Origin of the sequence: Pseudoalteromonas sp., from assembly GCF_036960685.1 — a bacterium.
Classification (GTDB): domain Bacteria; phylum Pseudomonadota; class Gammaproteobacteria; order Enterobacterales; family Alteromonadaceae; genus Pseudoalteromonas.
This window is the reverse complement of record NZ_JBALXK010000011.1, coordinates 57672-114807: the sequence shown is the minus strand read 5'-3', so window position 1 is coordinate 114807 and position 57136 is coordinate 57672. Positions and strand designations below refer to the sequence as shown.

General features: G+C 42.1%; 62 protein-coding genes (1 of these 62 running past the window's edge). 42 read left to right on the top strand and 20 right to left on the bottom strand.

What is annotated here, in order from left to right; genetic code table 11:
• Positions 1 to 85: 85 nt before the first annotated feature.
• Entirely contained in the window at positions 86 to 1102 is a 1017-nt protein-coding gene (locus V7783_RS11275; RefSeq protein ID WP_335678809.1) for a metalloprotease, read from the top strand.
• A 48-nt stretch (positions 1103 to 1150) separates the two neighbouring features.
• Here V7783_RS11275 and V7783_RS11270 read toward each other — a convergent pair whose 3' ends face one another.
• Positions 1151 to 2461 (bottom strand): short-chain fatty acid transporter, encoded by a 1311-nt coding sequence (locus V7783_RS11270; RefSeq protein WP_335678788.1) that lies wholly within the window; start codon positions 2459 to 2461, stop codon positions 1151 to 1153.
• Positions 2462 to 2544: 83 nt separating this feature from the next.
• Positions 2545 to 3498, bottom strand: coding sequence for a chemotaxis protein CheV (locus V7783_RS11265; protein ID WP_335678787.1), 954 nt, complete (start codon positions 3496 to 3498; stop codon positions 2545 to 2547).
• A gap of 170 nt (positions 3499 to 3668) precedes the next feature.
• Here V7783_RS11265 and V7783_RS11260 point away from each other — a divergent pair, with 170 nt between their 5' ends.
• The gene (locus V7783_RS11260) at positions 3669 to 4736 is read left to right on the top strand and encodes a potassium channel protein (protein WP_335678786.1); all 1068 of its coding nucleotides are present in this window, start codon (positions 3669 to 3671) and stop codon (positions 4734 to 4736) included.
• A complete protein-coding gene (locus V7783_RS11255) occupies positions 4736 to 4945 on the top strand; it encodes a hypothetical protein (RefSeq protein WP_335678785.1) in 210 nt (69 codons plus the stop codon). Before V7783_RS11260 ends, V7783_RS11255 begins: the two co-directional genes overlap by 1 nt.
• 75 nt (positions 4946 to 5020) lie before the next feature.
• Here V7783_RS11255 and V7783_RS11250 read toward each other — a convergent pair whose 3' ends face one another.
• Both V7783_RS11250 and V7783_RS11245 read right to left on the bottom strand, forming a co-directional pair.
• Positions 5021 to 6052, bottom strand: a complete 1032-nt coding sequence (locus V7783_RS11250; RefSeq protein ID WP_335678784.1) for a cytosolic protein — start codon at positions 6050 to 6052, stop codon at positions 5021 to 5023.
• Between the two features lie 167 nt (positions 6053 to 6219).
• The gene (locus V7783_RS11245) at positions 6220 to 6678 is read right to left on the bottom strand and encodes an EVE domain-containing protein (protein ID WP_335678783.1); all 459 of its coding nucleotides are present in this window, start codon (positions 6676 to 6678) and stop codon (positions 6220 to 6222) included.
• A 74-nt stretch (positions 6679 to 6752) separates the two neighbouring features.
• On the opposite strand from V7783_RS11245, the gene tesB reads away from it, so the two are divergent.
• Complete coding sequence (tesB, locus tag V7783_RS11240; protein WP_335678782.1) at positions 6753 to 7610, top strand: acyl-CoA thioesterase II; 858 nt, start codon at positions 6753 to 6755, stop codon at positions 7608 to 7610.
• Here the strand turns inward: tesB and plsB are convergent.
• Entirely contained in the window at positions 7607 to 10075 is a 2469-nt protein-coding gene (gene plsB / locus V7783_RS11235; protein ID WP_335678781.1) for a glycerol-3-phosphate 1-O-acyltransferase PlsB, read from the bottom strand. The genes tesB and plsB overlap by 4 nt on opposite strands.
• Positions 10076 to 10152: 77 nt before the next feature.
• Positions 10153 to 10278 carry a hypothetical protein gene (locus tag V7783_RS11230; protein WP_335678780.1) on the bottom strand — a complete coding sequence of 42 codons (126 nt, stop codon included), beginning with the start codon at positions 10276 to 10278 and terminating at the stop codon, positions 10153 to 10155.
• A gap of 211 nt (positions 10279 to 10489) precedes the next feature.
• On the opposite strand from V7783_RS11230, the gene rpsJ reads away from it, so the two are divergent.
• The 11 genes from rpsJ to rpsQ are packed head-to-tail and all read left to right on the top strand — an operon-like array spanning position 10490 to position 15456.
• Positions 10490 to 10801: a 30S ribosomal protein S10 gene (gene rpsJ / locus V7783_RS11225; protein ID WP_002957900.1), complete on the top strand. Its 312-nt coding sequence runs from the start codon at positions 10490 to 10492 to the stop codon at positions 10799 to 10801.
• A 27-nt stretch (positions 10802 to 10828) separates the two neighbouring features.
• Complete coding sequence (rplC, locus tag V7783_RS11220; protein ID WP_054206125.1) at positions 10829 to 11464, top strand: 50S ribosomal protein L3; 636 nt, start codon at positions 10829 to 10831, stop codon at positions 11462 to 11464.
• A 17-nt stretch (positions 11465 to 11481) separates the two neighbouring features.
• Positions 11482 to 12087, top strand: coding sequence for a 50S ribosomal protein L4 (rplD, locus tag V7783_RS11215; protein WP_054206126.1), 606 nt, complete (start codon positions 11482 to 11484; stop codon positions 12085 to 12087).
• Complete coding sequence (gene rplW / locus V7783_RS11210) at positions 12084 to 12386, top strand: 50S ribosomal protein L23 (RefSeq protein WP_054206127.1); 303 nt, start codon at positions 12084 to 12086, stop codon at positions 12384 to 12386. The genes rplD and rplW overlap by 4 nt, the downstream gene beginning before the upstream one ends.
• Positions 12387 to 12403: 17 nt before the next feature.
• Positions 12404 to 13228, top strand: a complete 825-nt coding sequence (rplB, locus tag V7783_RS11205) for a 50S ribosomal protein L2 (RefSeq protein WP_007376192.1) — start codon at positions 12404 to 12406, stop codon at positions 13226 to 13228.
• 15 nt (positions 13229 to 13243) lie between these two features.
• A complete protein-coding gene (gene rpsS / locus V7783_RS11200) occupies positions 13244 to 13522 on the top strand; it encodes a 30S ribosomal protein S19 (RefSeq protein WP_010561269.1) in 279 nt (92 codons plus the stop codon).
• Between the two features lie 14 nt (positions 13523 to 13536).
• Complete coding sequence (rplV, locus tag V7783_RS11195; protein ID WP_004588690.1) at positions 13537 to 13869, top strand: 50S ribosomal protein L22; 333 nt, start codon at positions 13537 to 13539, stop codon at positions 13867 to 13869.
• Positions 13870 to 13880: 11 nt separating this feature from the next.
• The gene (gene rpsC / locus V7783_RS11190) at positions 13881 to 14582 is read left to right on the top strand and encodes a 30S ribosomal protein S3 (protein ID WP_054206128.1); all 702 of its coding nucleotides are present in this window, start codon (positions 13881 to 13883) and stop codon (positions 14580 to 14582) included.
• Between the two features lie 12 nt (positions 14583 to 14594).
• Positions 14595 to 15008 carry a 50S ribosomal protein L16 gene (gene rplP, locus V7783_RS11185; protein WP_064667756.1) on the top strand — a complete coding sequence of 138 codons (414 nt, stop codon included), beginning with the start codon at positions 14595 to 14597 and terminating at the stop codon, positions 15006 to 15008.
• Positions 15008 to 15199, top strand: a complete 192-nt coding sequence (gene rpmC, locus V7783_RS11180) for a 50S ribosomal protein L29 (RefSeq protein ID WP_054552371.1) — start codon at positions 15008 to 15010, stop codon at positions 15197 to 15199. The genes rplP and rpmC overlap by 1 nt, the downstream gene beginning before the upstream one ends.
• Entirely contained in the window at positions 15199 to 15456 is a 258-nt protein-coding gene (rpsQ, locus tag V7783_RS11175) for a 30S ribosomal protein S17 (RefSeq protein WP_210795942.1), read from the top strand. Before rpmC ends, rpsQ begins: the two co-directional genes overlap by 1 nt.
• A 520-nt stretch (positions 15457 to 15976) precedes the next feature.
• On the opposite strand, the gene V7783_RS11170 is transcribed toward rpsQ, so the two are convergent.
• Together V7783_RS11170 and V7783_RS11165 are read right to left on the bottom strand one after the other, a co-directional pair.
• Positions 15977 to 16168, bottom strand: coding sequence for a hypothetical protein (locus V7783_RS11170; protein ID WP_442961365.1), 192 nt, complete (start codon positions 16166 to 16168; stop codon positions 15977 to 15979).
• Positions 16162 to 16866, bottom strand: a complete 705-nt coding sequence (locus tag V7783_RS11165; RefSeq protein ID WP_335678779.1) for a 2OG-Fe(II) oxygenase — start codon at positions 16864 to 16866, stop codon at positions 16162 to 16164. The genes V7783_RS11170 and V7783_RS11165 overlap by 7 nt, the downstream gene beginning before the upstream one ends.
• Before the next feature lie 23 nt (positions 16867 to 16889).
• Here V7783_RS11165 and V7783_RS11160 point away from each other — a divergent pair, with 23 nt between their 5' ends.
• On the top strand, positions 16890 to 17288 hold the full coding sequence (locus V7783_RS11160) for an acyl-CoA thioesterase (RefSeq protein ID WP_335678778.1): 399 nt from the start codon (positions 16890 to 16892) through the stop codon (positions 17286 to 17288).
• 18 nt (positions 17289 to 17306) lie between these two features.
• On the opposite strand, the gene glpD is transcribed toward V7783_RS11160, so the two are convergent.
• The 6 genes from glpD to V7783_RS11130 all read right to left on the bottom strand — a co-directional run bounded on the left by glpD (position 17307) and on the right by V7783_RS11130 (position 22608).
• Positions 17307 to 18821 carry a glycerol-3-phosphate dehydrogenase gene (glpD, locus tag V7783_RS11155; protein WP_335678777.1) on the bottom strand — a complete coding sequence of 505 codons (1515 nt, stop codon included), beginning with the start codon at positions 18819 to 18821 and terminating at the stop codon, positions 17307 to 17309.
• A 58-nt stretch (positions 18822 to 18879) separates the two neighbouring features.
• A complete protein-coding gene (gene glpK / locus V7783_RS11150; RefSeq protein WP_335678776.1) occupies positions 18880 to 20388 on the bottom strand; it encodes a glycerol kinase GlpK in 1509 nt (502 codons plus the stop codon).
• 417 nt (positions 20389 to 20805) lie between these two features.
• The gene (locus V7783_RS11145) at positions 20806 to 21054 is read right to left on the bottom strand and encodes a YdcH family protein (protein ID WP_335678775.1); all 249 of its coding nucleotides are present in this window, start codon (positions 21052 to 21054) and stop codon (positions 20806 to 20808) included.
• A 147-nt stretch (positions 21055 to 21201) separates the two neighbouring features.
• Positions 21202 to 21381: a hypothetical protein gene (locus V7783_RS11140; protein WP_335678774.1), complete on the bottom strand. Its 180-nt coding sequence runs from the start codon at positions 21379 to 21381 to the stop codon at positions 21202 to 21204.
• Positions 21382 to 21383: 2 nt separating this feature from the next.
• Positions 21384 to 22277, bottom strand: a complete 894-nt coding sequence (locus V7783_RS11135; RefSeq protein ID WP_335678773.1) for a TraB/GumN family protein — start codon at positions 22275 to 22277, stop codon at positions 21384 to 21386.
• 34 nt (positions 22278 to 22311) lie between these two features.
• On the bottom strand, positions 22312 to 22608 hold the full coding sequence (locus V7783_RS11130; protein WP_335678772.1) for a hypothetical protein: 297 nt from the start codon (positions 22606 to 22608) through the stop codon (positions 22312 to 22314).
• Between the two features lie 414 nt (positions 22609 to 23022).
• On the opposite strand from V7783_RS11130, the gene V7783_RS11125 reads away from it, so the two are divergent.
• From V7783_RS11125 to speD, 8 genes are all read left to right on the top strand, one after another.
• On the top strand, positions 23023 to 23604 hold the full coding sequence (locus V7783_RS11125; RefSeq protein ID WP_335678771.1) for an anthranilate synthase component II: 582 nt from the start codon (positions 23023 to 23025) through the stop codon (positions 23602 to 23604).
• A 55-nt stretch (positions 23605 to 23659) separates the two neighbouring features.
• Positions 23660 to 24820 carry an HDOD domain-containing protein gene (locus V7783_RS11120; protein WP_335678770.1) on the top strand — a complete coding sequence of 387 codons (1161 nt, stop codon included), beginning with the start codon at positions 23660 to 23662 and terminating at the stop codon, positions 24818 to 24820.
• Between the two features lie 382 nt (positions 24821 to 25202).
• Positions 25203 to 26408, top strand: coding sequence for an aspartate aminotransferase family protein (locus V7783_RS11115; protein WP_335678769.1), 1206 nt, complete (start codon positions 25203 to 25205; stop codon positions 26406 to 26408).
• A gap of 88 nt (positions 26409 to 26496) precedes the next feature.
• Entirely contained in the window at positions 26497 to 27513 is a 1017-nt protein-coding gene (astA, locus tag V7783_RS11110; RefSeq protein WP_335678768.1) for an arginine N-succinyltransferase, read from the top strand.
• A 15-nt stretch (positions 27514 to 27528) separates the two neighbouring features.
• Positions 27529 to 28998 carry a succinylglutamate-semialdehyde dehydrogenase gene (gene astD, locus V7783_RS11105; RefSeq protein WP_335678767.1) on the top strand — a complete coding sequence of 490 codons (1470 nt, stop codon included), beginning with the start codon at positions 27529 to 27531 and terminating at the stop codon, positions 28996 to 28998.
• Positions 28999 to 29139: 141 nt separating this feature from the next.
• The gene (locus tag V7783_RS11100; protein WP_064668211.1) at positions 29140 to 29487 is read left to right on the top strand and encodes a DUF3802 family protein; all 348 of its coding nucleotides are present in this window, start codon (positions 29140 to 29142) and stop codon (positions 29485 to 29487) included.
• 81 nt (positions 29488 to 29568) lie between these two features.
• On the top strand, positions 29569 to 29982 hold the full coding sequence (locus V7783_RS11095) for an OsmC family protein (RefSeq protein ID WP_335678766.1): 414 nt from the start codon (positions 29569 to 29571) through the stop codon (positions 29980 to 29982).
• Positions 29983 to 30070: 88 nt separating this feature from the next.
• On the top strand, positions 30071 to 30883 hold the full coding sequence (speD, locus tag V7783_RS11090) for an adenosylmethionine decarboxylase (RefSeq protein WP_064668209.1): 813 nt from the start codon (positions 30071 to 30073) through the stop codon (positions 30881 to 30883).
• A gap of 218 nt (positions 30884 to 31101) precedes the next feature.
• On the opposite strand, the gene V7783_RS11085 is transcribed toward speD, so the two are convergent.
• The gene (locus V7783_RS11085) at positions 31102 to 31500 is read right to left on the bottom strand and encodes a VOC family protein (protein WP_335678765.1); all 399 of its coding nucleotides are present in this window, start codon (positions 31498 to 31500) and stop codon (positions 31102 to 31104) included.
• Positions 31501 to 31687: 187 nt separating this feature from the next.
• Between V7783_RS11085 and V7783_RS11080 the strand changes: the two genes are divergently transcribed.
• Both V7783_RS11080 and V7783_RS11075 read left to right on the top strand, forming a co-directional pair.
• On the top strand, positions 31688 to 33175 hold the full coding sequence (locus V7783_RS11080) for an NAD(P)H-hydrate dehydratase (protein ID WP_335678764.1): 1488 nt from the start codon (positions 31688 to 31690) through the stop codon (positions 33173 to 33175).
• A gap of 186 nt (positions 33176 to 33361) precedes the next feature.
• On the top strand, positions 33362 to 35254 hold the full coding sequence (locus V7783_RS11075; RefSeq protein ID WP_335678763.1) for a methyl-accepting chemotaxis protein: 1893 nt from the start codon (positions 33362 to 33364) through the stop codon (positions 35252 to 35254).
• 56 nt (positions 35255 to 35310) lie between these two features.
• Here the strand turns inward: V7783_RS11075 and rnk are convergent, their stop codons facing one another.
• From rnk to V7783_RS11055, 4 genes are all read right to left on the bottom strand, one after another.
• Positions 35311 to 35724 (bottom strand): nucleoside diphosphate kinase regulator, encoded by a 414-nt coding sequence (gene rnk / locus V7783_RS11070; protein ID WP_335678762.1) that lies wholly within the window; start codon positions 35722 to 35724, stop codon positions 35311 to 35313.
• A gap of 188 nt (positions 35725 to 35912) precedes the next feature.
• Complete coding sequence (gene groL / locus V7783_RS11065) at positions 35913 to 37559, bottom strand: chaperonin GroEL (RefSeq protein WP_335678761.1); 1647 nt, start codon at positions 37557 to 37559, stop codon at positions 35913 to 35915.
• Positions 37560 to 37605: 46 nt separating this feature from the next.
• Positions 37606 to 37893 (bottom strand): co-chaperone GroES, encoded by a 288-nt coding sequence (locus V7783_RS11060; RefSeq protein ID WP_054204533.1) that lies wholly within the window; start codon positions 37891 to 37893, stop codon positions 37606 to 37608.
• 153 nt (positions 37894 to 38046) lie between these two features.
• Positions 38047 to 38523, bottom strand: a complete 477-nt coding sequence (locus V7783_RS11055; protein ID WP_335678760.1) for an FxsA family protein — start codon at positions 38521 to 38523, stop codon at positions 38047 to 38049.
• A 162-nt stretch (positions 38524 to 38685) separates the two neighbouring features.
• Here V7783_RS11055 and cutA point away from each other — a divergent pair, with 162 nt between their 5' ends.
• The 15 genes from cutA (at position 38686) to V7783_RS10980 (ending at position 54265) form a co-directional block, all read left to right on the top strand.
• The gene (gene cutA / locus V7783_RS11050; protein WP_064668227.1) at positions 38686 to 39006 is read left to right on the top strand and encodes a divalent-cation tolerance protein CutA; all 321 of its coding nucleotides are present in this window, start codon (positions 38686 to 38688) and stop codon (positions 39004 to 39006) included.
• Positions 39006 to 40835, top strand: a complete 1830-nt coding sequence (locus V7783_RS11045; protein ID WP_335678759.1) for a protein-disulfide reductase DsbD — start codon at positions 39006 to 39008, stop codon at positions 40833 to 40835. The genes cutA and V7783_RS11045 overlap by 1 nt, the downstream gene beginning before the upstream one ends.
• A 227-nt stretch (positions 40836 to 41062) precedes the next feature.
• Positions 41063 to 41515, top strand: coding sequence for a type II 3-dehydroquinate dehydratase (aroQ, locus tag V7783_RS11040; protein ID WP_335678758.1), 453 nt, complete (start codon positions 41063 to 41065; stop codon positions 41513 to 41515).
• Between the two features lie 32 nt (positions 41516 to 41547).
• On the top strand, positions 41548 to 42012 hold the full coding sequence (accB, locus tag V7783_RS11035; RefSeq protein ID WP_335678757.1) for an acetyl-CoA carboxylase biotin carboxyl carrier protein: 465 nt from the start codon (positions 41548 to 41550) through the stop codon (positions 42010 to 42012).
• 27 nt (positions 42013 to 42039) lie between these two features.
• Positions 42040 to 43380 (top strand): acetyl-CoA carboxylase biotin carboxylase subunit, encoded by a 1341-nt coding sequence (gene accC / locus V7783_RS11030; RefSeq protein WP_335678756.1) that lies wholly within the window; start codon positions 42040 to 42042, stop codon positions 43378 to 43380.
• A gap of 139 nt (positions 43381 to 43519) precedes the next feature.
• Positions 43520 to 43987: a tRNA (adenosine(37)-N6)-threonylcarbamoyltransferase complex ATPase subunit type 1 TsaE gene (gene tsaE / locus V7783_RS11025; protein WP_210795883.1), complete on the top strand. Its 468-nt coding sequence runs from the start codon at positions 43520 to 43522 to the stop codon at positions 43985 to 43987.
• A gap of 34 nt (positions 43988 to 44021) precedes the next feature.
• A complete protein-coding gene (locus V7783_RS11020; protein WP_335678755.1) occupies positions 44022 to 45365 on the top strand; it encodes an N-acetylmuramoyl-L-alanine amidase in 1344 nt (447 codons plus the stop codon).
• Between the two features lie 16 nt (positions 45366 to 45381).
• On the top strand, positions 45382 to 47238 hold the full coding sequence (mutL, locus tag V7783_RS11015; RefSeq protein ID WP_335678754.1) for a DNA mismatch repair endonuclease MutL: 1857 nt from the start codon (positions 45382 to 45384) through the stop codon (positions 47236 to 47238).
• Between the two features lie 37 nt (positions 47239 to 47275).
• Complete coding sequence (gene miaA, locus V7783_RS11010) at positions 47276 to 48166, top strand: tRNA (adenosine(37)-N6)-dimethylallyltransferase MiaA (RefSeq protein ID WP_335678808.1); 891 nt, start codon at positions 47276 to 47278, stop codon at positions 48164 to 48166.
• A 79-nt stretch (positions 48167 to 48245) separates the two neighbouring features.
• Entirely contained in the window at positions 48246 to 48509 is a 264-nt protein-coding gene (gene hfq / locus V7783_RS11005; protein ID WP_064668197.1) for an RNA chaperone Hfq, read from the top strand.
• A gap of 16 nt (positions 48510 to 48525) precedes the next feature.
• Positions 48526 to 49809 (top strand): ribosome rescue GTPase HflX, encoded by a 1284-nt coding sequence (gene hflX, locus V7783_RS11000; protein WP_335678753.1) that lies wholly within the window; start codon positions 48526 to 48528, stop codon positions 49807 to 49809.
• 106 nt (positions 49810 to 49915) lie between these two features.
• Positions 49916 to 51082 carry an FtsH protease activity modulator HflK gene (gene hflK / locus V7783_RS10995; RefSeq protein ID WP_335678752.1) on the top strand — a complete coding sequence of 389 codons (1167 nt, stop codon included), beginning with the start codon at positions 49916 to 49918 and terminating at the stop codon, positions 51080 to 51082.
• A 5-nt stretch (positions 51083 to 51087) separates the two neighbouring features.
• The gene (gene hflC / locus V7783_RS10990; protein WP_335678751.1) at positions 51088 to 51966 is read left to right on the top strand and encodes a protease modulator HflC; all 879 of its coding nucleotides are present in this window, start codon (positions 51088 to 51090) and stop codon (positions 51964 to 51966) included.
• Between the two features lie 216 nt (positions 51967 to 52182).
• Positions 52183 to 53496, top strand: a complete 1314-nt coding sequence (locus V7783_RS10985) for an adenylosuccinate synthase (protein ID WP_335678750.1) — start codon at positions 52183 to 52185, stop codon at positions 53494 to 53496.
• Between the two features lie 145 nt (positions 53497 to 53641).
• The gene (locus V7783_RS10980; RefSeq protein ID WP_335678749.1) at positions 53642 to 54265 is read left to right on the top strand and encodes a tetratricopeptide repeat protein; all 624 of its coding nucleotides are present in this window, start codon (positions 53642 to 53644) and stop codon (positions 54263 to 54265) included.
• 84 nt (positions 54266 to 54349) lie between these two features.
• On the opposite strand, the gene V7783_RS10975 is transcribed toward V7783_RS10980, so the two are convergent.
• Positions 54350 to 56212, bottom strand: a complete 1863-nt coding sequence (locus tag V7783_RS10975) for a cation:proton antiporter (RefSeq protein ID WP_335678748.1) — start codon at positions 56210 to 56212, stop codon at positions 54350 to 54352.
• Positions 56213 to 57124: 912 nt separating this feature from the next.
• Here V7783_RS10975 and proB point away from each other — a divergent pair.
• Positions 57125 to 57136 carry the 5' portion of a glutamate 5-kinase gene (proB, locus tag V7783_RS10970; RefSeq protein WP_335678747.1) on the top strand. It continues 1095 nt past the right edge of the window, so the window shows 12 of its 1107 coding nt (coding positions 1-12); its start codon is at positions 57125 to 57127; its stop codon lies off the right edge, out of view.

The following is a 57136-nucleotide window of genomic DNA, read 5'->3' as shown; positions in this document are numbered from 1 at the left end:
TCAGCTTTAGCGATGAAAATATATTCCATAACCTCGCTAAAAAAATCGGTATACTAACAATATAATTTTTAAGCTTTAAAGTGACATCATGCAAATACAGCTAACTCTCGCTGAACAACAATTTAGTTTAGTGCTTGCAGGGCGACAAATTGTAAAAATTTTTCAGCAACAACAAGCGATTGGATTTGATAATCCGCGCGAAAACTATTTTGAATTTAAACTTGACGATCAAGTGATTGGCTTAGACACCAGTGCTGTGGTTGAACAAAGCTTATCACTACATATTAATGATCAATTTGTGCAACAACTCACCTTGCCGCCAATTGAAAAAACCAAACCTAAGCAAGGGCTACTTGGGATATTTGCGCTCGGTTTTAAGATATTTAAAAGTGCCAAAGTCGTTAAAGTGGCGTTAGCTGGCGCTTCCGTGGCCGGTTATGCGTGGCTGTTCACCTTTGAATTTGCCTTGATGCTGATAGCCTGTTTAGTGATCCACGAATATGGCCATGTTAGAGCGATGCAATATTTTGGTATTAAAACCAAAGGCATTTACTTAATTCCGTTTGTTGGTGGCCTTGCCGTCAGTGACGATAAAATTACCACCCGTTGGCAAGATGTGGTTATCTCGCTTATGGGGCCCGCATTTGGTTTGATCACCTCTGTTTTAGGTGTGGTGCTTTATTACGCCACCGAGATGGAAATCTTCGCAGGCGTTGCGGTGCTCAGCGCATTACTTAACTTATTTAACCTATTACCCATCTTACCGCTCGACGGTGGTCATGTCCTAAAGAGCATAAGCTTTTCAATGCGCTCTTGGATTGGCTTAAGTGTGTGCTTGCTTGGTGTGTTATTTGGTTTATGGATAAGCTACACCTTTGGCTTAATGCTATTGGTGTTTTTCTTATTCATCGGTGCGCTGGAAATCGTGTTTGAGTGGCGCGGCCGCCATTACTCGCATTTATTGCCACTGGACAAATACGGACAAGGTTTTTCAGCGGTAATGTATGCACTCGTCGTTGCAGGACACGTCGCGGTGATGATGCATTTTGCTGATTCAGAAAATCCGATTTTAAGCCTGCCGATGAAGATTTTATCGAGTTAATTTCTATAAGGCGCAATGAAAGATTGCGCCATTGAGTTTTGTCATGAATCAATAAAAACTCAATACCAAGGATATAAACACCCCTGTAATAATTAACTGCACTAAACAAAAACCCATAATGTCTTTGGCTTTTAAACCTGCGATAGCCAGTACTGGTAAAGCCCAGAATGGTTGAATCAGGTTAGTCCAAGCATCTCCCCAGGCTACCGCCATTGCTACGCGGGGCATGTCGGCACCTAAAGCCTGTGCTGCGGGTATTACGATAGGCGCTTGTACCGCCCATTGGCCGCCGCCTGATGGCACAAATATATTCACTAAGCCGGCACTTAAAAAACTCCAAAACGGCAATGATTCTGCGCTGGCTATGGCTATAAAGCCTTGCGAAATTTGTTGTGCTAAGCCGGTATCAACCATAATCGCCATGATCCCTGCATAAAATGGGAACTGGATAATAATTCCCGCGCCGCTGGGCACTGCTTGTTGTAGGCTATTAAGTAAATTATATGGCGTTTGATGTAGTAAAATGGCAGAAAATAAAAACAGCGCAATCACACTATTTAAATTAAGTGAGCCGCCATTAAAGATAAAATAGTTAACTAAATAAACTAGCCCAAGCATACCAATTCCTAGCCCTAATAACTTACTATGCTCAATTTTATCGGCAGGACGAGTCACTTTATCGGGTTTGGGGGTCGCTTCTATTAATAGGCTTTTATCAACATATATACTGTCTTCAGTGCTGGGTAACATATAGCGATTGACTAGTGGCATAATAATAAACAAGCCCACTACAATGGCGATATTAAAGCCTGAAAATAGCGTGTCACTGGTGTTTATTACGCCAATGCTCTGCTGTGAAAAATGCCCCTGCGTTGCGATAGTTAACGGAATTGAACCTGCTAAGCCACCATGCCAAACAATAAAGCCAGAATAGGCACTGGCAACCAGTAGACGATAATCAACCAGTGTCTGGCGAGCAATGGCTTTGGCAAACAAAGCACCAATCACTAAACCAAAACCCCAGTTGATCCAACTGGCGAGCAATGACACTAAGGTGACTAAGATAATCGCTTTTGGTGCAGTATTAGCAAGTTTTGCCAATTGCGTGAGCAATCGGCTCATAATAGGTGTGCTTGCTAACATGTAGCCGGTCAGTAATACCAGTAGCATTTGCATGGCAAAACTGAGTAAGTTCCAGAAACCACTGCCCCATGCTGTTAAAACTTGCTGTGGGCTTGAAGGCGTTACGAGTGTTGCAATTATAAAAGTTAGTAAGGTGAGTAAAATTACAAAGATAAACGGATCGGGCAGATAACGTTCTACTAGTTTTGTGAATGGCTTGGCAATTTTATTAAGCATAAAAGTGTATTTTTATTATGTGTGTAATGCCAATTAATCACGAAAACGTTTCATTGGCAAATAGACTAAAGCAGTAACGGCTGCTATGAAGGGTTGCTAGTCAATACTGCCTTGAGGCGGCTTTGCACTTCTTCAACCAGTAAATCAGGTTGGAATTTAGATAAAAACGCATTACAGCCCACCTTTTCTACCATAGCTTGGTTAAAGCTACCGCTGAGGGAAGTGTTAAGCACTACATGTAGGTTCTTTAAGCGATTATCGTTACGGATCTCATAAGTTAGTCGATAACCATCCATCGCGGGCATTTCAGCATCAGTGATCACCATCAGCAACTCTTTTTCTACATCCATGCCTTTATCGGCCCAGCCTTTAAGCATATTCAGTGCTTCAAGGCCATTGCTGGCAGGAATAATCTCAATGCCTAATTGGCTCAGTGTATCGCTCACTTGTTTACGCGCTGTGGGGGAATCATCAGCATGGAGAATTTTGCGCCCCACAAATTCGTTCACAATGCTTTTATCAAGTATTTCATCAGAAATTTGTACTTCGTATTCAACAATTTCTGCCAGTACTTTTTCCACATCGATGATTTCGACTAATTGCTCTTGGCCATCACGTTGAATTTTAGTGAGTGCTGTCAGGTAATGATTTTTACCAACAGAAGTCGGTGGCGGCATAATATCAGACCACGTCATATTGACGATTTGATCAACCTTACCAATTAAAAAGCCTTGCACGGTGCGGTTATATTCAGTGATAACTAGGTTACTGTCTTCAATGTTTTTGGCCGCTGGCATGCAAATGGCTTGGCGTAAATCAATTACTGGAATAGATTCACCGCGAATGTTAGCAACACCAGAAATTTTAGGATGAGCGTGAGGAATAATATTTAAATGAGGCAGTTTAACCACCTCTTTCACCTTAAACACGTTAAGGGCAAACAGGTGTCGGCTGTGCAAATAAAACAGTAATAATTCTAAGCGATTTTCACCAACAAGTTGAGTTCGCTGATCAACAGAAGCTAATACACCTGACATAACACACTCGACTATATAATTAATAAATTCAAGTATAGCTTACACTGTTCTGCTTTAAAAAAGCAGCCTAGATAATAATCTTAGTATTTATGTGCTGCACAGCCATTGCCATCATTTCAGCATTACAGTAACTTATCGCATAATTGATAGCTGAATAACCAAGTGGTGGCATGCCTTTTATATTTAAACGATTATTTTTATTAGTCAGAAATCATATTGATCAGGTCAGCTGGCAAGCTGTTGCAATTGCAACACTGTTGCATATGCTGTTGATCTGGGTACTGTTAGTTTTGGCTGGTGAAACCGCTTTAAGCCCCGTTAGTACCTTCGTTTACTACTATATAGTAACTACCTCAACGGTAGGCTATGGTGATTTTAGTGCCAGCACAGACTTGGGGCGATGGATTGTAGCAATACTGCAAATTCCATTTGGTTTAGCTTTATTTGGTGTTCTGTTAGGTAAAACAGGGCAAACAGTTACTTATTTAATTAGGCGCGCTATGACAGGTGATAAAAGTTTTTCGCATTTCAACAATCACATTATTATTTTTGGTTGGCATCAAACCCGCACTAAAAAAATGATTGATTATATCTTGGCTGACCAAAAACGCATGGATCGTCGAATTCTACTGGCGGTGACAGAGCAAATGGAACACCCCTTTTTAGCTAACGCACATGTTGATTTTGTGCGTTTATCGAGTTTTACCGACTGTGAAGAGCTTGAGCGTGTGGCGATTAAGCAAGCCGATAAAATTATTATTGATGGCCAAGATGACGACCAAACATTTACTACAGCGCTGCGTATCAGTAAATTAGTAAAAGATGACTGCCACATAAGTGCGCATTTTAATGATGAAAGTAAAGTTGAAATGTTGCTAGAGCACTGCCATAACGTGGAATGTTCAAGTGCTAAATCAGCTGAAATTTTAGTGCGCTCAATGCAAGATCCTGGCTCTAGTCGCGTACAAGAAGAGCTTTTATCAACCTTGCATGGTGATACTCAGTTTAGCTTAGTGATCCCCGCTGAGTTGGCTGAAATGGAGTTTGGTAAATTATTCCATCACTTTAAACACGATCATGATGCTATTTTACTCGGTGTTGCGCACAACTTAAGTGCCCAAAATATGGATTTAAATCCGCCACTTAATTACCCAGTTAATAGCGGCGATATATTACATTACATCGCTGTTGATCGTGTATTAAGCAGCGAAGTAGATTGGCAGGGATTGGCTAAGTAATGGGTGAAGTCGCGTTTTTAATTCTATTATTGAGCGCCTATATTCTACCTGTGGTAATCGTGCTCAATAGTAAGCGCACCCAAGGGCATGAAAAAAATGGTTGGTTAATTGGCATTATCCTCTTCTCATGGCTCGCATTAGTCATGTACTTTGCCATCATCCCTAAGCATGGCCATAAAAAGAAAAAGGCCAAGAAAAAGCAAGGCTAAGCGATCAGCTTACATATAAATTTTCCAGCCGTGCTTGGTTTAATCAGCACGGTTTTTTATTTTGGGCTACTTATTTTACTTTAGCTGTTTTAATTTGTGTTCTACTAAAGGATCATCAGGAGCTAGTTGTTTGGCTACTTCGAGCAGTTGAATGGCATCATTAGGGTGCTCATCTTGGTGCTTTAGGGCAACATCAATCAGTGGTTGAATATCAATTTTTGCTTGGTGTTCTTGCACATGCGCTTGTTTTTCATCAATAAGGATATTGTGTGCTTTGCTTAATAAGGCTTGGCGGTGCGTGGATTTGATATTCGCCTTGTTGAGCCTTCTATAATAGTCTTCTTTAAAGCGCAGAGTTTTTGTTTGTAAGCGAAATTGCGCAATATCAATTTGTTGGTGGCGAATAAAATCCACAGCTACATCTTTATAGAAACCAAATTTATTTAAGTAGGTTGCATGAACGCTGTGGCCCATACCAAATACCCGTAAGTGGGTTAATTGGGGGTAACGTTTAGCGTGAGCGCGGTCAATTCGATTAGTAGGGTCATAAATAATGTAGCCTTTAGCATGCCCTAAATCTAAGTCGTGGTAATCTCCCGTCCAATCAAACTTTTGAGCAATCTCGGTACTTGAGCGGTCATCCCATGGTGCTTTTTCTATATTTTTTGTACTAACAGGATGAAATAGCAACACTTTATCGAGCTTTAACAGATTAGCAAAGGCACCGACAGCAAAACCTCCTCGGCTTAAGCCATAGCCTAAACGCTCTTTAAAGCCACCTACAAGGGGGGCTAACTGTTCAATAAAAAACAGTAGATTACGATGCCTAAACCAGTTACTAATACCTAAGTGCTGAAAGGCAATAATATTCACATCTTGCTTTTTTGCGAGCCTGTAGGCCCACGGTGAGAAATCATCGGTAAGGTCATGTTCTTGGTAGTTTGTACCGGCAGGTGAAAAGGTAAACAGCAGGGGCTTATTCGCGTCGACGATATGATATTTTACATACACATCACCGAGTAAATCGCCTCCAGACATAGGTAATCTAGCTTGTTGCTCATCTTGAGGTAGAGTTAACCACTCATCTAACCAATATAATAACTTCATTTATCCCCCAACCCAAAAAAGCCACCCATTTTAGCAAATTCTATTAAATAAAAGAAACCTGACCTTATTTTGGGAATTTAATGGCGTAAACCGATGTTAGAAATGTAATGAGCCGCTTTCACCTTAGCTATGCTGTTTAATCGTTTACCGCAGTCGCCTAAAATAGCTTACTCGGTCATTTTTATAATTTCATGCCAATCATTCTCAGTGACCGGCATGATTGATAATCGTCCGCCTTTTTTAAGGGCTATTTCAGTAATCGCGCTATTGTCTTTAATCGCTTTAAGGCTAACGAGTTTATTGAGATGCTGTTTATAGGTTACATCAACCACTACCCATCGCGGCTTATCACTGGTTGATTTAGGGTCGTAATAATCGCTACTTAAATCAAATTGGCAAGGATCTGGATAAGCCTCTGCACTAACTGTTGCGATCCCCGCGACGCCAACCTGTTTACAGCTTGAATGATAAATCATCACTAAGTCGCCAAGTTTTACATCATCGCGCATAAAGTTGCGGGCTTGATAGTTACGTACACCTTCCCACACTGTTGTTTGATTTGGCGCGTTTTTTAAATCGTCGATTGAAAACGCATCAGGTTCTGTTTTAAATAGCCAATAAGCCATTGTTATCTCCCTTAGATTTACATAATTGTAGTCTATAGTATTATGTGGGTCTTGTCGGGATTGAGGATATATGAATGAGCCAAGTTTTAGATGATTTACTGTCGTTATTAACTTTAGAAGAAATAGAGCAAGGCTTGTATCGCGGGCAAAGCCAAGACCTAGGATTTGGTGCTGTGTTTGGCGGCCAAGTGATGGGGCAGGCACTTTCTGCGGCTAAAGAAACCTTGCCGCAAGGGCGGATTGTGCATTCATTGCACTCTTATTTTTTACGCCCAGGGGATGCAGCTAAACCGATTGTTTATGATGTTGAAACTATCCGTGATGGTAAAAGTTTTAGCACTCGTCGAGTGAAAGCGATTCAGTACGGCAAACCTATTTTTTATATGACGGCGTCTTTCCAAGGTCTTGAGGAAGGATTATCACACCAAGCGAAAATGCCCGATGTGCCTGCGCCGGAAGAACTTAAGTCATCGCTTGAATTTTACCAAGCCAATGCTGAGCATATTCCCGAGGTGATCCGCAATAAATTTATTCGTGAAGTGCCGATTGATATGCGCCCGGTCACTTTTCATAACCCGTTTAAGCCAGAAGTGATTGAACCGGTTAAACACATTTGGTTTAAAGCCAATGGTGATATGCCTGATGATCAGCGTATTCATAATTATTTATTAGCGTATGCGTCTGACTTTGAGTTTTTACCAACCGCATTACAGCCGCACGGTGTGTCGTTTATGCAACCCAATATGCAGGTAGCTACCATTGATCATGCGATGTGGTTTCATCGCCCGTTTCGTCTAGATGATTGGATTTTATATACCATTGACAGCCCAAGTGCTAGTTCTGGGCGAGGACTCGTGCGCGGCCAGTTCTTTGACCGTCAAGGCAACTTAGTGGCCTCAACGATCCAAGAAGGGGTTATGCGCCAGCGTTAATCTTGGCGCTGTGGCTGACAAGATGTATGCTCAGCTTGGCTGAGCACAATATCACTAATTGACTGCCAGACCCGTGCTGGCAGTAATGCTTTAAGATGCATATACACTTCGCACAGCTCTGTGCTGCCCTGCAAGCCATTATCTGTTTCGCTAATTAAACCTTGCTCGCGTAAGTTGCTAATAAAACCGACCAATACTTTTTTGTCGAAAAATTCCGGCGTTTTAATGCCGTGCAATGTCCCTAAACGCTCAGCCAGTACTTGGCTTTCACGTTCGAGCTCTTCGCGCTCAATGCCTAAACTTGTTTGAATAAAACCAGTCACAATCGCATAGCGCTGCAGTGTTAGGCTTAATGCCCGACCAAGTATTTCAAGCTTTGCTAGGCAGTCATTACTATTGGTGATTTTGATGTTATCACCATCAATCTCAATTAAGTCTTGATCTACAAAGCTGGCTAGGATGCGGGTAATGTAGTTTTCATCGAGTTCGTGTAAAAACCATTCCTTAGCAAATAATGGGTAAAAACAGTTAATCAATGCTTGGCATTGTGCAATGGTGGTTTTATGGCTTTTAAATATATGCAGCGCAAGTAAGCTTGGCACTGCAAAAACATGCAGAATATTATTGCGATAATAGTTAAACAGGGTTTTTTCTTTATCGCTAATAGCAATAATTTCGCCAAACTCATCGCTGATCACATCAAATTTATTTAGTTTTAACGCATGCGCTAATAGTTGTTCTGGGCTTTCATCTGGGATGGTGATTTTTTCACTGTAACTAGCACTGCGTTGCAGGTGTAAGTAAAAATCTAGCTGTGCTAACAATTTAGGTTTACTCAGTGCTTGTTTATCATTTACTAGCAATATCATTGCCAGTAAGTTAACTGAGTTAAGGGCTGCGGCACTGTTAATGTTAACCATCACTTTATCGGCAAGGGTTGCCACTTGGGGCCCAAGCCACTGTGGTTTTTGTACATCGGTAGGGTGAATAGAGTCACGCCAATCCGGTTGTTGCTCATTTAAATATTGGTTGATTGAGATAGGATCGCCAAAGTTTAAATAGCCACGGCCATAGTTTTTCAAATTTTTAATGGCTTTAAAAATACCAAAAATCGACTCGCCTTTTTTATCGTTGCCGGCAAGCTCTTTCAGGTAAGTATTGATTTCCATGACGTGCTCGTAACCAATATACACAGGCACAATCGAAATGGGTCGATCAATGCCGCGCAGCATAGCTTGTAGAGTCATTGCTAACATACCGGTTTTTGGTGGTAGTAAACGTCCTGTGCGACTGCGACCACCTTCGGTGTAAAACTTTACTGAATAACCTTTAATAAACAGCTGGCTTAAATATTCTTTAAACACGGCTGAATAGAGCTTGTTGCCCGCGAATGAACGGCGAATAAAAAACGCGCCAGAGCGGCGGAAGATACCACCGGCAGGGAAAAAGTTTAAGTTAATACCCGCTGCAATATGTGGTGGCACTAAACCTAAATGATAAATAGAGTAGGTAAGAAGTAAGTAATCCATATGCGAGCGATGGCAAGGCATATAGATGATCTCATGACCTTTATTAGTTAAGTCATGTAGCTGCTCGGTATATTTAACTTCAATGCCGTTATACAGTTTATTCCACAGCCAAGTGAGCGCGCGCTCAGCAACTCGAATGGTCGCGTCACTGTAATTGGCGGCTATTTCATCTAATAGCTTTAAGGCATTTTGCTGTGCCCGTTGGTGGCTGATGTTTTTTTCTTTGGCTTCAGTTTGAATCGCTTTTTTGATGGTTGGTGAAGCTAATAACGAATTAAATAGTTGCTCGCGTGAAGGCATTTTAGGCCCCGTCGCCGCTAGTTTTTGACGACGAAAATGCACCCGTGCCACGCGCAGTAATTTGTGGGGTAGTTCATCAACCTCAGCTTTTTCATTAACCAGTAGTGATAAGTCCAGTGGCTGACTAAAACGAATAAAGTTGTCACGGCCAGAGAACAGTAAAACAAAAAACTTACGAAACCAGCTTGGGGTAAGAGAGTGCGACACCAGTGTGCCTAACCCAGGCTTTTCTTTACCAGGATTACGGCCCCATAAAATGGTTACTGGCAGCACTTGGACGTTTTGTTCACCGTTGGCCAGTAATTGCTCAATAATTTGTTTGCCTTGATTAAGCGCATCAGTTGCTTTGGCCTTATCACCAAATAGTGGTGGCGGGTTTTGCAAACCAATAAAGCGCTCCAGTTCTTGACCACCTAAAAGTTGTGATTGTGTAGGAGAGGGTAAGCCAAACTTTTTGCAGACTTTATCCAGCGCCGCTAAATCTGAGCGGGCATTGAGCTTAACAATATAAAAGGTTGGATATGCCGGATTAAGGCCGTATTGTTCGATTGGGTTTTCAGGCAGCACCTTGCTTTTAACAAACAGGCTATTCATTACCTTAGAGACAAAATTCAAACAATAATTAAAAATACGCATCAACTCACCAACGTTAGAGGGTAAAAAGCAAAATAAGCGCAGATAATACCAAGTAATAACTGGACTGACCATTATCATTAATAGCAACGACCATTATCGCGCTCTATTACTATAGATAACTTCCTGTAATGACGACACGATGACAGCCCTTTTTCTGCTGTATAAATAACAACCATATCGGCAGTTTGAAATAGTTGTTGCATTTATCACCAATATCACTATAATACGCAGGCTTTCAAAATTCCCCCGGGAACTTGGAAGGAACATTAAGCTTGGATTTCAAGCTAATAAAACAGGAGTTCCGATTTGGAACTCAACGTAGATATAAATCAACAACCGGCATCTTATGTTTTTAAGATTGTTTCGGTCGTTTTTTTATGCTCTTTTAAATGCTCTTTATATTGAGGTTTAAGAATGTCAAATCAACGCATTCGTATTCGCCTAAAAGCTTTTGACCACCGTTTGATTGACCAATCAACGGCGGAAATCGTGGAAACTGCGAAACGCACTGGCGCACAAGTACGTGGTCCAATTCCACTACCTACACGCTTTGAACGTTTTACTGTACTTACATCACCGCACGTTAATAAAGACGCGCGTGATCAGTACGAGATCCGCACCCATAAACGTCTGATCGACATCGTAGAACCAACTGACAAGACTGTTGACGCACTTATGCGTTTAGATCTTGCTGCTGGTGTTGATGTTCAAATCAGCCTGGGTTAATCGAAAGATTAGAGAGGTTTTAGGAAAATGGCATTAGGTCTAGTCGGTCGTAAAGTGGGTATGACACGTATCTTCACTGAAGATGGTGTATCTATCCCTGTGACAGTTATTGAAGCGACACCTAACCGCATTGCTCAGATCAAATCTGACGCAACAGACGGTTATAACGCGCTTCAAGTAACCGCAGGCACTAAAAAAGCAAGCCGTGTAAACAAAGCAACAGCGGGTCACTTCGCTAAAGCTGGTGTTGAAGCGGGTCGCGGTCTGTGGGAATTCCGCCTAAATGGTGGTGAAGGCGATTTTGAAGTAGGCGCTGAGCTTACTGTTGAATTATTCAACGAAATCAACAAAGTTGACGTAACCGGTACTTCTAAAGGTAAAGGTTTCCAAGGTGGTGTTAAGCGCTGGAATTTCAGCATGCAAGACGCTACACATGGTAACTCTCTATCTCACCGTGCTCCTGGTTCAATCGGTCAAAACCAATCACCTGGTAAGGTGTTTAAAGGTAAGAAAATGGCCGGTCATATGGGTGCTGAGCGTGTAACGACTCAAAACTTAGAACTAGTACGCGTTGACGCTGAGCGTAACTTGCTTTTAGTTAAAGGTGCAGTACCTGGCGCTATCGGCGGTGACGTTATCGTTAAACCTGCTGTTAAAGCATAAGTCCTGGAGATTTAGTGATGGAATTAGCAATTAAAGACGCTTCTGGCGGTCTTGAAGTTTCTGAAGCTACTTTTGGACGTGAGTTTAACGAAGCATTAGTACATCAAGTAGTTGTTGCATACGCAGCAGGTGCTCGTCAAGGTACTCGTGCTCAGAAGACACGTTCTGAAGTAAGCGGTGGTGGTAAAAAACCATGGGCTCAAAAAGGTACTGGCCGTGCACGTGCTGGTACAATCCGTAGTCCAATTTGGCGTTCAGGTGGCGTTAGCTTCGCAGCTAAACCACAAGACCACAGCCAAAAAGTAAACCGTAAAATGTACCGCGGTGCGATCAAAAGCATTTTATCTGAATTAGTTCGTCAAGAGCGTTTAATCGTTGTTGAAAGTTTTGCTCTAGCAGCACCAAAAACTAAAGAACTAGTTGCTAAGCTTAAAGAACTTGAGCTTAAAGATGTTCTAATCGTAACTGAAGAAGTAGATGAGAATCTATTTTTATCGGCACGTAACCTGTACAAGGTTGACACGCGTGATGTAGCTGGTATCGACCCTGTAAGCTTAATCGCTTTCGATAAGGTACTTATTACAGCAGCTGCTGTTAAGCAACTTGAGGAGACGCTAGCATGATTCGTGAAGAACGTCTTTTAAAAGTGATCCTTGCTCCACATATCTCTGAAAAAAGCACAATTGCTGCTGAAGAAAACAACACAATCGTTTTCAAAGTAGTAAATGACGCAACTAAAGCTGAAGTTAAAGCAGCTGTAGAGAAGCTTTTTGAAGTGGAAGTAACTGGTGTTCGCACACTTAATGTTAAGGGTAAAACAAAACGTACTGGCGCACGTTTCGGTCGTCGTAGCGACTGGAAAAAAGCTTACGTTACTCTTAAAGAAGGCAGCGAACTAGACTTTGTCGGCGGCGCCGAGTAATAAGGGGAGTTAGAATTATGGCACTTCAAAAGTGTAAGCCAACTTCTGCGGGTCGTCGTCACCTAGTTAAAGTGGTAAACCCAGATCTACATAAGGGCAAGCCATACGCACCACTATTAGAGAAAAACTCTAAGTCAGGTGGTCGTAATAACAATGGTCGTATTACGGTTCGTCATATCGGTGGTGGTCATAAGCAGCATTACCGTTTAATCGATTTTAAACGTACTAAAGATGGCATTCCAGCCACTGTTGAGCGTTTAGAATATGATCCAAATCGTAGCGCAAACATCGCACTTGTATTATATGCAGACGGTGAGCGTCGTTACATTATCGCACCAAAAGGCTTAAAAGCTGGTGATGCAATCCAGTCTGGTGTTGATGCACCAATCAAACCTGGTAATGCATTACCTATGCGTAATATGCCTGTAGGTTCGACTGTTCACAACGTAGAATTAAAACCAGGTAAAGGTGCTCAAATCGCACGTTCTGCTGGTGCATACGTTCAAATCCTTGCGCGTGATGGTCAATATGTAACATTACGTCTTCGTTCAGGCGAAGTTCGTAAAGTTGAATCTGATTGTCGTGCAACACTAGGTGAAGTAGGCAATGCTGAGCATATGCTTCGTTCACTTGGTAAAGCAGGTGCAAATCGCTGGCGTGGTATTCGTCCGACAGTTCGTGGTGTTGCCATGAACCCGGTTGATCACCCACACGGTGGTGGTGAAGGTCGTACATCTGGTGGTCGTCATCCTGTGTCTCCATGGGGTAAGCCGACTAAAGGTGCGAAGACGCGTAAGAACAAGCGTACGGATAAATTTATAGTACGTCGTCGTACTAAGTAATATTGAGGAATAGCCATGCCACGCTCTCTCAAGAAGGGTCCTTTTATAGACCTACACTTGCTGAAGAAGGTAGAGAAAGCTTTGGAAAGCGGTGACAAGAAGCCAATTAAAACTTGGAGCCGTCGTTCAATGATCATACCTAACATGATCGGATTGACCATTGCTGTCCATAATGGTCGCCAGCATGTACCAGTTTTCGTTTCTGACGAAATGATCGGTCACAAACTAGGTGAATTTGCACCAACTCGCACTTACCGTGGCCACGCTGCGGATAAGAAAGCGAAGAAACGTTAAGAGGGGAATGATAAATGCAAGCATTAGCTAAACATAAATTCGCCTCTGGTTCGGCGCAAAAAGCACGTCTAGTTGCAGATCAGATCCGCGGGTTACCTGTCGATCGCGCACTAGAAATCCTGGCGTACAGCCCTAAGAAAGCGGCTGTATTAGTTAAGAAAGTACTTGAGTCTGCTATTGCTAACGCAGAGCATAACGAAGGTGCTGACATTGATGAGCTACGTGTAACAACGATCTTTGTGGACGATGGTCCAACAATGAAACGTATTATGCCACGTGCTAAAGGACGCGCAGACCGCATCCTTAAGCGTACAAGCCACATCACTGTTGTGGTTTCAGATAGCTAGGAGTATAAGTAATGGGACAAAAAGTTCATCCTACTGGTATTCGCCTAGGTATATCTAAACCTTGGGTTTCTACCTGGTACGCGAGTTCAAAAGATTTCTCTGCACAGCTTTTTGGCGATCACAAAGTACGTACATTCCTTACTAAGGAATTGAAAGCGGCTTCTGTGTCTAAAATCGTTATTGAGCGTCCAGCAAAATCAATCCGCGTAACAATCCACACGGCTCGTCCGGGTGTTGTTATCGGTAAAAAAGGCGAAGACGTAGAAAAATTACGTCAAGCGGTAACTAAGATTGCTGGTGTACCTGCTCAGATCAATATTTCTGAAGTACGTAAACCAGAACTAGATGCACAACTAGTAGCAGACGGCATTGCCTCTCAACTAGAGCGTCGTGTTATGTTCCGTCGCGCTATGAAGCGTTCGGTACAAAATGCAATGCGCATCGGTTCTAAAGGGATCAAAGTTGAAGTTAGCGGTCGTCTTGGCGGCGCAGAAATCGCACGTTCAGAATGGTATCGTGAAGGTCGTGTACCTCTACATACTCTTCGTGCTGATATCGACTACGCAACTTCTGAAGCCTTAACCACTTATGGTATCATTGGTGTTAAAGTTTGGATCTTCAAAGGCGAAGTTATTGGTGGTTTACCACTAGTACAAGAGCAAGAGAAGCCAGCTAAACGCGCACCAAAGAAAGCCAAGAAAAGTGCTAAGTAGAGGTAGCGAGTAATGTTACAGCCAAAACGTACAAAATTCCGTAAAATGCACAAAGGCCGCAACCGCGGTTTAGCGCAAAACGGTAACAAAGTAAGCTTCGGTACTTTCGGTCTGAAAGCTACTGGCCGTGGCCGCATGACTGCTCGTCAAATCGAAGCAGCTCGTCGTGCCATGACGCGTCACGTGAAACGTCAAGGTAAAATCTGGATCCGTGTGTTCCCAGACAAGCCAATCACGAACAAACCGCTTGAAGTTCGTATGGGTAAAGGTAAAGGTTCTGTTGAATATTGGGTTGCTGAAATTCAGCCTGGTAAAGTACTTTACGAAATGGAAGGTGTTTCTGAAGAGCTTGCTCGTGAAGCATTCAACCTTGCTGCTCGTAAACTGCCATTCAAAACAACTTTCGTAACTCGGACGGTAATGTGATGAAAGCAAGCGAACTAAAAGACAAAAGCGTAGAAGAGCTTAATGCTGAACTTCTAGGACTTCTTCGTGAGCAGTTTAACCTGCGCATGCAAGCAAGCACTGGTCAGTTAGCTCAAACTCACACGCTAAGAACAGTACGTCGCGATATCGCACGTGTAAAAACAGTTATTAACCAGAAGGCAGGTCAATAATGAGTGATAAAATTCGTACTCTTCAAGGCACTGTAACTAGCGACAAGATGGAAAAATCTTTCACTATCGCTATCGCACGTTACGTGAAGCACCCAATCTATGGGAAATTCATCAAACGTACGACTAAGTTACACGTACATGACGAAAATAACACAGCAAAAGCGGGTGACGTTGTTACTATCCGTGAATGCGCGCCAATCTCTAAGACTAAGTCTTGGACATTAGTAGACGTTATTTCTAGTCCAAAACAAGCTTAATTTTTAATTAAGTCTGTTTTATAAAAAGCCCCGGCATTAGCTGGGGCTTTTTGTTTTTAAAAAGCTATAAGCGGTAAGTTTTAAGCCGTAAGCCGTAAGCCGTAAGCCGTAAGCCGTAAGCCGCTCGGAGTGAAGTTGAACGCCTGAGTCTATTGAGGGCCTTGAAGAAAAGAACGTCACGAATATGCAGGTATAAAAATTCATACTACAGAAAAGCACTTCGCTAAATTTCCCTCATAAAAAACTACTTGACCTTAACCTAGCTCCAGCTTTTATGCTGTATTTTTTCACTCTGATTAAATGCTATGTGTCCGATTCAAAATTACCTTTTAAGCCTAGGCCTTACCGAATATAGACAATCTATAATGCAAGTTGTGGAGCTTGGTCGAGCGGTGGAGCGCTCAATTGCAAATAACAGTGAATTTGCAGCTGCTGCGTTAGCATGGGTTGAGCAACAAAAAAGATGCCCAACAATGACAAACAAAAGAGCATTAATTATATTCTTACTGCATAAATTGGGTTATAAAATTAAAGGGCAAAAAAGCCTTTGCAAATGCAAAGGCTGATGTTTTTCTGCGCTGACCGCTGACCGCTGACCGCTGACCGCTGACCGCTGACCGCTGACCGCTGACCGCTGACCGCTGACCGCTGACCGCTGACCGCTGACCGCTGACCGCTGACCGCTGACCGCTGACCGCTGACCGCTTAGGATTGAGGCTGTCCGTATATTTGCTCTGCGCGGTTAAATAGCACCCAAGAGGTTAAAATATACTTATCATTTGAGATGGGCTTATTACCTCGATGCGTGTGGGTAAAATAACCAGGGGCGACGACCATAGTGCCTTGCTTGGGAGCTATTTTACGCTCTTGGTAATAAAACTCTGTTTCGCCACCTTCCTCTACATCATTTAAGTAAAACATAAATAGTAGTACTCGATGCAGGGCGTCATTGTGGCCTGCTTGCGGATACACTTCGCTATGCCAATACGGATAACCGCCTTTATTTACTTGGTATTTCTGAGCCTGAATATTGCCAAGGCGAAATATTTGTTGCACTAACAAGGGCAGCTGGGGCTTGCCTATTTCATCAAAGTTAGCTTGGGTTAAATCAGTTGGCACTCCTGTTTTGGGGTGATAAACCTTTAAACCAAATGCACCTATCATCATAAAAATATGTTCTTCTAGGTATTTAAAAATATAGCCTGCAGTGGTTTGTTGAATATGTTTTAATTGCTCTGCATACTCAGGGTATGAACTTAAGTACAAGTCGTGACTATCTTTTTTTGCTAGATCGACCCCGCCAGATGTGATGCCTTGCTTTAGGTGCGGGCTTTGTTCAAACTCAGTGATAAAATTATCACAAAATTCTTTGCTTAGGGCGTTATCGTAAACGCGAATAAAGTCCGTCATGAGCTGCCTTTATTGGAATTATTATGTTTATAGAAAAAATTACACCGCGCTTTAGCGAAACAGATGTACTTGGCCATATCAACAATACCGTACTCCCAGTTTGGTTTGAAGCCGCACGGGCGCCTATTTTTAAATTTTTTACCCCGGATTTAAATCCTCAAGACTGGAAACTTATCATTGCTAAAATTGAGGTGTCGTTTGTCGGGGAGTTGTTTTACTCCCATGAAGTGAGTATTAAAACATCGGTAGAGCATATTGGCAGCAGTTCATTTATGCTTCGCCAAGAAGCGTGGCAACAAGATAAATGCTGCGCAATTGGTAAAACAGTGCTGGTACGTTACGACTTTGCCGCCAAAGCTAAGCAAGCTTTATCTAGTACTGAGAAAGCAGCCTTGCATGAGCATTTTATTGCCGCTTCTTAATGTGTAGTTTTTAACAAGTTATGCTAAGCCTTGTAGTAAGTAGTTATCTAAAGCAGTAACTTGCGCTTTACTAAAGCGCAGCCCGAACTTTGTTCTACGCCACAATATATCATCGCTGGTTGCTGCCCACTCTTTGTTAATTAGATAATCAACTTCTTGAGCGTATAGACCATAGCCAAAGTGACAACCTAAATCAGTCACAGCATTGCAATTACCTAGCAGTGCATTAGTTAGCGTGCCATAGGAGCGTATTAGCCTATTTAATAATAGCTCAGGCAACCAGTTATATTTTCTTTGCAGTTGCGCTACTAATGTCGCTTTGTCACTAAAATCTCCACCAGGTAACGACGCATTTTTTGTCCATGCATCGTTCATATGAGGATAAAATGGCGCGAGTTTATTTACTGCGTTCTCTGCTAGTTTTCGATAAGTAGTTATTTTACCGCCAAACACACTTAGCAAAGCAGCCTGATTATTATCATTATTTAATATCAGCTTATAATCTCGGGTGACAGCTTGAGCATCCGCTGAGTGGTCATCAAGTAAGGGGCGAACGCCACTAAATGTATGCACAATATCAGCCGCTACAATCGGGGTTTTAAAGTATTGATTGGTAATATTGATTAAGTAACTAATTTCTTGTTCGCTAATTTTTACATCTTTAATATTGCCGGTATATTCTTCATCCGTAGTACCAATCAAGGAATAGTCATCTTCAAAAGGGATGACAAAAATAATACGTTGATCTTCATTTTGAAGAATATAGGCACATGGCTCGTCATGAATACGCGGCACGACGATATGGCTGCCTTTGACTAAGCGAATATGTTGCGGGGATGGCTGAATAAATACATCATCAAACAATGACGCAACCCAAGGGCCTGCGGCGTTAACAATGCTTTTGGCTTTGATTTGCTGTTGTTGTTGTTGTTGTTGTTGTTGTTGTTGTGTCGTTTGTTGTTCTAGGGTTACATCCCAGTGTTTAAGGTTGCGCTGTGCCTTTATACAACGAGTACGCGTTGCTATGGTTGCTCCGTTTTGTTCGGCGGCAAGGGCATTTAAGATCACTAAACGTGCGTCATCTACCCAACCATCAGCATATTCAAACCCCTGTGAAATTGCGGCGTTAAGCACACTGTCTGTTGTGAAAGTAATCGATTTGGAGGCGGGTAGCGTGTCTCGTTTACCTAGATGGTCATAAATAAATAATCCCAGGCGGATCATCCATGGCGGCCGCAAATGTGACTGATGAGGAAGTCTAAACGAGAGCGGCCAAATAATATGCGGCGCTTTTTTTAATAACACCTCACGCTCTAACAATGCTTCTTTTACTAACCTAAATTGATAATGTTCTAAATAGCGCAGCCCGCCATGGATCAGCTTACTGCTGTTTGATGAGGTTGCTGAGGCTAAATCGTCTTGCTCACATAATAATACTTTTAAGCCTCTACCACTGGCATCTGCGGCAATACCAGCACCATTAATGCCACCGCCAATGACTAGCAAATCATATTCGTTATCGAGTAACTGCACGGGAGCACCTTTAAGTTGGTTGTTATTGCCAGATTATATTAACGCGATTAGCCGCCTGTTAATTCGCACTGTTATTCTGCTGATTATTAGCAAGCGTCACTTGCGCAATACAATGCAGCCATTTTGCATATAAATCGTTGCGCTCATCGCTGCTCATTGCTGGCTCAAAACGGCGGTCACATTGCCACATAGATGAAAGTTGCGCTGTTGATTCATAAACACCACTTTGCAGGCCTGCTAAATAGGCAACGCCAAGCGAGGTGGTTTCGGTTAAGGTTGGGCGTTCAACACTCGCACCTAAAATATTCGCTAAAAATTCCATAGCCCAGTTATTATTAGCCATACCACCGTCAACGCGTAATATACTGGGGCGCAAGCCATCTCCTTCCATCGCTTTTTGTAAATCTTTAGTTTGATAGCCCACTGATTGTAAAGCGGCTGCCACAATGGTGCTGATACCAGAATCTCGGGTAAGCCCTAAAATAGCACCTCGTGCATTGGCATCCCAATAAGGAGCGCCTAAACCTGTAAAAGAAGGCACTAAAAATACCCCATGATCTAAAGGAACCCCTTTAACCAGCGCCTCGCTTTCACCTGCGTGCTCCAGTAGCTTTAAACCTTCAACAATCCATTGCATGGTTGCACCGGCCATAAAAATACTGCCTTCAATGGCATAGGTTGGTTTACCGTTGAGTCTATAAGCGATAGTTGTTAGTAAGCGATTATTCGACTTGAGTGCTTTATCACCGGTGTTAAGCATTAAAAAACAGCCTGTTCCATAGGTGCTTTTTGCCATGCCTTCTTCAAAACAAGCCTGGCCAATTAAAGCGGCTTGCTGATCGCCCGCAATACCTCTGATCGCAATAGGAGCACCAAATAGTGCACTTGCTGTTAAGCCAAAGTCGGCTGCAGAGTCCATGACTTCAGGTAGCATCGAGGCTGGAATATCAAATAAGCAGAGCAGCTCTTCATCCCAGCATTGCTTATGGATGTTAAACAATAATGTACGAGAGGCATTGGTTGCATCGGTTTTGTGTACTTTACCGTCGGTTAATTGCCATAGTAAGTAGGTGTCTACCGTGCCAAAAGCCAGTTCACCGGCTGCTGCTTGCTCTTTAGCGCCAGCGACATTATCTAAAATCCAACGTATTTTGGTGGCAGAAAAGTACGGGTCGAGCAGTAAGCCTGTTTTATCATTCACGCTTTCACTGTATCCTGCATCACGTAAACTATCACAGTATTCACTGGTGCGCCGATCTTGCCAGACTATCGCGTTATAAATGGGTTTACCTGTCGTTTTATTCCATACTAAAGTGGTTTCACGTTGGTTGGCGATACCTATAGCTATAATTTCTTCAGCTTTTACTTGCTTATCAGCCAATGCTTTTTGCGCGCTGCTAATAACAGTTTGCCAAATGTCATCGGGGTTATGCTCTACCCAACCATTTTCAGGAAAATATTGTTGAAACTCTTGCTGAGCGGCAGCATATACTTGCGCATCTTTAGTAAATAGCACTGCTCTTGAGCTTGTTGTGCCTTGATCAATCGATAGGATATATTTAGACATTAACGGATAGTTTTTAAATGAATATGGGTTAGTTTGTATGCAATTTTGTTTATTCGCAATGACTTTTTAAATTGGTGAGATTTAAGACTAAACATAACCTTATGAAAAAATACCGCTTTATAATTTTGAAGCCCACTTTTGTGGGCGACTATACCCAAACCACCTCAAGATGCAGAATTCAGCGTTTCACAGGTGCTTAATATCAAGGCGTTACTTTGCAAGAATGGCAGTCCCTTTTAAGAAGGAACAACGATGAGAGTAAGTGCCTGTGAAACGCCCAACGGGTTGGTTTAAAAGCGATTTATACTGCGTTATTGATTTTAACAAGGGAATCACCATTCTTTGCAATCAATGCCTTGCCTAAACCGCTTTTAATTCCAACTGAAACTCGCATCTTGAGGTGGCTTGGGTATATAATTAAGACCCGCTAGCACTTACTAATTCTTTGTGTAGCCAATCTTTTAACTCTGCCCGTTCAATTTTTAGTTGTTGCATGGATTGATCATCAATCGGGGCATCTTGAAGTTCGAGTACCCGAACCTCCTTATCAATAGCATTATACTGCTTTGCTCTAGCCGCAAACTCGGAACTTCCTTTACTTAATGCGGTGATGGTATTTAGATGCTCAGGAAACTCTTTAGTTAATGAATGGTCTTCGCCTAACATATTTTGCTCCTTAATTATTAAATGCAGATGATGTGGGATATTTATTTTCCCCAACATAATAGAGCTTGGGCAATTATAGAATAAATCAAGAGGCGTACGCTGAAAGAGGCGAACTTCAACGTACGCGTTGGCTGCTGTTATTTAGCATCATAAGATGATAATGCTACCAATAGTGCATTGCGCAAAGCTATCCGCTGAGCTCAATACTTTATCGGCAGCTGTTTGTATATCCAAAGGTGCTGCATAACTTGGTAGCACAACACTTGCTAGCATCAAGCAGGCAAAAGCACACAAAAGGCTGATAGCTTGTTTATCTGTTTTGTTCATTATTATTCACCTGCAATCTCAAGCTGAGTAACGCTATAACCTTCCTCTGCGAGTAATGCGAGTAGATTGTGTTCACCGGCTAAATGAGCGGCGCCAACCAGCACTAACTCTTGTTGGTCATTGCCAAACATGGCTTTAACTTGAGGTAACCAATTGTGATTACGTTCTTTTAGTAACTTATCAAAAGTTGCAGGATCATCTTGGCGCATAGGTACTATCACTAATTTATTAAGGCTTTCAGTATCGCCGCTGCGCCATGCTTTCATCATGCCATCAAATAGGTTTGCGTAATCATCGAGTTGAGCTAGATTAGACTGAATGAATTTATCTTCGCTATTTTCACCCATCTCTTTAAAAAGCTGCAGTTGAAATTCCAGCGTTTCTAGATAGTGTTGTGTTTTTTGGTCACTACTTGCGCGTTTGGCAAAATAGGCATCAACACCATCACCAATTAGTTGCTGTTTTTGCAACTCCATCGACATCAAAATAACACTCACCATAAAGGGTCTAAAGCTGTTTAGTTCGTTTAAGCTAACGCCAAACTGTGCCAATTTTGTTTCTAGTTGCTCCTTAACTGCAGGGGAAAGTTTTTCACTTAAAGTTTCACCATTGCTATACGAAAGAGTTTGTAGCAGTGACATTTGTGCTTGGCTATCCGTAGGGTCGGGCATTTTAGCTTCTAAAATCACGGTGTCGCTTTGTTTATAAGCAAACTCAAACTCTGCGGGTAGTGGCATTTGGTCGCTAGGTAAAATATGCAGTGTGCCGCCAATATAAATATTGTCATCGCCTTTGCTTACTTGCCATACAGAAGATTGTGCCGCGACAGATAAGCTCAATAATGAGCAGCCAATAAACAAGCCTTTGCTGACTAAGTTTTTACTAAAATTGATCATACCTCATTCCTTTTTGATTATTCTGAATATCAAATTAGTTAAATAATTTTGCTAGTTGTGCAGAAACTTGCTGGTTCACCATTTTGATTGATTCATCTATTTGCGCACTAATAGCGGCATCAATTTTGTTTAATTGGTTTTCAAATGAAGTGTTAAAGTCTTGGCTAAAACTATAATCAACAGCAACCACTTCTGGCGTTTGTGGCATGCTTACAGCTTGCGAGTTGTTGGTATTGTCTGCTTCGTTTGCCATTGCAGTCGCACTGAATAAAGTGGCTATAACAGTACTTACTAATAGAGTTTTGGTCGCTGCTTTAGTGAATGATTTCATGATTTGTTCCTTCATATTTAGTCTAGTTTGCCATCCATAATGACCGGGATGTGTAATGTAATATTTACCGTTTTGTTCGCTAGGTTATAGCGATGAGTAAATATTAGAGGGCAGCAGCAATAAAGTCGCTTATCTAGCTATGAGCAATTTAATCATAAGGTTTTTAATTTTAAATATGTTTTAAATTATGTGTTTAGGTTGAAACCTTATTTGGATTATAAGGTTTTTTTTTTAACTATTTTGGCTTGTTGACGATACTTTGGCGGTGAGTTTTTAACTGCTGTAAAAAATGTTAGACGTTAGATGCAGTTTTTCAATCGACAATTAACTGAAAATTCTGTGCTATTGAGTTAGAATGCGCCTCAATTACTCCCTTGCCTTGCAACCTTTAATTACCAATGAGTTACTAACCTGATGTTGTTAATGATCGACAATTATGATTCGTTTACCTATAACTTAGTGCAATACTTTCAGCGCTTAGATCAAGAGGTGCTAGTAAAGCGCAATGATGAGATCACGGTTAGTCAAATAGCGCAGTTGAACCCGCAGCATATTGTGATATCGCCAGGGCCATGTACGCCAAACGAGGCGGGTATATCTTTGGATGTGGTTGCAAAATTGAAGGGGCAGTTGCCAATTCTAGGAATTTGCTTAGGTCATCAAACCATTGCTCAGGCATTAGGTGCAAATGTTGTTAGAGCTAAACAAGTGATGCACGGTAAAACCTCACCAATTTATCATGCTAATCAAGGTGTATTTACTGGTTTGCCGAATCCATTAACGGTATGTCGTTATCATTCATTAGTGGTTGAGAAAAATAGCCTGCCAGATGAATTGCAGATCACAGCTTGGACCGAAACAGAAAATGGCCAGTTTGATGAAATAATGGGCTTAGTTCATAACAGCTTAGCGTTAGAAGGGGTACAATTTCATCCTGAGGCTATTTTAACTGAGCAAGGGCTCGAATTACTTGCTAACTTTTTAACTCGGTTCTAGGCTTATGCTAACAAACGTAATTACTCCTTTAATTTTTATATAAAGACAATAATGAATGACAGATGAAGTGCGCCAACAAAGGATTGCCAAAGCATTAGAACAACGAGCTCATGACCTGTTGCTTGGGCATAGCTTTGCGCAGCGTCAAATTGGTTATATCCATACCTTAGAAATTGACTACGGCGAAGCAATGGAGCAGCGCACTTTACTTGAAGTTGAAGTTGCCGCAGAAAAAATACGTAAGTTATCTAGCACAGCTCATCATAAATACCGGGCTCAAGCCAGTCAGCAGCTACATCAAGTTATTGATACTGCAATGAGTAAGCAGCTAGCCGATATAGACACTGTACTGCATGAAACGATTGGCATTGAAGATAATGTCCCCGCAATTTTAGACATACTCGCGGTAAAATCTGCATCGGTAGGGCGCATTGAGCCGTTAGTAAAAGATCTAACCTGGCTGGGGCGTGAATTAGTCACTTTTGTCAACTTACCTTATTATCGCGCACAACGTAATAAACACACCTCGGTTAAAGTTGATAATCCGTCTTTAGCACTGCGCTATATCGGTTTAGATAATTTGCAGTTTGTTGTGCCTACCTTCGCGGTGCGTCATTGGATGCCGCACAGTACTGAACCATTTCCATTGTTAAAGCGCCGCTTACGTGATAATTCAATGGCCTGCGCTATTGCTGCGCAAGAGTTGGCAAAGCTTAATGGAATCAATGAAGTTCATGCATTTACCTTAGGTATGCTACTGGATGTGGGGAAAATAGCCTTGATCAGGCTATATCTTCGTACATTCGAACGAGTGTGGCAAAGAAAAGTGGCAATGGCCCGCGAAGAACAACACAAAGATTTACACACTGCCTTATTAGAGTTGAAGCCAGATCCGCTATTTTTAAGTACTTTACTTAATCAGCATGCGCTTAAAGTGACTGCAACGGTGATTGAGAAAATGGCATTTCGGTATTTGCCATTTAATGCTGTGCTATCGCAATTGGTTAATGGTGTGGCAAAAGGTGACTCAGCATTGCCGCTAACAATGTTGATACGCAAAGCACGCTGCTATAGCCAAGCTGTTAGTTTGAGTGCCCACCAGTTACTAGAAAGTGATGAAAAATCACTCTGGTTTAATTATGTTGGACTGTCTAAGCAGGAGCTTGAACAGCTAGAAAAAACCAATTTGCAGCATTTTCATATTAAAATTGACTAATTTTATAAATTTTTTGTTAATTTTTTTACGACTATTCATTCATCATTAATTTCGACTCTTATCCACTTTTTATCTGTCCAAGCGCTGCTTGGCGTGTAGTGGGGCTGCCTTATCGAATAAACAACCCCATTATTCACTATTCAGATAGTTATTCACTATCTCTGAAATAATATCTCAATCCCTTTAATAACAAGGGCTGCATGAAAGTTTTCTAAGAGACAACAGCAAAAAACTCTGAAATAATGACCGTCTGAAAATTGAACCAGAGAGTATTTTTTGGCAATTTAAGCTATGCTGATTTACGCCAAAAGAGATGGTATTTCACACCATCATCGAGCCTATTTTCACGCTCTCTGTGAGATCACAATTAAGAGGATATAAAATGACAGTCAATCGCGAATTATTTGATCAAGTAATGGTTCCTAACTACGCACCTTCAAGCGTTATTCCTGTTCGTGGTGAGGGGTCACGCGTTTGGGATCAGCAAGACCGTGAATATATCGATTTTGCCGGTGGTATTGCTGTTAACTGTCTAGGTCATTGTCATCCAGCATTAGTTAAAGCATTAAAAGAGCAAGGCGAGAAAATCTGGCACGTAGCTAATGTAATGACTAATGAGCCAGCTCTGCGTTTAGCTAAAAAGCTAGTAGATGCGACATTTGCTGAAAAAGTCTATTTTGCCAACTCTGGCGCTGAAGCAAATGAAGGTGCACTAAAATTAGCGCGTCGCGTAGCACTTGAAAACTTCGGTGAACAAAAATCACAAATCATCGCTTTCAACAAAGGTTTCCATGGCCGTACATTCTTCACTGTTACTGTAGGTGGTCAAGCTGCTTATTCTGATGGCTTTGGTCCAAAACCAGGCGATATCGTGCATTGTGACTTTAACGATTTAGATGCTTTTGAAGCGCTTATCTCTGATAACACGTGTGCGGTAATGATGGAACCTCTGCAAGGCGAAGGCGGCATTATTTCTGCTACTGATGAATTTGCTAAAGGCGTGCGTGATTTATGTACTAAACATAATGCATTGCTTATTTTTGATGAAGTACAAACTGGTGTTGGCCGTACTGGTGAGCTTTATGCGTACCAAGGTTTGAATGTAACTCCAGATATTTTAACTACAGCTAAAGCGCTTGGTGGCGGTTTCCCAATTGGTGCGATGATCACCACAACAGAAATTGCTAAGCATCTTAAAGTCGGTACGCATGGCTCTACTTATGGCGGTAATCCATTGGCATGTGCTGTTGGTGAAGCAGCCTTTGATACTGTAAATACACCTGAAGTACTCGCTGGCGTTAAAGAAAAAGCTGCATTGTTTAATGAGTTACTCACTGCAATTAACGATAAGTACCACGTGTTTTCAGAAATTCGTGGTCAAGGTTTGTTAATTGGCGCAGTAGTGACTGAGCAATTTAAAGGTCGCGCTAAAGAGTTTTTAGTGGCTGGTACTGCTGAGGGCGTGATGTCTTTAGTCGCTGGTGCTGATGTAGTACGTTTCACACCATCTTTAGTGATCCCTGAAGCGGATATCCGCGAAGGTATGGCACGCTTTGAAAAAGCGGTTGCCAAAGTTGTGAACGGTTAAGCAACACGTCTCATCATAATAAGGGCAGGCAGCAAGCTTGCCCTACTATTCCTAATTTACCGTTATTTATAAGGGAGCAAGCGGACTCATGATGATCCTTCGCCCAATCCAGCAATGTGATTACCCAGCTTTATTGAAAATTGCCCACGAATCAGGGCATGGTTTTACGTCTTTACCTAATAACGAAGAGTTATTACAAAAAAAGATTGACCATTCTATAAGCTCATTCGCAAAAAGTGCATCTCACCCAGGTGATGAAGGTTACTTGTTTGTTCTTGAAGATAGCGAAACTGGTGAGGTAGTTGGTACCTCTGCAATAGAAGCTGCGGTAGGTTTAGATGATGCGTTTTATCATTATCATTTAAGCAAAGCTATTCATTCATCTCGTACATTGAATGTATATAAAGCAGTTGATATTTTAACTTTGTGTAATGACTACACAGGGGCAACAGAGCTTTGTACGCTGTTTTTAAAAGATGGTTACCGTAAAAATAATAACGGTAAGCTGCTTTCAAAAGCACGTTTTATGTTTATCAAGCAACACCAAGAGCGTTTTGCTGAAACCGTTATTGCAGAAATGCGCGGTGTTTCGAACGAGCAGGGCAATAGCCCATTTTGGCAATGGCTTGAAGAGCACTTTTTCTCAATGGACTTTCCAACAGCGGACTACTTAACTGGCATTGGCCAAAAAGTATTTATTGCTGAACTTATGCCGAAGTACCCAATTTACGTCAACTTATTAAGTAAAGACGCGCAAGCGGTAATTGGTAAAGTGCACAATAACACGCGTCCAGCGATTGAGTTGTTAAAAAGTGAAGGCTTCACTTTTAATGGCTACGTTGACATTTTTGATGCCGGCCCAACCGTTGAAGCAAAAGTTGATAACATTGCCACTATTCGTAATGCCAAAAACTTTACCGTAAAAATTGGTGATAACAGTGGTGACACTGCTGTGATGTTAGCCAATGAAAAACTTAATGACTTTAGAGCAACCGTTGCACAACTAAACTTTGATGCAACCAGTTCAGAGCTTACATTGTCTCAAGCAATGGCCGATGCGCTGCACTTACAAGCGGGCGATTTAGTTACCGCAACAAGCTTATAATTTAGGAGAAAGTACATGACTCATCCTGCACAATTTATTAATGGTCAATGGTCACAAGGCCAAGGCGATGCATTTAATTCAGTAAATCCAGCCAATAACGAAGTTATTTGGCAAGCGAACTCAGCGACCAGCGAGCAAGTTGATACGGCTGTAAATTCAGCGCGTACAGCATTTTATAGCTGGGCAGACAAATCCTTTGCAGAGCGCCTAGCGATAGTAAAAACGTTTGCTGAGACGCTAAAAGAACACAGCGAAGAGCTAGCGGTAGCGATTGCCTTAGAAACCGGCAAACCGCTATGGGAAACTCGCACTGAAGCGGGTGCTATGGTTGGCAAAATTGCTATTTCTGAAAAAGCCTTGTTAGAGCGCACCGGTGACGTTGAAAACCCAATGCCACAAGGTCGTGCGATGATCCGCCATAAACCACATGGTGTTGTAGCCGTGTTTGGCCCGTATAACTTTCCGGGTCACTTACCTAACGGCCATATTGTGCCTGCATTATTAGCGGGTAATACCGTGGTATTTAAACCATCAGAGCTGACCCCAGCGGTGGCAGAGCTTACACTTAAGTTGTGGGAAAAAGCCGGTTTACCAGCAGGCGTAATTAACCTTGTACAAGGTGAAGTTGCAACGGGTAAAGCATTAGCAGCCCATAAAGGTATCGATGGTTTATTCTTTACTGGTTCATCACGCACGGGCCATATTTTACATGAACAGTTTGCCGGTCAACCGGGTAAAATATTAGCGTTAGAAATGGGGGGTAATAACCCACTTATCATTACTGATGTTGCGGACACTAAAGCAGTTATTCACGATATTATTCAATCAGCGTTTATCTCTAGTGGCCAGCGTTGTACTTGTGCACGTAAATTGTTTTTACCAGCAGGTGAGCAGGGCGATGCAATTTTAGCCGGTTTAATTACTGCCACAAAAGCGATTAAAGTGGGCAACTACGATGACGCAGAGCAACCATTTATGGGCTCGATGATTTCATCTGCTGCCGCTTCAGGCATGGTAAAAGCACAGCAACAACTTGTTGAGCTTGGTGCTGAGGTGTTAGTTGAGCTTAAGCACACTGAAAATACAGGTTTTGTAACGCCAGGTATTATTGAGTGTACTAATGTTGCTAACTTCCCTGATGAAGAGCATTTTGGGCCGTTATTAAAAGTATTCCGCTTTACTGACTTTGACAGTGCAATAGATAAAGCCAACGATACTAGCTTTGGTTTATCAGCAGGCTTGCTCAGTGATAATGCTGCAGATTACGACCATTTCTTACGTCGTATCCGTGCTGGTATTGTTAACTGGAACCGTCCAATTACGGGAGCTTCAAGCGCAGCACCATTTGGTGGTATTGGCGCATCGGGTAATCATCGTGCTAGTGCATACTATGCAGCTGATTACTGTGCATATCCAGTGGCTTCCGTTGAGCTTGAAAAAGTAGCAATGCCGGCAACATTAAGCCCAGGCTTAAAAATCGATTAATCGATTTTTCTAAACTAGTAATAAACCACTAAAAAAGCAGCCATGGCTGCTTTTTTTGTATTGGTTAAGGTTCAAAGGTAGCAATTAAAAGCGCTTTCTGCTTAAATCAGTAGAGTCGTGTTTAATTAGGTGTGAAGAAATATGGTTTTAGATAGGCAAGGGTATGATGATTTGATCATGTACCTTACTCAAAATTTAGCATTATTTGAGAAGTCCGGCGAAATAAAACCAGGCGCTCCTACTATTATGGAGCTGATTGAAGATGATATTGCTGAAAATGTCATGCTGATATGTCAGCAGCATACTGAGCTTACCACTGAACAACGTAGCCAAATTGTGCGTGAAGTTGATGGTATCGTATACGATTTACAAGAAGTGCTCAGCAGTGTCACCAGTAATCAAGTCACCATAGAGCAGCATGCCTTTATTGACGAGTTTGCCGCACTGGTAAAAAACCTCTTTGATAGCGCCGTTGTTGAAAGTGCCTAATCATTCCAATTATCGTTTTTAATTTGCAACTGTGTGTGACTTCCTTACAATCAAGGAAATAACTTCTTTGAGAGTCATAAAATGCAAGCGAATGTAAAATGGGTTGAAGGCGATACCTTCCTAGGTCGTTCTAATTCTGGTCATAATGTGGTGTTTGATGCTGGTAGCGATAGCGCCGCACCGAGCCCAATGGAAATGGTGTTAATGTCGGTTGGTTGTTGCTCATCGGTCGATGTGGTGAGTATTTTAAAAAAAGCCAAACAAAACTTCTCTGATGTACAAGTACAACTAAGCGCTGAACGCGCTGAATCTGCCCCACGAGTATTTACTAAGATTAACTTACACTTTGTCGTGACTGGCGATAACGTCTCTGAAAAGCACCTTGCGCGTGCTGTGCAGCTTTCGGCAGAGAAGTATTGTTCAGTGGCATTAATGCTTGATAAAACAGTAGAAATTACCCACTCACACGAAGTTATCCAAGAACAGGGAAAATAACGCTTTTTCCTGCGGTGAAATTCGTATAAAATCCGCGAACTTTTCATTCTGCTCTGGCAGATTTCACTTGTTTATAGGTTGGTTTATCATGAACAAACCCTTCGATAAAATTAAACTTCATGGCTTTAATAACTTAACCAAGAGTTTAAGCTTTAGTATTTACGATATTTGCTATGCAAAGACAGAGCAACAACGTAAAGAATATATTGAATATATCGACGAACAGTATAGTGCTGATCGACTAACCGATATTTTAGGTGAAGTAGTGGATATTATCGGTGCGAATATCTTAAATGTTTCGCGTCAAGATTACGATCCACAAGGTGCTAGTGTAACGATTCTGATTTCAGAAGAGCCAATTGAACAACAGCAAACTTATGACGTAGATGAAGCGCCAGGTCCATTACCTGAAACCGTGGTTGCTCATTTAGATAAGAGTCATATCTGTGTTCATACGTACCCTGAAGCGCATCCTGATGATGGTATTTGTACTTTCCGTGCTGATATCGAAGTTTCTACCTGTGGCATTATTTCGCCTCTTAAAGCGCTGAACTTCTTAATTCATAGCTTAGAGTCTGATGTTGTAACAATTGACTACCGCGTACGTGGTTTTACCCGTGATGTAGATGGCGTTAAGCACTATATTGATCACGCGATCAATTCAATTCAAAACTACATGACCGAAGATACCAAAGAAGCGTACCAAATGATGGACGTGAACGTGTATCAAGAAAACTTGTTCCACACTAAGATGATGCTAAAAGAGACCGATTTAAATACCTATTTATTTGGTGTCACTACTAGCGACTTATCTGAACAGGAAGAAGAAGAAATTCGTTCTAAGTTAACCCGCGAGATGCAAGAAATCTTCTACGGTCGTAACTTACCTGAAACAGAATAAGCTAAGCTTGTTTTAAAAACGGCGTGTAACGAAAGTTATGCGCCGTTTTTGTATGTGGGTTATTGCGATAGTTAGTGTGAGTAAAGCTTACGAGTAACGCAGTATTAATTTTATTACCGTAGCTTGGGTTAGCATAACGAAACCCGAAAAACCATTACCTCCAGTGATTGTGGCTATCACAGGTAGGTCGTGATTTATCGCGACAACTAAACTCCTTTTTAAATCAATTGCAGTAAGTCCCATTTATTACCGTATAAATCTTCAAATACCACCACGGTGCCGTAGGTTTCTTCGCGGGGTTGTTCATTGAATCGAATGCCATTTTTTTGCATCATTTTATAGTCACGCCAAAAATCATTGCTGTGTAAAAATAAAAACACGCGACCACCAGTTTGATTGCCTACAGAGTCTAATTGCTGTGGCGTACTAGCTTGTGCAAGAAGTAAGTTAGTGCCATTCGAATTAGGGGGAGAGATTAATACCCAGCGTTTGCCATTACCAAGGTCGGTATCTTCTATTAAATCAAACCCCAATTTTTGAGTGTAAAAAGCAATGGCATCATCATAACTTTCAACGACTAACGCGATGCTTCCTATGTGTTGTTTTATATTAGACATTGACCTACCTTACGAATTAATAACTGTGTCTAGGTGTTTTACCAGAACAATACAATTCATCAGAGGACAAAAGGCTGTATTAGGTCGTTTATCACAAGAACTATGCAATAAGGTTGGGTTTTGGTAATCATTTGACTGCTATTCTCACCACTTATATGCTGGTTAAAAGCCCACCTAAAGGATCAATATGTCAGCTAATTTATCTCAACGAGTGTTTTGTGCCGAGCAAGTACGAACTCACGAGCCCGCCGCCGCAGCGCAATCTGGCGTAGCTATGTATACGCTGATGGAGCGAGCTGGTAAAGCGGTGTTTGATCAGACAATTAAGCATTTTCCGCAAGCTCAAAATTATGTGGTGTTGGTTGGGGTGGGTAATAATGCTGGTGATGGCTATATCGTTGCAAAGCTTGCTATACAGGCGGGCAAGCAGGTGATAGTGATTGCAGCTGCGCCAGATAAACTATTAACGGGTGATGCACTTACAGCGCAAGAAGCATGGTTTGCAGTCGGTGGTGAAATCGCGGCATATCATCAGCAAACTATAAATAACGCTGATATTATTATTGATGGCTTGTTGGGCACTGGTATTAGCAGCGATGTGCGAGAACCTTTTATTGAGCTAATTGAAGCTGCAAATAGCAGTCGCGCGCCAATTGTGGCGATTGATTTGCCATCGGGTATTAACGCCGATACTGGAGTGGTGCAGGGAGTGGCCATTCAAGCTGATATTACAGTCACTGTGGTTGCTATTAAGCAAGGACTTGTTACTGGTGCTGGGCGTGCCTGTGCAGGCTTATGTGAGTTTGATGATTTATCTGTCGGTGATGTGTTTATGCAATTGGCGACGCTAAGTGCTGAGCTTATAAGTTATCAAACATCTCAAGGCTTAGCGAAAAGAAGCAACAATAGCCATAAGAGTAGCCATGGTAAATTGTTATGTGTTGGCGGGAATACAGGTACTGCGGGGGCAATACGCTTAACTAGCGAGGCAGCGCTGCGCAGCGGGGCTGGCATGGTGAAAGTATACACACATCCCGAGTCAGTACTCGCTGTTAGCATTGGTCGCCCTGAGCTAATGGTCACTGCGACAGATTTAATTACAGCACTCAAGTGGGCTAGCTGTGTTGCGATTGGTCCAGGGCTTGGGCAAGATGAATGGTCAACCACCACCTTCGAAACAGTGATGCAATATTGCTGCACGCACAACAAGACGTTAGTGATAGATGCTGATGCGCTAAACCTGATTGCTCAAAGCTCGCCTGTAACCTCATTGAAAAATGCGGTGATCACACCTCATCCAGGTGAGGCCGCACGGTTACTGAGTTGCTCTGTAAGTGATGTAGAAGCAAATCGTTATCACAGTGCTGCACAACTTACTCAAAATTATGGAACTTGCTGTGTGCTTAAAGGGGCAGGCAGTATTATTACTAATAGCACTAATACCTGGGTTTGTACTGATGGCAACCCAGCACTCGCTGTCGGCGGCAGCGGCGATGTACTTACAGGCATTATTGCTGCGCTTATCGCGCAAGGGCTAACAACAGAACACGCTGCTTGTTATGGCGTAACATTACATGCCAAAGCCGGTGACATCGCTGCACAGCGCGATGGTGAAAAAGGTATGCTGCCTAGTGATTTATTTAAGATAGTTAGACAACTCATTAATGACAAATAACGGATCAATATACTTACTGCAACTGTTTTGGGGAACTTGTTTTGCTAAATGCACTACAGTCCCTATACTCTAATTTGCGCGGCTATTATTTACTACTAAGGTAAGAAGAAGATGTTGATACAAAAAAAAATGTACCTAGGGAGTTTTCTGCTGCTGTTGTTTGCTTTAATTATTCTGTCAGGAATAATGCAGCTTGTTGTTACGCCAATTATTAAAAATGATGCTATATCCAGCGCAAAACTACAAGCAAAGGTAATTGGCGAGTCATTAGCAAAAGACTTAGCTAAAAGTGCTACCTTAACGCAAAGTTTAGCCGTGGTAGCTGAAACCTTACCACTGCAGCAAGCGGCCTTTATTGAGAATATTGCTCCTTTGATCGCAAGTGGCAAAGGTATAGCGGGTGGTGGTATTTGGCCGGAACCGAATAAAATGCTGCCTTCAGCAGAAAAAGCATCTCTTTTCTGGGCAAAAACAGGCAATGGCCAATACCAACTTTTAGATGATTACAATCAACCTGATAGCAGCGCGTATCAGCAAGAAACCTGGTATAAAAATGCTATTAACGCTAATCGCGGTGAGTGCGTTTGGTCTGAAGCTTATGTAGACACGGTATCTAATGTGCCAATGGTTACTTGTTCGGTAAAAATAATTCGCGATAACCAATTTTGGGGGGTTGCCACCTTAGACGTTGAGCTGGCATCTATCGAAAGCTCATTGATCGCGGAGAACAATGCCACGGGCACCTATAACTTTATTTTAGATAGCGCCGAGCAATTGGTATCGATCCCATTGATACGCGATACTAACTTAGCAATGATGAGCCTTACTCAGGTTGCCAGTAAAGACAGTAGCTTAAAGCCATTGGTCAGCGCTTTGCAAAACGGCAATACAACTGTTGCTGAATTTGCCAGTGGGGTGGTTAATAATGACGAATCTATTTTAGTAACCTACTCATTGGCAGATCAAAATTGGCGATCAGGGGTTATTATTCCTGCCGCAATTGCCAAGAAAACCGTTAACACCCTCACTTATTATTTATACGGTTCATTTATCGCCCTTATTCTCGTTTTTGTATCAGTATTACTGATTTTTGGTAATCGCCTGGTGCAGCAAATTAACACCACTACAGAGCAGGTTAGAATGTTAGTGCAAGGTCGCACCAATTCAAAATTAGCTGTGCGCGGTAGTGATGAAATGAGCCACTTATGCGTCGCAATTAATGACTATGGCGATCATTTGATTAAGATATTAGAACAGATCAAAACAGAAGCCGCTGCGGTTAAAAACAACGCTGAAGCGATGGATAATTTAAGTAATAACAGCCAAATTCGCACGCAAGAGTTAATGGAAGAAAACAATATGTTGGCTGAAGCAATTAGCGAAATGTCGATAGCAGCCTCATCAGCTTCACAAGATGTATTGAGTGTTGCTGATATTACTACGCGCTCAGCTGATTTAGTGAATTCTGGTTTTGATGTTATTGAGAAGAGTGCCGAATCAATCCAATTATTATTTGATAAATTAACGGAATCATCAGATGCCATTTCACGGATTGCACAAGACTCAAAACAAGTGGGCTCGGTGCTTGATGTGATTATGAATATCTCTGAACAAACTAACCTACTTGCACTAAATGCTGCCATTGAAGCCGCTCGAGCAGGTGAATCAGGGCGTGGCTTCGCGGTAGTCGCTGATGAAGTTCGAACCTTGGCACATCGTACTCAGCAATCGGCTGGCGAGATTGAAACCATGATCAGTCAATTACAGGAAGCCGCGAGCAGAGGGGTTAGCGTTATAGGCCAATGCCGTGAATATTCTGAAGTAGTGAACGAGCGCTCAGCGACAACGCGCGCGCAATATGAAAATATTGTCACCGCGTTTAACGATATTAAAGAGCGCTCATCAAGTATTGCCGTAGCGACTGAAGAGCAATCACAGGTAACTGAAAACGTGAAAAACTTGGCAGAGCGAATTCGTGAGATCTCTGTGCAAAATGCCAGTGATGCTGAAGAATTCCGTAGTGTCAGCAAAGATTCAAATAGCCAAGCACAGCGTTTATACCAAATCAGTCAGCAATAAGTTTGATTTATAGTCCACGTTAGAGTTTGCTGAAGATGCTAACTCTAACTTAACTCTTAGCGGTGCAGTTCACCGGCTCGTTCAGGCTGATAAGTGACTGCTTTTATTTTCACTTTGATGAGGCCGCCAGCTGGTTTTGGCCATTCAATTTCATCACCTTGTGATAGGCCAAGTAAGGCGCTGCCAACAGGGGCTAAAATTGATATTTTATCAGCGCTTGCATCAGCATTTTTTGGATACACTAAGGTCTTAGTGAATTCTTCTTGGGTCGATTCAACAATAAAGTTTACCGTTGAGTTCATAGTAACCACTGTCGAAGGCATATCTTTTGGCTCGACTATGGTTGCGCGACCGAGTTCAGCTTCAAGTTCTTTTTCGCCAGCGAAACTGCCAGCTGGTAATGATTCCATTAAATCATACAATCTATCAGCATCGAGCGATGAGATGATTAGCTCAGGTTTTTTATTCATCTTAATATCCTTAACAATGTTGTATAAATAAAATTAACTCTAAGTATGGTTTGCTACGCAGTTCAAAGACTGCTCTACGCTGGAGTCATTTTATTTGCAAGTTATATCCGCTATTTTATCTTTGCCCATAATGCTAAAAACCCAGCCGAAGCTGGGTTTTTAATTGAGCTAGATGGTTAGGAGATGAATTACATCATCCCGCCCATTCCACCCATACCGCCCATGCCGCCCATATCAGCGCCGCCAGCTTCATCCTTTGGGATTTCAGCTACCATTGCTTCTGTGGTGATCATAAGGCCAGCAATCGAGCCTGCAAATTGTAGTGCAGAGCGCGTTACTTTAGTTGGGTCTAGAATACCCATTTCAATCATGTCGTTGTATTCGCCAGTTGCTGCGTTGTAACCGTAGTTACCTGTGCCGCCTTTAACTGCGTTAATAACTACAGACGCTTCGTCACCTGCGTTAGTAACGATTTGACGAAGTGGTGCTTCCATAGCACGTAGTGCTACTTTGATACCGTGGCTTTGATCTTCGTTGTCGCCAACTAAATCAACTAGTTTGCTTGCTGCACGTACAAGTGCAACACCACCACCCGGTACTACGCCTTCTTCAACCGCAGCGCGAGTTGCATGAAGTGCATCTTCAACGCGGTCTTTTTTCTCTTTCATTTCGATTTCAGTAGCAGCACCTACTTTGATTACTGCAACACCGCCGGCAAGTTTAGCCATGCGCTCTTGTAGTTTCTCTTTATCGTAGTCTGATGTTGCTTCTTCGATTTGTGCTTTGATTTGAGCAACACGACCGCTGATACCCGCTTCTTCGCCAGCACCATCGATGATAGTAGTATCATCTTTGGTGATAACTACGCGCTTTGCAGTACCTAAGTCTTCAACCGTTGCTTTTTCAAGCTCTAGACCGATTTCTTCAGAGATAACAGTACCGCCAGTTAATACTGCGATATCTTGTAGCATTGCTTTACGACGATCGCCAAAACCAGGTGCTTTAACCGCTGATACTTTAACGATACCACGCATGTTATTAACTACTAATGTAGCTAGCGCTTCGCCTTCAAGATCTTCAGCGATGATAAGTAGTGGCTTGCTTGCTTTAGCAACGGCTTCTAATGTAGGTAGTAACTCACGGATGTTAGATACTTTTTTGTCTACAAGTAGAATGAATGGGTTATCTAATTCAACGGCGCCTTTTTCTGCGTTGTTGATGAAATACGGAGATAGGTAACCACGGTCAAACTGCATGCCTTCTACAACATCTAGTTCGTTCTCAAGTGATTGACCTTCTTCAACTGTGATCACACCAGAGTTACGGCCTACTTTTTCCATTGCTTCTGCAATGATGTCACCAATCTCTTTATCAGAGTTAGCTGAAATAGTACCTACTTGAGCGATTGCTTTTGCATCGGCACAAGGTACTGAAAGCTCTTTTAGCTCAGCAACCGCTGCGATGATTGCTTTATCAATACCGCGCTTAAGGTCCATTGGGTTCATACCCGCTGCAACCGCTTTTAAGCCTTCGTTTACAATTGATTGTGCTAATACTGTAGCGGTAGTTGTACCGTCACCCGCTGCATCATTTGCTTTAGATGCAACTTCTTTAACCATTTGTGCGCCCATGTTTTCAAACTTGTCTTCAAGTTCGATCTCTTTTGCCACTGATACACCATCTTTAGTGATCACTGGAGAGCCAAATGATTTGTCTAGAATTACGTTACGGCCTTTAGGACCTAAAGTTACGCGAACTGCGTTTGCTAAGATGTTTACGCCAGCTAGCATTTTAGCGCGTGCATCACCTGCAAAAAGTACTTCTTTTGCTGCCATGATTAGTTTCCTTTAAATTCTTGAATGTGTTAAACGAAAAGTAGGTTTAGCCTACAATGCCTAAAATATTGTCTTCACGCATGATCAGGTACTCTTGACCTTCGATCTTTTCAGCTTTTTCAACATATGAGCCGAATAACACAGTGTCACCGACTTTAACTTCTAATGCTCTTACGTCACCGTTATCTAGAGTACGGCCATTACCAACAGCGACAACTTTACCGCGAGTTGATTTCTCAGCCGCAGAACCAGTTAATACAATACCGCCAGCAGATTTGGTTTCTTCTTCTAGGCGCTCAACGATCACGCGATCATGTAAAGGACGAATGTTCATTTTGTTTAGTTCTCCTAACAGTTTCTGAACAGGACAGAAAAAAGCTTTATATGTACCAGTTTGCTTTAAACCTAATGATTTAAAGCAATTGATTTAGTTGTACTCAGTAATGGGGGTATTGCGTCAAAACCCAAGTGGAAAAAATTAAAATTTTTAATCTTTTCGCTCGTACTCGCCGTCAATGGTGGTCGGCTCGCTCATTTTACGTGGTTCTGGCTCTGCATGAGTGTGCTGATTAAATGATGTTGGGCCTTGTTGCATGCCTGCACTCATACGTACTGTGGCTTGACTAGCAAGGCCTGCAGCTAGTTTATTGCGAATAGCTGGGGTTAATAATAAAAAGCCAAATACATCAGTCATGATGCCTGGTGTTAGTAATAAAACACCTGCGATAATCACACATAACCCGGTAAATAACTCTTTGGCTGGCATTTGTCCTTTCGCCATTTGGCTTTGCACATTTTGCAGTGCGCCCATGCCTTGCGTTCTAACTAATTTTGCACCAAATATTGCGGTGATGATCACTAAGGCAATGGTGGCAAAGCCGCCAATTACATCAGCGACTTGAATTAATAAAGCGATTTCAATAATCGGCACGAGAATAAATAACAAAAATAAAAATCTAAACATAAGGCTCTCTAAATAGTGCTCACGTAACATCGTGATGAAATACAAATATGGGTTACACGGTCTTTTTTCAAGGCTGGTGGTAAAGCTACACTAGCTAACTACACTTTGCCTTAGCTATCAGCTACTATGGCGTTGGGCAGAGCAATCAACCAAAGGTTCAATATGACGACTCATTTTCGACTTATTTTTACCACTTGCGCGGATGTAAGTGAGGCACGCTCGATGGCTGAGCAATTAGTTAAACTTAAACTCGCAGCGTGTGTGAACATTCTTCCTAATGTGGAATCTGTTTATATGTGGCAAGGAGAGGTTGCTCACGCAACCGAGTGTAAATTATTGATTAAAACGAAGTCAGAAAAAATGAATGAGGTAATTCAGACTATTAAGCGATTACATAGTTATGAGATCCCTGAAATTCAGGTTGTTGATGTAGCCACTGGCAATTTAGCCTATTTTAATTGGATGGATGAGGTACTTAATTAATGCGTTGTTTTCTTTTATTGCTTTGTGCGCTTTCGCTGTTTCCAGCCCAAGCTGCGAATAAAGATTTATTGAGTAATTTACTACAGCCCGCAGAACAAACATTTTTACCGGTTGAACAAGCATTTTCATTTGATTTTGATCAGCAAGGCAGCACGCTATTTATTGGTTGGGATATTGCACCCGGTTATTACCTTTACAAAAAGAAGCTGGAAATTATTGGCAAGGGTGCCGATATTCAAGTCCCCGATCTTGGCAAAGGGGTCGTTATTGAAGATGAATTCTTTGGCAAAACCGAGGTGTTTTTTGATTCACTCAGTGTGGTTAGTAAGTTAAGCAATGTAGCGAAAGATGGCGTAGTTAAAGTTCGCTATCAGGGCTGTGCTGAAGCAGGGCTGTGTTACCCTCCTGAAATCATTACCATTCCATTGAGTATAATTGCCGGAGAAACTCCTGCAGCGGATAGCGCAAGCACAGGTAATGCGTTAGCTGCACTTAGCGCCGCATCGCCTGCTCCTGTAGTTGATGATAGTGCTGTAAATAATGAACCAGAAAAAGAGTTAAATTTTACCGAAAAACTAGCCTCGCAAGGCTTACTGGCTAACTTAGCTATTTTCTTCTTAGTGGGTATTGGTTTGGCATTTACACCCTGCGTGTTTCCGATGTTTCCGATCTTGTCGAGTTTAATTGCCGGGCAAAAAAATCTATCGACTAAAAAAGCGTTTGCACTGTCTTTTGTGTATATCCAAGGCATGGCGGTGACTTATGCGGCGCTAGGTTTAGTGGTGGCTTCATTAGGTGGTCAAGTGCAAGGCTATTTGCAGCATCCATTTGTATTGATCAGCTTTAGTATTTTATTTGTATTGTTAGCTATGTCGATGTTTGGCTGGTACGAAATCAAACTACCTAGCGGCATGATGAGTAAGCTCACTCAAGTGAGTAATAATCAAAAAGGCGGCAATTACATTGGCGTATTTTTAATGGGCGTGTTGTCGGGTTTAATTGCGTCACCTTGTACAACAGCACCGTTATCCGCGGCATTATTATTTGTAGCGCAAAGCGGTGATTACCTCGTGGGTGGCTTAACTTTGTATGTGCTGAGTTTAGGAATGGGTATTCCATTATTACTACTTGGTACTTCTGGCGGAAAATTATTACCTAAAGCGGGTGGTTGGATGGAGCAAGTTAAAACCCTGTTTGGTTTTATCATGTTAGTTGTACCGCTTATATTGCTTGAGCGCATTGTTGATGCTGAGGTCATTTTGTTAATGGCAGGTCTGCTGGCAATCGCTACCGCACTGTATTTACATCATTGGCAGAGCGGTCAAAGCCAAGGAAAATTAAAAACCGCTCTGTGGTTTGTTGCTACGTTATTAGTGATTGGCGGTGCGAGTTTAACTAAAAATTATATTTGGCCAGCCGAACACACCGTTAACACTGCAGCGGCTGAGCAACAGGAACGTGGTTTTAAGTTGGTTGCTAACTTAGCTGAGCTTAAAGAAGCAATTAATGATGCAAACAGTGATGGCCGTTTAGTGATGGTTGATTTGTATGCAGATTGGTGTGTTGCGTGTAAAGAATTCGAAAAATACACCTTTCCTGACGCTAAAGTGCAAGGTGAGTTTGCAAATTTTGAGTTGTTAAAAATAGATTTAACCGAAAGTGATGACACCACAATCGCAGTAATGGAAGAATTTACGGTATTTGGGCTACCAAGTATTTTGTTTTTTGATACCCAAGGCGAAGAGCTTGCAGCGCAGCGTGTGACGGGCTTTTTAAACGCAAAGGACTTTGCTGAGCATTTAGCAAAAGTGAAAAATAGCGCTAAATAAACATTTTTCGTACTGCTATTTTAAACGCCACTTTATATGAGTGGCGTTTTTGTTACTGTTATAGTTACTAGTGATTAGACCAGTATTTTGCTGCTATTTACATCGAACTGGCTATAATAGGTGGTTAACGTGAGAAATAGTTGCTATTTTAGTTTTCTCCCCTTACATTTTACGGGGATTTCTAATCAAAATGGCTTAACTCATTATTTATAGGATTATCGCGTATTATGGCTGCAAAATTTAAACTTTTAGTTATAAATGGCCCTAACTTGAACATGCTAGGTAAGCGTGAGCCAGATAAATACGGTTCGCAAACCCTTAGCGAGATTATGAGCGAACTAACAACGGTTGCTGATGGTCTAGGTGTGGAGTTAACGCATTTTCAAAGTAATGGTGAGCAAGCTTTAATTGAGCGCATACACAGCGCTTGGCAGGCTATTGATTACATTATTATCAACCCAGCAGCATTTACGCATACAAGCGTGGCTTTACGTGATGCATTACTGGCGGTTGATATCCCGTTTTTTGAAGTGCATTTAACTAATGTGCACGCGCGGGAAGCGTTTCGCCATCATTCATATTTTTCTGATGTGGCGCAGGGCGTGATATGTGGATTAGGCGCAATGGGTTATCGCGCAGCACTAGAAGCTGCCGTTAATCGGTTGCAAAACGCAAATTAATTTTAACACACAAACTAGAAGGCGGGTCGTTCATGGATATTCGCAAGATCAAAAAACTAATTGAACTAGTAGAAGAATCAGGTATTGCTGAATTAGAAATCACTGAAGGTGAAGAATCAGTACGTATCAATCGTAATAACATGAGTGCAGGTCCAGCTTACGCTCCACAGTATGCACCTCAATATGCACCAGCTCCTGCGCCAGCGGCACCAGCAGCTGCCACAGTTGCAAGTGCAGAAGCAGCAGCTCCTGCAGGTCCTACTGGTCATCAAGTATTATCACCTATGGTTGGTTCTTTCTATTCAGCAGCTTCGCCAGAAGCACCATCGTACGTTGAAGTGGGTTCACAAGTTAAAGTAGGTGACACGCTTTGTATCATCGAAGCGATGAAAATGATGAACCAAATTGAGTCAGATAAAGCGGGCACAGTAAAAGCGATTTTAGTTGAAAATGGCGAGCCAGTAGAATTTGATCAACCGCTATTCATCATTGAATAATAGCGTAACCTAATAAGGCCAACTCTTATGTTAGATAAAGTAGTCATTGCAAACCGAGGTGAAATTGCACTTCGTATCTTGCGCGCCTGCAAAGAGCTTGGGATCAAAACGGTTGCTGTGCATTCAACGGCGGATCGCGATCTTAAGCATGTATTGCTTGCAGATGAAACAATTTGTATTGGTAGACCTTCAGCGACAGAAAGTTACTTAGATATTCCGCGCATTATCGCTGCTGCTGAAGTGACAGATGCTGTCGCTATCCACCCAGGTTATGGTTTCCTTGCCGAAAACGCTGATTTTGCTGATCAAGTTGAACAAAGCGGCTTTGTATTTATCGGTCCTACAGGCGATACCATTCGTTTAATGGGTGATAAGGTATCGGCAATTAGCGCGATGCGTAAAGCCGGTGTACCATGTGTGCCAGGTTCTGACGGTCCGGTATCGGATGACAAAGAACGCAATATGCAAATCGCTAAACGAATCGGTTATCCGGTTATCATCAAAGCTGCAGGCGGCGGTGGTGGTCGTGGTATGCGAGTGGTGCGTAGCGAAGCTGAACTCATTGATTCTATTGCTTTAACGCAACAAGAAGCTAAACAGTTTTTTGGTAATAGCATGGTTTACATGGAAAAATTCCTTGAGAACCCACGCCATATCGAAATTCAAGTACTGGCTGACGGCCAAGGCAATGCGGTTCATTTAGGTGAACGTGATTGTTCTATGCAACGTCGCCACCAAAAAGTAGTTGAAGAAGCGCCAGCACCAGGTATTACAGCAGAAGTACGTAAATTTATTGGTGAGCGTTGTACGCGCGCATGTATCGAAATCGGTTATCGTGGTGCGGGTACGTTTGAGTTCTTATACGAAAACGGCGAGTTCTATTTCATCGAAATGAACACCCGTATTCAGGTTGAGCACCCAGTAACAGAAATGGTCACTGGTGTTGATTTAATCAAAGAACAGCTAAAAATTGCAGCGGGTCAGCCACTGTCGTTCACTCAAGATGACGTTGTTATTCGTGGCCATGCCATTGAGTGTCGTATTAACGCTGAAGACCCTGAAACGTTTATTCCGTCACCGGGTAAAATCACGCGTTTCCATCCAGCGGGTGGTTTAGGTATTCGTTGGGACAGCCATATCTATGCTGACTACACAGTGCCACCACACTACGATTCAATGATTGGTAAGCTAATTACTTACGGTGAAAACCGTGATGTAGCCATTGCCCGTGCACGTAACGCATTGAATGAGCTTGTGATTGACGGTATTAAAACTAATACGCCATTGCATAAGCGCATTTTAGCGGATGAAAACTTCCAAAATGGTGGCACTAATATCCACTATCTTGAGAAGAAGCTAGGCCTGTAAACGAGGTATAACCGTTTATATGTAAAAAAACCGGCAACTTTGTCGGTTTTTTTGTGTCTGATGATCGCTGACTCGCCTTAGCAAAATAATCTGGTATGATTAACAGGTTATCGTTTTTAATACTATCCATGAGGTAAGAATGACGCACAGTGTTGGTTTTCAACTCGCTGATGAAGCTGCAACGGTTAAAATGGGCAATCAACTTGCAGGGTTAATGGAGCAAGGTGCAGTTATTTATTTACATGGTGATTTAGGAGCCGGTAAAACCACTTTAACCCGTGGTGTGATCCAAGGCTTTGGTCATCAAGGTAAGGTTAAGAGTCCAACATATACGCTTGTGGAACCCTATGAATTGGCAACGGCCAATGTGTATCATTTTGATTTATATCGTTTAGGCGATCCAGAAGAATTAGAATACATGGGTATTCGTGATTATTTTTCGCCAACTGCAATTTGTGTGGTGGAATGGCCTGAAAAAGGCGGTGAGTTTATTCCCACTCCTGATTTAGATATTACTTTACGTTATGTTGGCGATGCCCGAGAAATTGAAATTAAAAGTATTAGCCCGCGTGGCGATAGTATTGTGAATAAACTCAAATCAGATTGAATAACAACAAATAATAAAAGGTGTAGTGATACAGATGAGTCGAGCTGTCATAAAGTGGATGTGCGGTTTTTTGCTGTTAGCAATCAGCGCTAGCCTCTATGCACAAAATACTATTAATAGTGTACGGGTTTGGCCATCGCCAGATAGTACGCGGGTAGTATTCGACCTAACGGATAAGCCCGATTTTAGTTATTTTATGCTGAAAAACCCATTGCGTTTAGTGGTTGATTTAGAAACGACAGATAAAATAAAAGATTTACCTGCGATCCCAAATAAGCACCAAATTGTCAGTAAGCTACGTTATTCAAAAGCAAAAAGCAGTAACGGCGTAAGGTTTGTATTTGAGCTAACAGGGCCGGTTAAGCCAGTGATCTTTGCTTTAGCGCCTACTGGACCTTACAAAAATCGTTTGGTCGTTGATTTATATGACAAAAACCAGCCTGAGTCGGCAGCAGTCAGCAGCAGTGCTGCGGTTAAAAAACGTGAGCTTAATCAGCAGCGTGATATTGTTATCGCTATTGATGCGGGTCATGGCGGTGAAGATCCCGGTTCAATTGGCCCCTCAGGCACTTACGAAAAAGATATTACACTGCAAATTGCGAAACGCTTAGAGCGGATGATTGATGCCGAGCGCGGCATGATCTCACGCATGGTGCGCCGTGGTGATTACTTTGTAAATTTAAATACCCGTACTAACCGTGCTCGTGAGAAGAAAGCTGATTTTTTTGTTTCTATTCATGCTGATGCGTTTACCAGTCCGCAACCAAGTGGCGCATCAGTGTGGGTGTTATCACTGCGCCGTGCTAACTCAGAAATTGGTAAATGGCTCGAGGATAAAGAAAAACATTCAGAGCTACTTGGCGGTGCTGCCGGGGTGATTAAAGATACTGCCAGCGAGAAATATTTAGCACAAGCGCTACTTGATATGTCGATGGATCATTCCATGAAAACGGGCTTCAGTGTCGCAGAAGAAGTGATGGATGAATTAAAGAAAGTCGCCAAAATGCATAAAAAAGCGCCACAAGCGGCTAGTTTTGCTGTATTAAAATCACCGGATATCCCATCAATTTTGGTGGAAACAGGATTTATTTCCAACCCACGTGAAGAGCGCTTATTAAAAAGTGCTAACTATCAAGAGCGTTTGGCGAAAGCGATATTTACCTCGCTAAAAAGTTATTATCTTAAAAACCCACCTGGTGACTCGTTATTTGCGTCATTAAAATCTCAATATCCAACTAAACATAAAGTTCGCCCAGGTGAATCATTAAGTTTGTTAGCTAGTCGCTACGGGGTATCGGTGGGAAAGCTTAAACAAGTTAATCAATTAAAATCTAATACCTTGTTTATTGGTCAAGAGTTAGACATTCCGCAAAGTTAAAATCGTTAGGATTAGTATGAGTATTGAAATATTACCCGCGCGATTAGCTAACCAGATTGCCGCGGGCGAAGTGGTTGAAAGACCCGCATCGGTGGTCAAAGAACTCGTTGAAAATAGCCTAGATGCAGGCGCAACTCGCATTCAAATTGATATCGAACGCGGTGGTCACAAACTGATCCGCATTCGTGATAATGGCTCAGGCATTGATAAAGATGAGCTTACATTGGCGCTTTCTCGCCATGCTACCAGCAAGTTAAAATCCCTCGATGATCTAGAGAATATTTGCTCGTTGGGTTTTCGTGGTGAGGCACTGGCATCAATTAGTTCGGTATCACGCTTAACGTTAAGCTCAAAAACACAGCACCAAGAAGCTGCATGGCAAGCGTTTGCTGAAGGCCGCGATATGGCGGTACAAGTTAAACCGACAGCGCACCCCAACGGCACAACTATTGAAGTTAAAGACTTATTTTTTAACACCCCAGCTAGGCGCAAATTTTTACGTACTGAAAAAACAGAATTTACGCACATTGATGAATTGATCAAGCGCATTGCGCTGAGTCGTTTTGATGTGTCGATTACCCTCACTCATAACGATAAAGTGGTGCGCCAGTATCGCGCGAAAACAGATCCGGCACAGGCAATTACTCGGGTTGCACAAGTTGCCGGCAAAGCGTTTGCGGAACAAGGTTTGTATATTGAGTCAGGCGAGCCTGGTTTGCAATTACACGGCTGGGTACTACCTGTGGGCTCGGCAAATACCACACAATATACTTATGTAAATAATCGCATGATGCGCGATAAACTTATTTTACATGCAATTCGCCAAGCGTTTGAAGAAGTTGCAGGGCAAGAAGAGTTGCCGGGCTTTGTTATTTATATTGATATTGATCCACGCCAAGTTGATGTAAATGTGCACCCTGCGAAACATGAAGTGCGTTTTCATCAAGGGCGCTTAGTACATGATTTTATTCTACAGGCCATTAAACAGGTCGTGCTGCCGCTACAAGATGAGTTTGCTGTTGTTGACCCACAGCCAAGTTCACCACACGCGGCTTTAGATCACCCTCACACTAGTGCATCACAACCGCACTCTAACAGCGCTGCTGGCGAATTGTTTGATTACCCTAAATCAAACCTGCAACCTCTTGAACGTAGTTACAGTGGCGCTCAATCGGCTTCTTCACGCAGTGGTGGCGGATATGGAGGCGCAAGCGGTAGCACAAACCAAGCGAGTCGCGCCAATCATCATGATGTCAGTGCATTTTATCAAGGTGTTAATGAGCAGCATGCCAGCCACTTTGACCAGCCGACAGCTGCCACGACTGAATTACCGGCATCTAATCCTCGCCACCCTGGGCAGCCTTTACTTGTGCAAAGTGATGGCGGTTGCGTGTTTAGCCAGCAGCAGCAACTGTATTGTTCACACTTTAAATATTTATTAGTGACAGATTGGCTGGAACTGATTGCTGAGCAAGGCAACTTAGAAGGTAAAGCGTTATTGTTACCTGTAAGAGTCAATATTAGTAAAGAAGATAGTGTGTGTTTAACACAGCAGCAATCGTGGTTTACCTTGCTCGGTTTTGAATTACTGATTGAAAAACAATTTGTGATGGTGAAAAAACTACCGCAGAGCTTATACCTGTTAGATGTGAGCCAAGCTATAGATGCTTTGTTAAAAGCAGCACACGCTGAGCTTGAGAGTATTGAAGATTGGTTGCACTGGCAACTAAGCCAAATACCGTCACGCTTTTATGCCAGCCAAGCATTTGCTGAGGATGTCGCGCGGATGCAAAATAATCCGCAAACAATTCAGCGTTTAGCTGCAAAAGCAGTTAAAATAGATTTAAATCATTTTTTAGCACAATTAGATTAAGGTCGCCGAGTTGAGTAATTTACCTGTCATTTTTTTAATGGGCCCAACCGCTGCCGGGAAAACTGCGTTAGCTATTGATTTATGTCAGTATTTAAAAACTGAAATAATCAGCGTCGATTCAGCCTTAGTGTATAAAGATATGAATATCGGCACTGCAAAACCGGACGCAGCAGAGCTCGCGCTCGCGCCACATCACTTAATTGACCTAATTGACCCGAGTGAAAGCTACTCTGTGGCAGATTTTCGTCGTGATGCGATTGAAAAGATTGACCAATTTCACCAACAAGGTAAAGTGCCAGTATTAGTTGGTGGTACAATGATGTACTTTAAAGCATTAATTGATGGTTTATCGCCATTACCAGAGGCATGCCCGATCATTCGAGCAGAACTTGAACAACAAGCTAAGCAATATGGTTGGCCTGCATTGTATAAAGAGTTACAAGCAGTTGACCCTCAGGCCGCTCAAAAAATGAGTGAGAATGACTCGCAACGTATCAATCGTGCGTTAGAGGTTTATCGCTTAACGGGTAAAACGATGACTGAGCTGCAAAAAAGTAAGCAGCCGAGTTTACCCTATACGTTCCATCAATTTGCGATTGCACCGGATGATCGTGCTGATTTGCATGAACGTATAGCACAAAGATTTAAAATAATGCTTGAGCAGGGGTTTGAAAATGAAGTTTCATCCCTATATCAACGTAAGGATTTACACCCAAACTTACCTTCTATTCGTTGCGTGGGTTATAGGCAAATGTGGGATTACATTGCTGGCGACACTGAGTACGATGAAATGGTGTTTCGCGGTATTGCAGCAACACGACAGCTTGCTAAACGTCAACTGACGTGGCTAAGAGGTTGGCCCGATGTAACGTGGTTGACAACGGGTGATGAAGAAAACTTGCAACGTGTTGTAAGTTCGCTAAGCTAGTAGTAGTTGAAATTTTTTAGCTTTGTTAAATGAGTTCAGCCACTTAATTATAATAACACCTAGAACGAAGGAAAATAACATGGCAAAAGGCCAATCGTTACAAGACCCATTTTTGAATGCGTTACGTCGTGAGCGTATTCCAGTATCAATCTTTTTGGTTAATGGCATCAAACTACAAGGTAAGATCCAGTCATTTGACCAATTTGTTATTTTACTCGAAAACACCGTAAATCAAATGGTGTATAAACATGCGATTTCTACTGTAGTTCCTGCTCGTGCTGTTAACTTCCAAGGTATTCAAGGAAGTGAAGACGGTGAAGAGCCTGAAGCTGGAAATTTTTAAATTAGGAGCATAATGTTTGTTTGACCGTTATGAAGCCGGCGAACAGGCAGTCTTAGTTCATATCGACTTTCCAAAAGAAGGGGATCGTGAAGATCTTCATGAATTAGAAATGTTGGTATCTTCTGCTGGTGTTAGCAGTTTGGCGGTTGTGCAAGGCAGCCGTCAAGCACCACATCCGAAACTATTCGTCGGTACCGGAAAGGCTGAAGAAATCGCTGAGATTGTCAAAATCCACAACGCAGATGTCGTCATTTTTAATCATCAACTCAGACCGTCACAAGAACGCAATTTAGAGCGCGTTTGTCAATGTCGTGTGCTTGATAGAACGACGCTTATTCTTGATATTTTTGCGCAACGTGCACGTACCCATGAGGGTAAGTTGCAGGTTGAGCTTGCGCAGCTGCGGCACATGTCAACTCGCTTGATCCGCGGGTGGACTCACCTTGAGCGTCAAAAAGGCGGTATTGGTCTGCGCGGGCCAGGTGAAACACAGCTAGAAACAGATAGACGCTTGCTGCGAGTACGCATTCAAAGTATTCGTGCACGATTAGAAAAAGTGGCCATACAGCGCGAGCAAGGTCGTCGTGCGCGTAACCGCAATGAAATTCCAACCGTTTCGCTTGTTGGTTATACAAACGCGGGAAAATCGACGCTATTTAATCGCATTACCAACTCTAATGTTTATGCTGCCGATCAGTTATTTGCGACCTTAGATCCCACTTTACGTAAACTCGAAATTGAAGATGTTGGCGCGATTATTTTAGCCGATACCGTAGGCTTTATTCGTCATTTGCCTCATGATTTAGTGGCTGCATTTAAAGCAACCTTAACAGAAACCCGAGAGGCTGATTTGCAGCTTCATGTGGTGGATGTCGCTGATCATCGTCGCAAAGAGAATATAGAACAGGTACAATCGGTTCTTAAAGAAATTGAAGCGGACGAAGTGCCGCAATTGCTGCTATACAACAAAATTGATGCGCTGGAAGATATTGAACCGCGTATTGATCGGGACGACGAAGGCACGCCAATTCGAGTTTGGTTGTCCGCTCACAGTGGTGCCGGGTGTGAGTTGTTGTCACAGGCTATCAGTGAGCTGTTAGCAAAGAAAATGTTTGTACACACACTTAAATTAGCACCGCAGTTTGGCCGATTACGTGCCGCGTTGTTTAATTTAAATGCTGTACATGAAGAAGATTTTGATGAGCAGGGTCAATGGTTGTTAGCTACTCGTATGCCTATGGTAGAGTGGAACCGTTTAAGAAAAGAGTTTGGTCCTGAAATCGACGCTTTTATTTCGTAATTCGAAAAAACTACCGCACAATGTCATTTTTAGTATGAGAACAGCGGTATTTTTGTTAGATTTAACGTAATTACCTAAATTATTTAGATAACAATGGAGTATAGCTATGGCCTGGAATGAACCGGGTAATAATGGCAATGACAAAGATCCGTGGAACAAAAAAGGCGGACGTGATCAAGGCCCACCTGATTTAGACGAGGTGTTTCGCAAGTTCAGCGGCAAGTTTGGCGGCTTATTTGGCGGTAATAAATCCGGCAATGGCGGCGGCGGACTCGGTGGAGCTGGTCTTTCATTTGTGCTAATTATTGCGGCAATTGTATGGGCACTGAGCGGTATTTATACCGTCAAAGAGGCTGAGCGCGGCATCGTATTACATTTTGGTCAGTTTGACCGCATTGCAGATCCAGGTTTGCGTTGGAAAATGACATTTATTGAAACAGTCGTTCCGGTTGATATCGAAGCTGTTCGTTCGTTATCAACGTCTGGCTTTATGCTAACCGAAGACGAAAATGTGGTTAGTGTTGAATTCCAAGTGCAGTACCGTGTAATTGACCCATTCTTGTATAAGTTTAGTGTTACTAATGCTGACTCGAGCTTAGAAGAAGCATTAGAAAGTGCGCTACGTTATGTTGTTGGCCATTCAAAAATGGACCAAGTATTAACAAACGGTCGTGAGGTTGTGCGTCAAAATACGTGGGATGAATTAAATAAAATCGTTGAACCTTACAATTTAGGTTTGATCATAACTGACGTTAACTTTAAAGATTCACGCCCACCGGCTGAAGTTAAAGATGCCTTTGATGATGCTATTGCTGCACAAGAAGATGAACAACGTTTTATTCGTGAAGCTGAAGCTTATGCCCGTGAAATTGAACCGCGTGCTCGTGGTCAAGTAACACGTATGACGCAAGAAGCAGAAGGTTATGGCGAACGTATTATTTTAGAAGCGCAAGGTGAAGTGGCTCGTTTTGAAAAGCTACTACCTGAATATCAGGCAGCTAAAAAAGTAACCCGTGAGCGTTTATATATTGATGCTATGGAAGAGGTACTCGGCAATAGCTCAAAAGTGTTAGTCGATGTTAAAGGCGGTAATAACATGATGTATTTACCACTTGATAAAATCATGGAAAAACAAGGTACAGCAACCCGCGTTGCATTGCCAAGTTCAAGTGATATTAACGACTTACGCAATAAAGTTAATACTTCGCGCAATAGCACTGTGAACTCAAGTTCAGACCGCTTTGGCGCTGATCGCTTTAACGACGGGAGATAAGCGCAATGAAAAACTTTAGTTTAGTTCTACTATTAGCGGCCGTTGTGTTGTCGTTTTCGTCAGTGTTTGTTGTACCTGAAGGGCAAAAAGCGATTGTAATGCTATTCAGTAAAGTACAAAAAGACGATAGTGGTGAAGCAATTGTGTACAGCCCAGGTTTACAATTCAAAGTGCCTTTCTTTAGCCAAGTACGTCGTATTGATGCGCGTATTCAAACTTTAGATGGTACGCCGGATCGCTTTGTAACTAGTGAGAAAAAAGACTTAATAGTTGATTCATACGTTAAGTGGCGTGTAAATGATTTTAGCGCTTTTTACTTACGTGCTCGTGGCGATAAGCAATATGCTGAAGCGCTACTTAAGCAAAAAGTAAACAATGGTCTGCGTACTAACTTTGGTTCACGTACTATTCGTGAGATTGTATCTGGCGAGCGTAGCGAGCTAATGGAAGAAGCGTTAGTACAAGCGTCTGAAAGCGCGCAAGAGCTAGGTATTGAAGTACTTGACGTACGTGTTAAGCAAATTAACTTACCATCAGAAGTGAGCAACTCAATTTATCAACGTATGCGTGCAGAACGTACCGCTGTTGCTAAAGAACATCGCTCTGAAGGTCAAGAGAAAGCCGAAACAATCCGTGCTGAAGTTGACCGCCGTGTAACGGTCATGCTTGCTGATGCAGAGCGTAATGCGCGCACTGTACGCGGTGAAGGTGATGCCAAAGCGGCAGCCATTTATGCTAACGCTTACAATAAAGATGCTGAATTCTTCGGTTTTGTTCGTTCATTAGAGGCCTATAAAAAGACCTTTAAAGATAAGCAAGACGTGATGGTGTTATCACCAGACAGTGACTTCTTTAGATATATGAAAGGTGCTGCTGCGCAGTAATCATTTCCTACATCGAACACAAATCCAAACCCTGTGTATGCAGGGTTTTTCTTTTAGTAAGACAGATTATTGTGAATAACTTAAAGTTATTCAACCAGTTAATTTTTATTGTAGTGGTCGTTAAATGATCAAGCAGAAAAAATAACCTAAACGGGGTGATCTTTGCCCTTATTTTCTGGTAAAATCTCGTCCTAATTTTTTCTAAGTGAATTTACAATGGGTAAAAACGTTGTTGTATTAGGCACCCAATGGGGTGACGAAGGTAAGGGTAAGGTAGTTGACCTCCTTACAGACAAAGCATCTTTAGTAGTTCGTTACCAAGGTGGCCATAACGCAGGTCACACTTTAGTTATCGGCGGTGAAAAGACAGTTTTACACCTTATTCCATCGGGTGTATTACGTGACAATGTTAAATGTGTGATTGGTAATGGTGTTGTAGTTTCACCAGAAGCGCTAATGAAAGAGATTGGCATGCTTGAAGAACGCGGCGTACCAGTACGCGAGCGTTTATTAATAAGCGAAGCATGTCCGCTAATTTTGCCTTTCCACATCGCATTAGATGTAGCCCGTGAAAAAGCACGCGGTAATAAAGCTATCGGTACAACGGGTCGTGGTATTGGTCCAGCGTATGAAGATAAAGTTGCCCGTCGTGGTTTACGTATCGGTGATTTATTCAACCCTGAGCTATTTGCTGCAAAACTTAAAGAAGTATTGGAATACCATAACTTCACATTAGTTAACTACTACAAAGTAGATGCAGTTGATTTCCAACAGACTTTTGATGATGCAATGGCTGTTGCGGATATCCTTAAAGCAATGGTTGTTGATGTTACTGAATTACTTGATCAAACTCGTCTTGCTGGCGACAACATCTTGTTTGAAGGTGCACAAGGTACATTACTTGATATCGATCACGGTACTTACCCGTATGTTACATCTTCAAATACCACTGCCGGTGGTGTTGCGACAGGTGCAGGTTTTGGTCCATTAAACCTTGATTACGTACTGGGTATTATCAAAGCTTACACCACGCGTGTTGGTTCTGGTCCTTTCCCTACAGAGCTTTACGATGGCCTTGAAAAACAAGACCCAGTAGGTAAGCACTTAGGTACTGTTGGCCATGAGTTTGGTGCTACAACAGGTCGCCTACGTCGTACTGGTTGGTTAGATGCTGTGGCAATGCGCCGCGCAGTGCAAATTAACTCGATCACAGGTTTCTGCTTAACTAAACTAGATGTTTTAGATGGTTTAGAAACGCTTAAAATTTGTATTGGTTACCAACTTGAAGATGGCACTGTTACTAACGTAACGCCACTTGCCGCTGAAGGTTATGAGAAAGTAACCCCTGTATATGAAGAAATGCCAGGTTGGTCTGAGAACACAGTAGGTGCTACCTCTGTTGATCAGTTACCACAAGCAGCTTTAGATTATATCAAGCGTATTGAAGAAATCACCGGTGTACCTGTTGATATTATTTCTACCGGCCCTGATCGTGTAGAAACTATGGTATTACGCAACCCATTTGCATAATCACCAATAGTGCTAAAAAAGCTGCCTAGTGCAGCTTTTTTTGTGGCTATTTTTCAGCTTTATTAAAATAAGCATGGATAAATTTCATTCTGGAACGATCTTTGTATAAACTTTAGCAAGATGGTTTTTAATTAAAGTGACCTAAATGCGTTTGTTATCTTGTTTATCATTAGTGCCGCTCTGTATATTATTGACAAGCCACGCTAAAGCGGAAGAACCAATAGCCGCAGTACCTTTGTACACTGAGACCGAGCTGTTAGCACTGATCAATAAAAATACCCATTTAGCCCGTGTAAAGGCAGATGATTGCCAGTTAGTGCAAGATATCGAAGCGCGAGCCAATAAAATGGCACTGCCTTCTTATCAATTCCTATATGGCGATATGCTTGCTTACGCGGTGTGTGTTGACCGTAATGTAGAGTTAGGTGTGTATTATATGCGCCAAGCCGCTCAGCAAGGCTTAGCGGCGGCATTAGAGCAGCTTGGACGTTACTATGATACTGGTCGGCTTGTGCAAAAAGATAAAGCACTGGCTGTAACCTATCTGCGTGAAGCTTCATCACAAGGTAATTTAAAAGCACAATTACGCTTAGTTAATTTATTTAACCAAGGTTTTGGCAGCCCTCGTGATTATGAAGATGCTTACCGTTGGCTATTTCATGCCATGGTGGCTGATAAAGCCACGCATAAAAAAATAGAACGATCACTCGCTCAGCTTGCACAAAAAATGCCTGATAGTGTCGTCGCTCGGGCGCGTTTGCCGATGTAGATGTGAGTTAGTTAGCGAGTTAGAAAGGGTAAAGTTAGCAAGTTGAAAGTAAAAGGGCTAGGTGTAACACCTAGCCCTTTTAGTTTACTCTTTTATTTCTTTTGGCTCTTTGCTTTTGCCGTTGTTTGGATCTTTTAACACCGACATTTTAGGTGGTAGCATCGCCACAACACGCTCACCTTGTTGTGGTGGTTTTTCCATATTTATCGTAAATGGTCGCAGTTTTACTGGCGAATCATCATCGCTATCTTTATCCCCATTGAGAATAAATAATGGGATCGCATCGCTGTTCATCTCTTGATACTTTTCCCAGCTAAACTCTTCAGAAATGCGTGTCGCACTGACCTTACCGCCTTTGGCAATCAAGCTACTTAAGCGGGCATATGAGCCACTGTCGCCAAAGAGTATTTGACGCGATAAAAACGTTGCACTGTCTTTATTTGCTTTCGCATGGGAGGTTGAAGAGCGTAGTGAAAACACGTTTTTCTCATTCAATAAATGCGAAAAGTACTGTACACCTAACGCGTTATGATGGCGATTTGGTGATAGCGCCATAACACTGCGAATTGTGGTAAGTGGTAGATAACGCTCGGCATGCTCTGATTGCGGGTTACCATAGTAACAAGCAAGGCCATCCATACGTGCCATACGGCAGTTTTCCCATGCGGGATCTGATAAATGCACGGGAATATTTTGCTCTTTCAGACCACATGCAATAGCGCGAGCGACATGGTTGGCACCGATGATCAAAATGGTGTTTGGCGAAGGTTGACGTACTCCTAATAATTTAGCCACAGGAATCGCGGTTAAACTTTGCAGCACCACTGTAATAATGATCACGGTAAAGATCAGCGGTACGATTTTTTCAGCGTCAGCGACACCAGCTTCCATCATACTCAACGCAAATACCGAGCCCACCGCAGCGGCAACAATCCCGCGCGGTGCGATCCAAGCCAACACTAAACGAGATTTTATCGGCAGTTCAGTGCCATAAGTTGAAATAGCAATACACAGCGGGCGCGCAACAAACAGTACTATCGCTAAAAAGATAAATACATCAGCATCCAGCATCATTAAATCAGAGAGCTCTAAACGCGCAGCAAGTAAGATAAATAAAGTCGAAATTAAGATCATAGAAAGATCTTCTTTAAACTCAAGGACAGAATCAATTTCTAAATCGTCTTGGTTTGCAAGCCAAATACCGAACACTGTGACCGCTAATAAACCTGACTCATGGCTTAAATGATTAGAAACAGTAAAGCTAATGAGTACCAGCGCTAAGATGCCGAATTTATGCAATTCAAATGGTAGCCACTCTCTACGGATCAACAATGTCGTTAACCAGCCAGCAACCACACCAATAGATAAGCCCACACCTAAGGTTTTAAATAATGCGATAATGGTGTGTAAAAACACTTCACCTTGTCCGACCAGCATAACGGCTTCGAATACAAGCACCGCAAACAAGGCACCAATTGGATCGATAACGATGCCTTCCCAGCGCAAGATACGGTCTATGTCTTGAGTTGGTCGCATTGAGTTCAATAGTGGAGCTATGACCGTTGGGCCAGTTACAACTAATACAGCGCCAAGTACTGCGGCAACACGCCAATTTAACTCTAAAATCCAATATGCACTTAGACTGATTATTATACAGGTGGCAATCATGCCAATTGAACACAGATTGCGAACTACCTTGCCAATGCCTTTAAGTTCACGAAAGTGCAGGGTGAGTGAACCTTCAAATAAAATAACGGCAACACTAAGTGACACTACCGGAAACAGCAGATCACCTAGTAGTGCATCTGGGTCTAACATACCGGTAGCAGGGCCTAGTAGTAGGCCTGTAAGTAACAAAAATAAAATAGCTGGGACACGAAAAGCCCAGGCTATCCATTGGGCGAGAACCGAGCATAGAGCGATCCCTGCGATATAAATAGCTGACATAGATGAAGTATTCCTTATTTATTACTGCGATTAGGATATAGCTAATGAAACCAATAATACAGGGGTATACACGTGTATGTTATTTTTTCCTAATAGAATTTTAGCTGTTTATGAACTTATTTGTGGAATAAATGATAATTAACTGATTTTGAAATAATCGTAATGACTAAATGTTAGTTTAACCTAATGAAAAATAAAAGCTTTAAATTTATATAGTGGAAATTATAAGCCAATCGGATGAAATGTAGCCTTGATCTCTAGGCTAAAATTAGCGTATTATAGTTAGTGTTCAAACAATTAGTCATCTAATTAGTTATTTTTTAGGTCTAAGCGAATACATATAGTTATTTTTAAGTTGTTCATCATTTCAATGACTTAGATTGAGGTTACTATATCTATATGCTTAAAAATTAATTTTTAATTGTTTTGAACACAATTTGTATATTTTTACTCGTTTTTAGCAGTGAGTTAATTTGAACAAAATTACTTAGTTGTGATTTATATAGTTTGAGTTGAACTGTTGCTTACTCAATATTTGACACCCATCGTGGTGAGCAAATCTCGGTCCTTGAGTCATCACCCTATCTGTTGGTGTACCAGACTCTAGAGGCTCTATGTATGTTGTTAATAAAAAAGCCTCACACAGCTTTTTACAGCGATGCATAAACAACACTTTTTTATTTACTTTATAACTGTTCGGTCTTAATGATTGGGCCAGAGTTATGCTATATCTGCTGCTTAGTTTATATACTGAGTAAATGTATTTGGCTGAGTGTTAAAAAGTGCTGATTAAAAAAAGAGTAAAATGACAAGTACAAATTGTTAACTCGTAACCTAGTATTATGCTAGGTGATTGTTTTCATACTTATCCAATTAGGGTAAGACACAGTTAAAATGGAAAGTTGAACATTTATGCAAAAGTTA

Bases quoted from the DNA above. Each gene is read 5' to 3' on its own strand.
- V7783_RS11165 (WP_335678779.1), bottom strand. From the start codon at position 16,866: ATGACGGACTTTATTCGCGTTTACGATAACGCCCTAAGCAAAGAATTT.
- speD (WP_064668209.1), top strand. From the start codon at position 30,071: ATGAACAAACCCTTCGATAAAATTAAACTTCATGGCTTTAATAACTTA.
- V7783_RS11095 (WP_335678766.1), top strand. From the start codon at position 29,569: ATGCAAGCGAATGTAAAATGGGTTGAAGGCGATACCTTCCTAGGTCGT.
- groL (WP_335678761.1), bottom strand. From the start codon at position 37,559: ATGGCAGCAAAAGAAGTACTTTTTGCAGGTGATGCACGCGCTAAAATG.
- V7783_RS11160 (WP_335678778.1), top strand. From the start codon at position 16,890: ATGTTTATAGAAAAAATTACACCGCGCTTTAGCGAAACAGATGTACTT.
- rpsJ (WP_002957900.1), top strand. From the start codon at position 10,490: ATGTCAAATCAACGCATTCGTATTCGCCTAAAAGCTTTTGACCACCGT.
- V7783_RS11120 (WP_335678770.1), top strand. From the start codon at position 23,660: ATGACAGATGAAGTGCGCCAACAAAGGATTGCCAAAGCATTAGAACAA.
- V7783_RS10980 (WP_335678749.1), top strand. From the start codon at position 53,642: ATGCGTTTGTTATCTTGTTTATCATTAGTGCCGCTCTGTATATTATTG.
- V7783_RS11060 (WP_054204533.1), bottom strand. From the start codon at position 37,893: ATGAACATTCGTCCTTTACATGATCGCGTGATCGTTGAGCGCCTAGAA.
- V7783_RS11085 (WP_335678765.1), bottom strand. From the start codon at position 31,500: ATGTCTAATATAAAACAACACATAGGAAGCATCGCGTTAGTCGTTGAA.
- tesB (WP_335678782.1), top strand. From the start codon at position 6,753: ATGAGCCAAGTTTTAGATGATTTACTGTCGTTATTAACTTTAGAAGAA.
- V7783_RS11255 (WP_335678785.1), top strand. From the start codon at position 4,736: ATGGGTGAAGTCGCGTTTTTAATTCTATTATTGAGCGCCTATATTCTA.
- accB (WP_335678757.1), top strand. From the start codon at position 41,548: ATGGATATTCGCAAGATCAAAAAACTAATTGAACTAGTAGAAGAATCA.
- rpsS (WP_010561269.1), top strand. From the start codon at position 13,244: ATGCCACGCTCTCTCAAGAAGGGTCCTTTTATAGACCTACACTTGCTG.
- V7783_RS11080 (WP_335678764.1), top strand. From the start codon at position 31,688: ATGTCAGCTAATTTATCTCAACGAGTGTTTTGTGCCGAGCAAGTACGA.
- hfq (WP_064668197.1), top strand. From the start codon at position 48,246: ATGGCAAAAGGCCAATCGTTACAAGACCCATTTTTGAATGCGTTACGT.
- V7783_RS11245 (WP_335678783.1), bottom strand. From the start codon at position 6,678: ATGGCTTATTGGCTATTTAAAACAGAACCTGATGCGTTTTCAATCGAC.
- V7783_RS11075 (WP_335678763.1), top strand. From the start codon at position 33,362: ATGCAGCTTGTTGTTACGCCAATTATTAAAAATGATGCTATATCCAGC.
- tsaE (WP_210795883.1), top strand. From the start codon at position 43,520: ATGACGCACAGTGTTGGTTTTCAACTCGCTGATGAAGCTGCAACGGTT.
- V7783_RS11020 (WP_335678755.1), top strand. From the start codon at position 44,022: ATGAGTCGAGCTGTCATAAAGTGGATGTGCGGTTTTTTGCTGTTAGCA.
- glpK (WP_335678776.1), bottom strand. From the start codon at position 20,388: ATGTCTAAATATATCCTATCGATTGATCAAGGCACAACAAGCTCAAGA.
- rpmC (WP_054552371.1), top strand. From the start codon at position 15,008: ATGAAAGCAAGCGAACTAAAAGACAAAAGCGTAGAAGAGCTTAATGCT.
- rpsQ (WP_210795942.1), top strand. From the start codon at position 15,199: ATGAGTGATAAAATTCGTACTCTTCAAGGCACTGTAACTAGCGACAAG.
- plsB (WP_335678781.1), bottom strand. From the start codon at position 10,075: ATGCGTATTTTTAATTATTGTTTGAATTTTGTCTCTAAGGTAATGAAT.
- hflC (WP_335678751.1), top strand. From the start codon at position 51,088: ATGAAAAACTTTAGTTTAGTTCTACTATTAGCGGCCGTTGTGTTGTCG.
- V7783_RS10975 (WP_335678748.1), bottom strand. From the start codon at position 56,212: ATGTCAGCTATTTATATCGCAGGGATCGCTCTATGCTCGGTTCTCGCC.
- V7783_RS11100 (WP_064668211.1), top strand. From the start codon at position 29,140: ATGGTTTTAGATAGGCAAGGGTATGATGATTTGATCATGTACCTTACT.
- cutA (WP_064668227.1), top strand. From the start codon at position 38,686: ATGACGACTCATTTTCGACTTATTTTTACCACTTGCGCGGATGTAAGT.
- V7783_RS11145 (WP_335678775.1), bottom strand. From the start codon at position 21,054: ATGTTAGGCGAAGACCATTCATTAACTAAAGAGTTTCCTGAGCATCTA.
- V7783_RS11260 (WP_335678786.1), top strand. From the start codon at position 3,669: ATGCCTTTTATATTTAAACGATTATTTTTATTAGTCAGAAATCATATT.
- V7783_RS11230 (WP_335678780.1), bottom strand. From the start codon at position 10,278: ATGCAACAACTATTTCAAACTGCCGATATGGTTGTTATTTATACAGCA.
- rpsC (WP_054206128.1), top strand. From the start codon at position 13,881: ATGGGACAAAAAGTTCATCCTACTGGTATTCGCCTAGGTATATCTAAA.
- V7783_RS11140 (WP_335678774.1), bottom strand. From the start codon at position 21,381: ATGAACAAAACAGATAAACAAGCTATCAGCCTTTTGTGTGCTTTTGCC.
- aroQ (WP_335678758.1), top strand. From the start codon at position 41,063: ATGGCTGCAAAATTTAAACTTTTAGTTATAAATGGCCCTAACTTGAAC.
- rplW (WP_054206127.1), top strand. From the start codon at position 12,084: ATGATTCGTGAAGAACGTCTTTTAAAAGTGATCCTTGCTCCACATATC.
- astD (WP_335678767.1), top strand. From the start codon at position 27,529: ATGACTCATCCTGCACAATTTATTAATGGTCAATGGTCACAAGGCCAA.
- rplP (WP_064667756.1), top strand. From the start codon at position 14,595: ATGTTACAGCCAAAACGTACAAAATTCCGTAAAATGCACAAAGGCCGC.
- accC (WP_335678756.1), top strand. From the start codon at position 42,040: ATGTTAGATAAAGTAGTCATTGCAAACCGAGGTGAAATTGCACTTCGT.
- V7783_RS11115 (WP_335678769.1), top strand. From the start codon at position 25,203: ATGACAGTCAATCGCGAATTATTTGATCAAGTAATGGTTCCTAACTAC.
- V7783_RS11270 (WP_335678788.1), bottom strand. From the start codon at position 2,461: ATGCTTAATAAAATTGCCAAGCCATTCACAAAACTAGTAGAACGTTAT.
- V7783_RS11135 (WP_335678773.1), bottom strand. From the start codon at position 22,277: ATGATCAATTTTAGTAAAAACTTAGTCAGCAAAGGCTTGTTTATTGGC.
- rplV (WP_004588690.1), top strand. From the start codon at position 13,537: ATGCAAGCATTAGCTAAACATAAATTCGCCTCTGGTTCGGCGCAAAAA.
- rnk (WP_335678762.1), bottom strand. From the start codon at position 35,724: ATGAATAAAAAACCTGAGCTAATCATCTCATCGCTCGATGCTGATAGA.
- rplC (WP_054206125.1), top strand. From the start codon at position 10,829: ATGGCATTAGGTCTAGTCGGTCGTAAAGTGGGTATGACACGTATCTTC.
- V7783_RS11045 (WP_335678759.1), top strand. From the start codon at position 39,006: ATGCGTTGTTTTCTTTTATTGCTTTGTGCGCTTTCGCTGTTTCCAGCC.
- mutL (WP_335678754.1), top strand. From the start codon at position 45,382: ATGAGTATTGAAATATTACCCGCGCGATTAGCTAACCAGATTGCCGCG.
- hflK (WP_335678752.1), top strand. From the start codon at position 49,916: ATGGCCTGGAATGAACCGGGTAATAATGGCAATGACAAAGATCCGTGG.
- miaA (WP_335678808.1), top strand. From the start codon at position 47,276: ATGGGCCCAACCGCTGCCGGGAAAACTGCGTTAGCTATTGATTTATGT.
- V7783_RS11125 (WP_335678771.1), top strand. From the start codon at position 23,023: ATGTTGTTAATGATCGACAATTATGATTCGTTTACCTATAACTTAGTG.
- V7783_RS11265 (WP_335678787.1), bottom strand. From the start codon at position 3,498: ATGTCAGGTGTATTAGCTTCTGTTGATCAGCGAACTCAACTTGTTGGT.
- V7783_RS10985 (WP_335678750.1), top strand. From the start codon at position 52,183: ATGGGTAAAAACGTTGTTGTATTAGGCACCCAATGGGGTGACGAAGGT.
- rplB (WP_007376192.1), top strand. From the start codon at position 12,404: ATGGCACTTCAAAAGTGTAAGCCAACTTCTGCGGGTCGTCGTCACCTA.
- astA (WP_335678768.1), top strand. From the start codon at position 26,497: ATGATGATCCTTCGCCCAATCCAGCAATGTGATTACCCAGCTTTATTG.
- V7783_RS11055 (WP_335678760.1), bottom strand. From the start codon at position 38,523: ATGTTTAGATTTTTATTTTTGTTATTTATTCTCGTGCCGATTATTGAA.
- V7783_RS11130 (WP_335678772.1), bottom strand. From the start codon at position 22,608: ATGAAATCATTCACTAAAGCAGCGACCAAAACTCTATTAGTAAGTACT.
- rplD (WP_054206126.1), top strand. From the start codon at position 11,482: ATGGAATTAGCAATTAAAGACGCTTCTGGCGGTCTTGAAGTTTCTGAA.
- V7783_RS11250 (WP_335678784.1), bottom strand. From the start codon at position 6,052: ATGAAGTTATTATATTGGTTAGATGAGTGGTTAACTCTACCTCAAGAT.